This window comes from Pantoea sp. UBA5923 (assembly GCF_002431095.1).
GTDB lineage: Bacteria > Pseudomonadota > Gammaproteobacteria > Enterobacterales > Enterobacteriaceae > Pantoea > Pantoea piersonii.
Genome location: NZ_DJDN01000020.1, coordinates 1 through 57671, shown reverse-complemented (window position 1 = coordinate 57671; position 57671 = coordinate 1). Strand labels below are relative to the sequence as shown.

General features: G+C 52.7%; 47 protein-coding genes, 4 tRNA genes and 3 pseudogenes (1 of these 54 running past the window's edge). 29 read left to right on the top strand and 25 right to left on the bottom strand.

Translation table 11 applies throughout. From position 1 onward, the window contains the following. Positions 1-306, bottom strand: the 5' portion of a protein-coding gene (locus tag B3797_RS04870) for a GNAT family N-acetyltransferase (protein WP_311790548.1). 120 nt of this gene lie to the left of the window's left edge; 306 of the gene's 426 nt are visible here — the first part of the coding sequence; the start codon lies at positions 304-306; its stop codon lies off the left edge, out of view. 95 nt (positions 307-401) lie between these two features. Between B3797_RS04870 and B3797_RS04865 the strand changes: the two genes are divergently transcribed. Then, positions 402-1802 carry a PLP-dependent aminotransferase family protein gene (locus B3797_RS04865; protein ID WP_311790547.1) on the top strand — a complete coding sequence of 467 codons (1401 nt, stop codon included), beginning with the start codon at positions 402-404 and terminating at the stop codon, positions 1800-1802. A gap of 60 nt (positions 1803-1862) precedes the next feature. On the opposite strand, the gene B3797_RS04860 is transcribed toward B3797_RS04865, so the two are convergent. The 3 genes and pseudogenes from B3797_RS04860 to B3797_RS04850 form a co-directional block, all read right to left on the bottom strand. Next, entirely contained in the window at positions 1863-2384 is a 522-nt protein-coding gene (locus tag B3797_RS04860) for a DUF2501 domain-containing protein (RefSeq protein WP_311790546.1), read from the bottom strand. A gap of 652 nt (positions 2385-3036) precedes the next feature. Beyond that, positions 3037-3123, bottom strand: a pseudogene (locus B3797_RS04855) (type VI secretion system tube protein Hcp); the annotation flags it as partial. A gap of 253 nt (positions 3124-3376) precedes the next feature. Beyond that, a complete protein-coding gene (locus B3797_RS04850; RefSeq protein WP_311790545.1) occupies positions 3377-4078 on the bottom strand; it encodes a hypothetical protein in 702 nt (233 codons plus the stop codon). A gap of 649 nt (positions 4079-4727) precedes the next feature. On the opposite strand from B3797_RS04850, the gene B3797_RS04845 reads away from it, so the two are divergent. From B3797_RS04845 to B3797_RS04815, 7 genes and pseudogenes are all read left to right on the top strand, one after another. Then, positions 4728-4812 (top strand) — tRNA-Leu (locus B3797_RS04845). A 193-nt stretch (positions 4813-5005) separates the two neighbouring features. Beyond that, positions 5006-6279, top strand: a pseudogene (locus tag B3797_RS04840) (tyrosine-type recombinase/integrase). 217 nt (positions 6280-6496) lie between these two features. Then, positions 6497-8146, top strand: coding sequence for a DNA phosphorothioation-dependent restriction protein DptF (gene dptF / locus B3797_RS04835; protein ID WP_311790544.1), 1650 nt, complete (start codon positions 6497-6499; stop codon positions 8144-8146). 4 nt (positions 8147-8150) lie between these two features. Next, positions 8151-9476 (top strand): DNA phosphorothioation-dependent restriction protein DptG, encoded by a 1326-nt coding sequence (dptG, locus tag B3797_RS04830; RefSeq protein WP_311790543.1) that lies wholly within the window; start codon positions 8151-8153, stop codon positions 9474-9476. Continuing rightward, a complete protein-coding gene (gene dptH / locus B3797_RS04825; protein ID WP_311790542.1) occupies positions 9457-14538 on the top strand; it encodes a DNA phosphorothioation-dependent restriction protein DptH in 5082 nt (1693 codons plus the stop codon). Before dptG ends, dptH begins: the two co-directional genes overlap by 20 nt. A 20-nt stretch (positions 14539-14558) precedes the next feature. Then, positions 14559-15662 (top strand): hypothetical protein, encoded by a 1104-nt coding sequence (locus tag B3797_RS04820; protein ID WP_311790541.1) that lies wholly within the window; start codon positions 14559-14561, stop codon positions 15660-15662. After that, entirely contained in the window at positions 15655-16611 is a 957-nt protein-coding gene (locus tag B3797_RS04815) for a hypothetical protein (protein ID WP_311790540.1), read from the top strand. Before B3797_RS04820 ends, B3797_RS04815 begins: the two co-directional genes overlap by 8 nt. A 101-nt stretch (positions 16612-16712) precedes the next feature. Here the strand turns inward: B3797_RS04815 and dndE are convergent, their stop codons facing one another. The 5 genes from dndE to B3797_RS04790 all read right to left on the bottom strand — a co-directional run bounded on the left by dndE (position 16713) and on the right by B3797_RS04790 (position 22578). Next, complete coding sequence (dndE, locus tag B3797_RS04810) at positions 16713-17066, bottom strand: DNA sulfur modification protein DndE (RefSeq protein WP_311790539.1); 354 nt, start codon at positions 17064-17066, stop codon at positions 16713-16715. Continuing rightward, the gene (dndD, locus tag B3797_RS04805) at positions 17066-19075 is read right to left on the bottom strand and encodes a DNA sulfur modification protein DndD (protein ID WP_311790593.1); all 2010 of its coding nucleotides are present in this window, start codon (positions 19073-19075) and stop codon (positions 17066-17068) included. The genes dndE and dndD overlap by 1 nt, the downstream gene beginning before the upstream one ends. After that, entirely contained in the window at positions 19065-20699 is a 1635-nt protein-coding gene (gene dndC / locus B3797_RS04800) for a DNA phosphorothioation system sulfurtransferase DndC (protein WP_311790538.1), read from the bottom strand. The genes dndD and dndC overlap by 11 nt, the downstream gene beginning before the upstream one ends. Further along, on the bottom strand, positions 20696-21781 hold the full coding sequence (gene dndB, locus B3797_RS04795; RefSeq protein WP_311790537.1) for a DNA sulfur modification protein DndB: 1086 nt from the start codon (positions 21779-21781) through the stop codon (positions 20696-20698). The genes dndC and dndB overlap by 4 nt, the downstream gene beginning before the upstream one ends. A gap of 584 nt (positions 21782-22365) precedes the next feature. Beyond that, complete coding sequence (locus B3797_RS04790) at positions 22366-22578, bottom strand: hypothetical protein (RefSeq protein WP_311790536.1); 213 nt, start codon at positions 22576-22578, stop codon at positions 22366-22368. Between the two features lie 270 nt (positions 22579-22848). Here B3797_RS04790 and B3797_RS04785 point away from each other — a divergent pair, with 270 nt between their 5' ends. Then, the gene (locus tag B3797_RS04785; RefSeq protein ID WP_311790535.1) at positions 22849-23634 is read left to right on the top strand and encodes a CDP-diacylglycerol diphosphatase; all 786 of its coding nucleotides are present in this window, start codon (positions 22849-22851) and stop codon (positions 23632-23634) included. A 182-nt stretch (positions 23635-23816) separates the two neighbouring features. Beyond that, complete coding sequence (locus B3797_RS04780; RefSeq protein WP_311790534.1) at positions 23817-24314, top strand: RcnB family protein; 498 nt, start codon at positions 23817-23819, stop codon at positions 24312-24314. Positions 24315-24454: 140 nt separating this feature from the next. Here B3797_RS04780 and B3797_RS04775 read toward each other — a convergent pair whose 3' ends face one another. The 4 genes from B3797_RS04775 to B3797_RS04760 form a co-directional block, all read right to left on the bottom strand. After that, a complete protein-coding gene (locus B3797_RS04775; protein WP_311790533.1) occupies positions 24455-25567 on the bottom strand; it encodes an FAD-binding oxidoreductase in 1113 nt (370 codons plus the stop codon). 36 nt (positions 25568-25603) lie between these two features. After that, complete coding sequence (locus B3797_RS04770; protein ID WP_158591253.1) at positions 25604-26365, bottom strand: amino acid ABC transporter ATP-binding protein; 762 nt, start codon at positions 26363-26365, stop codon at positions 25604-25606. Between the two features lie 11 nt (positions 26366-26376). After that, positions 26377-27186 (bottom strand): amino acid ABC transporter permease, encoded by an 810-nt coding sequence (locus tag B3797_RS04765; protein WP_126689067.1) that lies wholly within the window; start codon positions 27184-27186, stop codon positions 26377-26379. A 73-nt stretch (positions 27187-27259) separates the two neighbouring features. Continuing rightward, positions 27260-28072 carry an ABC transporter substrate-binding protein gene (locus tag B3797_RS04760; RefSeq protein ID WP_120455537.1) on the bottom strand — a complete coding sequence of 271 codons (813 nt, stop codon included), beginning with the start codon at positions 28070-28072 and terminating at the stop codon, positions 27260-27262. Between the two features lie 195 nt (positions 28073-28267). Between B3797_RS04760 and B3797_RS04755 the strand changes: the two genes are divergently transcribed. After that, complete coding sequence (locus tag B3797_RS04755; RefSeq protein ID WP_311783174.1) at positions 28268-29338, top strand: LacI family DNA-binding transcriptional regulator; 1071 nt, start codon at positions 28268-28270, stop codon at positions 29336-29338. Here B3797_RS04755 and B3797_RS04750 read toward each other — a convergent pair. Further along, positions 29331-30800 (bottom strand): PLP-dependent aminotransferase family protein, encoded by a 1470-nt coding sequence (locus tag B3797_RS04750; RefSeq protein WP_311790532.1) that lies wholly within the window; start codon positions 30798-30800, stop codon positions 29331-29333. The genes B3797_RS04755 and B3797_RS04750 overlap by 8 nt on opposite strands. Before the next feature lie 84 nt (positions 30801-30884). Here B3797_RS04750 and B3797_RS04745 point away from each other — a divergent pair, with 84 nt between their 5' ends. From B3797_RS04745 to B3797_RS04710, 8 genes are all read left to right on the top strand, one after another. Then, positions 30885-31598 (top strand): GNAT family protein, encoded by a 714-nt coding sequence (locus tag B3797_RS04745; RefSeq protein ID WP_311790531.1) that lies wholly within the window; start codon positions 30885-30887, stop codon positions 31596-31598. Positions 31599-32203: 605 nt separating this feature from the next. Further along, positions 32204-32785: a winged helix-turn-helix domain-containing protein gene (locus tag B3797_RS04740; RefSeq protein ID WP_311790530.1), complete on the top strand. Its 582-nt coding sequence runs from the start codon at positions 32204-32206 to the stop codon at positions 32783-32785. A 539-nt stretch (positions 32786-33324) separates the two neighbouring features. Then, positions 33325-33870 (top strand): type 1 fimbrial major subunit FimA, encoded by a 546-nt coding sequence (fimA, locus tag B3797_RS04735; protein WP_311783170.1) that lies wholly within the window; start codon positions 33325-33327, stop codon positions 33868-33870. Between the two features lie 47 nt (positions 33871-33917). Next, a complete protein-coding gene (locus B3797_RS04730) occupies positions 33918-34502 on the top strand; it encodes a fimbrial protein (protein ID WP_311790529.1) in 585 nt (194 codons plus the stop codon). Positions 34503-34553: 51 nt separating this feature from the next. Next, a complete protein-coding gene (locus tag B3797_RS04725) occupies positions 34554-35234 on the top strand; it encodes a fimbria/pilus periplasmic chaperone (RefSeq protein WP_311790528.1) in 681 nt (226 codons plus the stop codon). A 129-nt stretch (positions 35235-35363) separates the two neighbouring features. Beyond that, positions 35364-37862: an outer membrane usher protein FimD gene (fimD, locus tag B3797_RS04720; RefSeq protein ID WP_311790527.1), complete on the top strand. Its 2499-nt coding sequence runs from the start codon at positions 35364-35366 to the stop codon at positions 37860-37862. A gap of 16 nt (positions 37863-37878) precedes the next feature. Further along, positions 37879-38922, top strand: a complete 1044-nt coding sequence (locus B3797_RS04715) for a fimbrial protein (RefSeq protein WP_311790526.1) — start codon at positions 37879-37881, stop codon at positions 38920-38922. Between the two features lie 17 nt (positions 38923-38939). Beyond that, positions 38940-39464 carry a fimbrial protein gene (locus B3797_RS04710; RefSeq protein ID WP_311790525.1) on the top strand — a complete coding sequence of 175 codons (525 nt, stop codon included), beginning with the start codon at positions 38940-38942 and terminating at the stop codon, positions 39462-39464. 1 nt (position 39465) lies between these two features. On the opposite strand, the gene opgB is transcribed toward B3797_RS04710, so the two are convergent. After that, on the bottom strand, positions 39466-41760 hold the full coding sequence (opgB, locus tag B3797_RS04705) for a phosphatidylglycerol--membrane-oligosaccharide glycerophosphotransferase (RefSeq protein WP_311790524.1): 2295 nt from the start codon (positions 41758-41760) through the stop codon (positions 39466-39468). A 199-nt stretch (positions 41761-41959) separates the two neighbouring features. After that, positions 41960-42349, bottom strand: coding sequence for a tautomerase family protein (locus B3797_RS04700; protein WP_311790523.1), 390 nt, complete (start codon positions 42347-42349; stop codon positions 41960-41962). 120 nt (positions 42350-42469) lie between these two features. Between B3797_RS04700 and B3797_RS04695 the strand changes: the two genes are divergently transcribed. Then, positions 42470-43390, top strand: coding sequence for a LysR family transcriptional regulator (locus B3797_RS04695; RefSeq protein WP_311790522.1), 921 nt, complete (start codon positions 42470-42472; stop codon positions 43388-43390). On the opposite strand, the gene B3797_RS04690 is transcribed toward B3797_RS04695, so the two are convergent. Next, positions 43364-44383, bottom strand: coding sequence for a glycosyltransferase family 32 protein (locus B3797_RS04690; RefSeq protein ID WP_311790521.1), 1020 nt, complete (start codon positions 44381-44383; stop codon positions 43364-43366). The genes B3797_RS04695 and B3797_RS04690 overlap by 27 nt on opposite strands. 427 nt (positions 44384-44810) lie before the next feature. On the opposite strand from B3797_RS04690, the gene B3797_RS04685 reads away from it, so the two are divergent. Beyond that, positions 44811-45764 (top strand): WD40 repeat domain-containing protein, encoded by a 954-nt coding sequence (locus B3797_RS04685; protein WP_311790520.1) that lies wholly within the window; start codon positions 44811-44813, stop codon positions 45762-45764. Here B3797_RS04685 and B3797_RS04680 read toward each other — a convergent pair. Continuing rightward, positions 45757-46311, bottom strand: a complete 555-nt coding sequence (locus tag B3797_RS04680) for a histidine phosphatase family protein (protein ID WP_311783161.1) — start codon at positions 46309-46311, stop codon at positions 45757-45759. The two genes, B3797_RS04685 and B3797_RS04680, sit on opposite strands and share 8 nt — an antisense overlap. A gap of 575 nt (positions 46312-46886) precedes the next feature. Between B3797_RS04680 and B3797_RS04675 the strand changes: the two genes are divergently transcribed. The 4 genes from B3797_RS04675 (at position 46887) to B3797_RS04660 (ending at position 51866) form a co-directional block, all read left to right on the top strand. After that, the gene (locus B3797_RS04675; protein WP_311790519.1) at positions 46887-48275 is read left to right on the top strand and encodes an MFS transporter; all 1389 of its coding nucleotides are present in this window, start codon (positions 46887-46889) and stop codon (positions 48273-48275) included. A 79-nt stretch (positions 48276-48354) separates the two neighbouring features. Then, positions 48355-49389, top strand: a complete 1035-nt coding sequence (locus tag B3797_RS04670) for a LacI family DNA-binding transcriptional regulator (protein WP_311790518.1) — start codon at positions 48355-48357, stop codon at positions 49387-49389. Beyond that, complete coding sequence (locus tag B3797_RS04665; protein ID WP_311790517.1) at positions 49386-50372, top strand: nucleoside hydrolase; 987 nt, start codon at positions 49386-49388, stop codon at positions 50370-50372. The genes B3797_RS04670 and B3797_RS04665 overlap by 4 nt, the downstream gene beginning before the upstream one ends. A gap of 273 nt (positions 50373-50645) precedes the next feature. Then, positions 50646-51866 (top strand): MFS transporter, encoded by a 1221-nt coding sequence (locus B3797_RS04660; RefSeq protein WP_311790516.1) that lies wholly within the window; start codon positions 50646-50648, stop codon positions 51864-51866. On the opposite strand, the gene B3797_RS04655 is transcribed toward B3797_RS04660, so the two are convergent. The 3 genes from B3797_RS04655 to B3797_RS04645 form a co-directional block, all read right to left on the bottom strand. Beyond that, complete coding sequence (locus B3797_RS04655; protein ID WP_311790515.1) at positions 51863-52327, bottom strand: YbaK/EbsC family protein; 465 nt, start codon at positions 52325-52327, stop codon at positions 51863-51865. The two genes, B3797_RS04660 and B3797_RS04655, sit on opposite strands and share 4 nt — an antisense overlap. A gap of 93 nt (positions 52328-52420) precedes the next feature. Continuing rightward, entirely contained in the window at positions 52421-53212 is a 792-nt protein-coding gene (gene fhuF, locus B3797_RS04650; RefSeq protein WP_311790514.1) for a siderophore-iron reductase FhuF, read from the bottom strand. Between the two features lie 183 nt (positions 53213-53395). Next, a complete protein-coding gene (locus tag B3797_RS04645) occupies positions 53396-54490 on the bottom strand; it encodes a diguanylate cyclase (RefSeq protein ID WP_311783154.1) in 1095 nt (364 codons plus the stop codon). A gap of 227 nt (positions 54491-54717) precedes the next feature. On the opposite strand from B3797_RS04645, the gene B3797_RS04640 reads away from it, so the two are divergent. Further along, positions 54718-55002 carry a DUF1435 domain-containing protein gene (locus B3797_RS04640; protein WP_311783153.1) on the top strand — a complete coding sequence of 95 codons (285 nt, stop codon included), beginning with the start codon at positions 54718-54720 and terminating at the stop codon, positions 55000-55002. A 44-nt stretch (positions 55003-55046) separates the two neighbouring features. Here B3797_RS04640 and B3797_RS04635 read toward each other — a convergent pair. From B3797_RS04635 to rsmC, 4 genes are all read right to left on the bottom strand, one after another. Continuing rightward, positions 55047-55133: transfer RNA gene (locus B3797_RS04635), tRNA-Leu, on the bottom strand. Positions 55134-55165: 32 nt separating this feature from the next. Further along, positions 55166-55252: transfer RNA gene (locus B3797_RS04630), tRNA-Leu, on the bottom strand. 32 nt (positions 55253-55284) lie between these two features. Then, a tRNA-Leu gene (locus B3797_RS04625) sits at positions 55285-55371 on the bottom strand. A 130-nt stretch (positions 55372-55501) separates the two neighbouring features. Further along, entirely contained in the window at positions 55502-56533 is a 1032-nt protein-coding gene (gene rsmC / locus B3797_RS04620; RefSeq protein WP_311783152.1) for a 16S rRNA (guanine(1207)-N(2))-methyltransferase RsmC, read from the bottom strand. A gap of 107 nt (positions 56534-56640) precedes the next feature. Here rsmC and B3797_RS04615 point away from each other — a divergent pair, with 107 nt between their 5' ends. From B3797_RS04615 to B3797_RS04605, 3 genes and pseudogenes are all read left to right on the top strand, one after another. After that, the gene (locus tag B3797_RS04615; RefSeq protein WP_311783151.1) at positions 56641-57051 is read left to right on the top strand and encodes a DNA polymerase III subunit psi; all 411 of its coding nucleotides are present in this window, start codon (positions 56641-56643) and stop codon (positions 57049-57051) included. After that, positions 57023-57463: a ribosomal protein S18-alanine N-acetyltransferase gene (rimI, locus tag B3797_RS04610; protein ID WP_311790513.1), complete on the top strand. Its 441-nt coding sequence runs from the start codon at positions 57023-57025 to the stop codon at positions 57461-57463. The genes B3797_RS04615 and rimI overlap by 29 nt, the downstream gene beginning before the upstream one ends. Before the next feature lie 16 nt (positions 57464-57479). After that, positions 57480-57671 (top strand): annotated as a pseudogene (locus tag B3797_RS04605) (pyrimidine 5'-nucleotidase); the annotation flags it as partial.

Below are 57671 nucleotides of genomic sequence, written 5' to 3'. Positions count from 1 at the left end.
GCGCGCCAGCGTCGCCAGCTCGTTCAGCAGGCGTTCGCCCAGTCCCTGACTGCGCAGCGCTTCGGCGGTGACCAGGTCATCCACGTAGCAAAAACGGCCGTGGATAAAGTTCTCCTGCAGGCGGTAGCCCGCCAGCGCCAGCGGCCTGCCTTCGCGGGCCAGGCCCGCCAGACGGTACCCTTGCGCATGCTGGCGCTCTGCCTGCGCAATAAACTGCGCTTCATCTTCAAGCCTGTGGCGCAGTTCGCGCATCAGCGGGAAGCAGCGCAGCAGCTCTTCAGGCGAGGAGTAGTGTTCAATCTTCATCACGTGTTCACGGTTGCCGGGTCGATGAAGTCATCATAGAGTGCTATGTCAGAGTAAAAAGGGTCATAAAACGTGAAAAAAGGTAGGACATAGCGGTGGGATACAGAGAGATTTACGCGCGCTATCGTCAGCAGATCCTGGCTGGCGTGCTGAAGCCAGGCGATCGCGTTCCGGCGATCCGCGTGCTTGCCAGCGAGCTGCGCGTCGCCCGCAAAACGGTCGAGGCCGCTTATGAGATCCTGACTGGCGAAGGCTACTTCGTTAGCCAGGGCGCGAAGGGCACACGCGTTAATCCTGCGCTTACGCCTGCTGCGAGCGTTAAGCAAGAGCCATTATGGCAGCCTGAGGAGAGCGATCTGCCGCAGCGCATCGCCCAGCGGGAGAGCAAAGGGGAGATGCGGCTCGGCATTCCGTCGCTGGACGCCTTCCCGCTGAAGAAGTGGCTGCTGATCGCCGGTAAAGCGGCGCGCAGCCTGCGCCCGGACGAGATGCTGATCCCGCCGGTGATGGGCTATCTGCCGCTGCGCGAGGCCATTGCCAGCTATCTCAACATTTCACGCGGGCTCGACTGCCAGCCGGAGCAGATCTTTATCACCAGCGGCTACCGCGCCAACCTGCGGCTGATTCTGGCGGTGCTGGCGCAGGCGGGCGACAAGGTGCTGTTTGAAGATCCCGGCTACTTCTTCGGGCAGAAGCTGCTGAAGCGGATCGCGCCGAACCTGCACTACGTGCCGGTCGATCGCGAAGGGATCAACGTCGATCATCTGCTGCGCTATCACGCCGACGCGCGCTTTGCGGTGGTGACGCCGACCCATCAGAGCCCGCTGGCGGTCACGCTGTCGCTGCCACGCAAGCATCAGCTGCTGGCGTGGGCGCAGGAGAACGAGAGCTGGATTATCGAGGATGACTATGACGGGGAGTTTCACTACACGCGCAAGGTGATCCCGGCGTTAAAAAGCCTCGATGCGCATGACCGGGTGATCTACACCGGCACCTTCAGTAAAACCATTATGCCCGCGATGCGCATCGGCTATCTGGTGATGCCGCAGGCGACGCTAGCGCGCTTTCGCGAGCTGGGCGAGATTCTGGAGAACGGGCTGCCGCTGCTGCCGCAGAAAATCCTCGCGCAGTTTCTCAGCGAAGGGCACTTTTACCGTCATATTAAAAAGATGCGCATTCTCTACCAGCAGCGGCGACGCATGATGCTCGACGCATTGCAGGCCTGCTTTCCAGATCTGTTTGAGTATGAGCTGACCGACGGCGGCATGCATATCGTCGCCTTTCTGCGGCGCGGCACCCAGGATACGGCGCTGGCGGAGGTGTGGCAGCAACATCAGCTGCGCGTGCTGCCGCTCTCCGGCTGGTATATGCAGACGCAGAAACGCTACGGGCTGGTGATTGGCTACACCAATATTCAGTCGTATGAGCAGGCGATGGGGCTGCTGCACAGGGTGGAAGAGGAGACGAGGGCGCTTTGGGCGCGACCTGGGGCTTAGAAGGCCGTTGAGGCGGTGAAGAGAGGCGCGAGGGACAGCTCGCGCCAGTACAGCGGCGGATTACATGCCGATGTATTTTTTGCCCTGCTTCAGTACGACGTCACAGGCTTTGGTTTTCAGCTTCTCGCCCATTGGCGAGTTGCTCAGGCTTTGCAGGTTAAGCTGCTGGCCGTTGCCGGTATTGAGCAGGCCGGCGATGCCCTGCTGGTAGTCGGTGTTTTGCGTCTGCGCCGTCTGACTGCTCAGACCGAGCTTGTCCAGCACCTGCTCTTTCACCGACTTCACGTTGTTATCCACGACGTTGTGCTGCACGCAGTACTGCATTACGCCTGCGGCGTTAGTCATGCTGTTGGAGCTGACCGCTTTGTCGCCGCCGTTCAGCAGGCCCGTCAGCGAGCCGAGCGACAGTCCGCCGTTCTGAGCGGTGCTGTTGGTCGCGCTGCTGTTGCTGTTGTTCTGCTGGCTCAGCTGCGACGCCGCGCTGCTCAGCTGATCCTGCCAGCTTGCCGCCGATGCGCTGCCTGCCAGCAGCAGCGCGCTGAACCCCATCCCCAAAATAGTGCGTTGTGTGGCTTTATTCATCTCAACCTCATTTATGTTCGACCTGCGCGCGATGCGTTGCTGCGCCAGTTTTGCTAAGAGGAATCTGAGGTGGGAAAGTTCCGGGGAGGGGAAGAGAGTCGGGTGGAATAGGAGGATTCTGTAGGGGGAAGGCTGAGCGTACAGGTGAGACGGATTAAGGCGTCTCTAGCCCTGGATGCATGGTTGTAAGCGATAGAGGCGGAAGTGTTATTTAGCCCCGAGGATGATAATTGTTTACCGCAGAGCCCTTGGGTGGGTGCTATCACAGGGGCTTTTCAGGCGTGAATGGAGTGTTTTAAAATCTGTAAGGCGAAGCCAGGACCATCGCTTTCCATGGTTTGCGATAAATAATAATGGGCAAAACGCTCTCATCTGTTAATGATAAACAAGCTGGATTAGTCACATAATCTCATTTAAAAAATCATTTATCGTATTTATCAGCTCTCCCAGTGAATTTAGGTAATACAATAAGAACTATTATTATTGACCCAACTGTTAAGACTAACCAGTAATCCGGGGTGAATTCGAGGTAAAAGAAACCGAAAGCGACGAGGCAGGCCAGAATAATGCCTTCGTTGAAGATAAGTGACAAGAAAGTCTTAAACATAATATTGTTCTTCATAGTGCTATGAAATTTATTAAAGCAGTGAGGCTAAGCGGTAGCCATATTGTTCCATGAGTCACGGTAAATGATATTTCCTTCGGTATATTTCCAGGTGATCGACTCGTAGCGCAATTCTTTTGAAATTCTACTTATCATTCTTTTATAAAACAGTCTGAAGCCACAGGTGAATGAATGCCTCACTTTCCTGGTGGCCACAGGAAGTAAGCTAAAAAGACCATGGCAATCCAAAAAAGCAACGTCAGAAAAATCATATAGTCAGGAAAGAAGCGGGCCGCAATGAAAAAGAATGTGATTGTTGTGATGTTAGGAAACCATGTCCAGAACGTAAGCTGCGCTTCAAATTTTAGCATCCGTTTTAAAAATTTAATCACGATAGCCTCACTAGCTTATAGATAATATCTGCAACTTCATCATCGGCTAACCATCTATTTTGCAAGGCTCCGGCTCTTAAAAAGTTATCCTCAATCAGGAAATACATCATTTCTAATTCAACGATATAGAGAGCCTGATAATAATCTGGATGTATTGCTTTTAAGTGATTTGCACTGTCCGCTGCTTGCTGAACGATGCCGTAAACGCCTAAAATAGATGCAGCTGCCCCAATAGTGGTTCCAGTTAAGCGGCTGAATGGAAGACTGGCATTTAATGACATAGATACAGCCATTGCTACGCCGAGTGCGAAGGTCCTGCTGGTTAGTGTACTCTTTGCGATGTGAATATTTAACTGCATCAGCATACGCTTGATATTTTGCAATTGCCGAATATCTCTGTCTTTAAATATAACTTCAAAATATACCTCAAGCATTTCCGTAAAAATGGCTTTGTTCTTAAGGAGGTGATAGATACCTGCAATAAATCGTTGGTCTTCGGATTTTTGTTCTGTGCATTTCTCGTAAAATTCAGTCGTGAAGCAAGAACCATAGTTTATGAGTCGCGTTTTTCCCGCGTCGATTTTCTCAACCTGATCTCTTACAGCATCGCGTACACCAGCAACAGCCCGGTCTAATGCGTTAGCCGCCAGGATGTTGTTATCCTGTAGTTGCTTGATTATTCCTTCACTATGGTACATTACTTGTTCTCTTAAATAATGTGCATTTGCTTCAGGTGAACACGAGATTGATTTACTGTCTGGCATTAAGGTTACGCAAAATTTATTTTGGTTAAATATAATTGAAAAAATAAAAGTATTGTGAAAAAAGAAGCTTTGTGAAGTTTTGGTTGTTATTTGATTGCGTGGCCTTTTTTTGCAGTCCGGTATTGTTTTGGTGGTAAATATAAAAGCTACAAGTAATGATTTTAAGCAAAAGCTTGGGAGCGGTTATCTTATTTCATTAGGATCATCGGCATAAAAGGCTTGAACGGACCTCTAGCCGATTATGACAACTCTGTTCAAGGATTATAAGAAGAAAGAAGGTTTTCCGTGAAACGTTAAGCAACCAATGTAAAAATTTGGTCTATGTCATCAACCTTATGTCTGAACATGAGATAACCATTGATTATCTCTTTGACCTGGCTTGTAATTCCGCATTTTGCTTTTTAGAGAAGGCTCTAAGAGCAACAATTCTAAACGCTCCTTGACCAGAAGAGGCCGTAATCATTTGAGCATCGCTCTGGCAAATGGTGCTTTTTTCAGCGCTTAGTGTGAGGGGAGGGTGATTCCTGTTGCGCCTCTGTCCTGTGCCGGTATAATCATCGACGTTTTCCGCATACCCTTCCGTGCCGGAGTGGCGAAATCGGTAGACGCAGTTGATTCAAAATCAACCGTAGAAATACGTGCCGGTTCGAGTCCGGCCTTCGGCACCATCGGAAAAGAAAAAGTCGCTTAATAGCGGCTTTTTTTGTGCCCGGAACCCGCGGTACACAAGGCTTTCCACGATTTTACTTTCAACAAAAGTCGCTTTGAGTCAACCCACATCAAGTCACTTTTGAGTATAGAACCGAGTATATATGCTGGTTCGATAATGGTTGTATATTCACAGCGGCACTTGGAAGGAGAGTGGTTAAGGCGTTGACGGATATTAAAGGTCAGTTCTACGAACCGTAGAAAAAGGGGGACACCCTTGCCTATGGAAATGACATGTTATGCTTATCCATCCTAACGGCTCAAATTATTGGCGGTTTCGCTTTGGCTTTGGTGGCAAGCAGCACCTGATGGCGTTTGGTGTTTATCCTGAAACATCCCTCTCTGATGCTCGTCAGAAAAGGGAAGAGGCCAGAAGGCCTGTTAATGCTGGAATCGATCCTCGCGAACTCAAACGTGCTGTGAAAGAAGACCAGGCGAAAGAGACGGTTACCTTTGAATCGGTCGCTAGAGATTGGCACGCAGCTAATAAGAAATGGTCAGAGGATCACAGCCGACGCATACTGAAGAGTCTGGAAGATAATTTGTTCCCAGCAATTGGCAAGTGTAGCATTGAAGAGCTGAAGACTCCTCACGACCTGCTTGTATCAATTAAAGTTGTAGAGGTAACTGGCCGCTTTGAAGTCGCTTCTCGCCTTCAGCAGCAAACCATTGCAATCATGCGCTATGCTGTGCAAAGTAGCTTGATTGATTACAACCCAGCCTGGGAAATGGCTGGCGCTGTTGCGTCCAGTAATCGTGTCCATCGCCCTGCCCTTGGGCTGAAACGCCTACCTGAACTCCTCCACCGAATTGATGGTTATACGGGACGGCCTTTTACCCGCCTGGCTGTTGAGCTCACCTTACTGATCTTCATTCGTTTCAGTGAATTGTGCTTTGCGCGTTGGTCCGAAATTGATTTTGAAACAGCAATGTGGACGATACCAGCTGAACGAGAAGCTATCGAAGGAGTAAAGCATTCGCAGCGTGGCTCGAAAATGTGTACACCACATTTGGTGCCCTTATCTCGGTAGGCATTGGCAATCTTTAAACAAGTTCACAATCTTAGTGGCGAGCGCGACTTTGTTTTCGTTGGCGATCATAACCCTTGTAAACTGATGATTGAAAACACGGCGAACAAGGCGCTGCGTGTTATGGGTTATGACACAAAGGTCGATATTTGTGGGCATGGCTTCAGGGCGATGGCGTGTAGCTCGTTGATTGAATGAGGGGTATGGTCTAGGGATGCGGTAGAGCGTCAAATGAGCCATATGGAGCGTAACTCTGTGCATGCTGCTTACATTCATAAGGCAGAGCATTTGGATGAACGCAAACTGATGCTGAAGTGGTGGGCTGATTTTCAGGATGCGAATCGGGAGAGTGGGATTACGCCGTTTGACTATGCAAAAATCAATCGGGGTAATATTTAGTATATGTGTTTAATTAATATACAACTAATCAAGCGGTTTCCAAAGTGAGGCTGGTTGATGGATGGACTTAACCTGCCATCTCTGGATGTGTTTCGTGGACGGATAGGAAAATACACAATGTTGAAATTGCTTGTAATGAGTGTGTCAAAGAGCCTATAGATATCAGTGGGTAGCTTTTATAGAATAGGTGTATTCCTACTTTAGAGAACATGAAGTTATGAGCGCAATCACATTACGTAAAGCGTTGGGTGTACTTGCGAAGTCATCTTCGTTTTCCGTCACCACCGTGACACACCGCCAGAAGAATGAGTTCGACCAGTTGAAGGAGCAACTCTTTGTTAAGCAAGAGATTGAAACTGAACTACAACGTTATTTAGATATTGCTAAGCTTGGGGAAATCATTTTTTTGTGCGGTAGTAGCGGGGATGGGAAGTCCGAAATTTTAACCCGTTGCCAATCAGATCCGCGTTATGAGCGTCGATTTAGTTTCCATCTGGATGCCACACATAGCTTTGCTCCACGGCAATCAGCCATTGATGCGTTGAATAATTTATTTGCTAACCATCATCATAAATCATCTCCACTGGTCATCGGCATCAACACCGGAATGCTCGCCAATTTTGCCAGAGAAGGCGCTGAATGCCATCAGGTGATCCGATCGGCGATTGACTCATTTTTATCGGCGCAGAAAGATACAAGCCGTCCTTACCGTAATGAAAATTGTTCTTTTTTTGATTTTGAACATTACCCTAAATTCCAGTTTAACGAAAATAAAAACTATTCATCATTTATTAAAGCCTTATTAGATAACTTAACTCGTGATGATGATAATAATTTATTTCAGTTTATCTTTCGGCGCGATGAGTCAGTTAACCCAGATCTAAAAGAGGTCGCAAACTTTAAATTACTTTGCATACCTGGCGTGCAGAATGTATTAATTACACAACTTTTTAAAGCGCGATTAATTAAGGATCAGTTCGTAACTACCAGAACACTGCTGGATTTTTTACATCACTTGCTGACGGGACCTGGCTACTTATTCGATAACCTCTTCACCGGTGCAGAAAATGACCTGATTAAAAAAGTTTCCGATTTTGATCCTGCCAGATTGCATACCTATGAACTCGATCAGTTCATTTTACGCTATGAGCTTGGACTGGTTGACGCCGATCTTGACAATTTCTTAACCGCGCTTGAGCCGTTGCACATAAAATTTGATCGCCAGTGCGTTAAGCCAGGCGATGCAACTTCATTGATCCGGCTTTTTTGGCTACTACAACACGAATCATTGGGAAATGATTATCACCAGAAATTTTCCTCGTTCTTTAACGAATCGGTGTTTGAACGTTACTCAGAAATCTGGCACTTGCATAGAAATTACACAGCAGATCCGGAGCAAAAAAGATCACTGAATCGCTTCTATGCTTTCGAACTTATCGCAGGTATCCAGCGCTATGCGAACCGCAAAGCGCCTGAATTAACTATGCAAAAAGAAGAGTTCTTTTTGGGTGAGTTTGGTGGGGTCAAAATAACTGCGCCGGTAGAGATGAAGCCTAATTGGGATGCCATCCGCAATAAACATACGGCCCATCCAACCGGCTTCGATGTCTATTTAAAAGTGGGGGAAAATCCACTGCCGCATATCCATATCGGGCTTAATTTGTTCGAATTATTGGACAAGTTGAATAATGGCTATCGTCCGAATAAATACGATAAAAATGCCATCGTGTTACTGGATGAAATTGTTGAGTTGATTGCAGATCAGGCTAAATTCAGCAGCGAAATCAAATTTTATGATGGTGGACAACGGGTTTATCGTGCAAAGGCGGATGACGATATGATCACTATTAGCGGTATGGAGGGTTAGCAGAATGTACCCTATCGCAACCGAGTTAAAAGTGGGTAATAATCAACTGGATAGCTACTTGCCGGTACGCAATAAAAACAATGATGTTAACTGGCAATTTGTTACCGGCTTAGTCCTTAGCTATGCCCTGAAACGCAAAATTGAAGCCTACGATTCTGACCAATTCCGTGAAGATTGTAAGACACATATGCAGGAGCTGCTTGATGAGCCTGCATTCTGGTCGGTGCTAGAACGGATGTATTTTTCCAGTCAGGATATTTTCCGTGTATCCCCACTTTTTTTACTGTTTCACGCCCAGTTTAATGGTGAAAAAATAAGTACGGGATCAACGGCAGATAAACGTCTTGGTACGCTTTTTGCCAATTTGATGGGCGATTTTAGCCTTCGTTACCCCATACAGGACAGACTGAACTTTATTGAGCAGCAAATGCTGGATAAGCTCAATGAAAAAATAAAATTGCTGGGGAAAGGACCTTTTGCCGAAGAGCAACCCTATCTTCCGTATATGGTCACGTGTTTTCAGTCCGATCTGGCGTTTTTGGCGGAGCACCCACAATACCTTTTACAAGAATTGACCAACACCCTACGTTTGTACGCCTTTAGCTGGTGCGCTCAACTGGCGCTCAATCTGGACAACTGGCAGGACGGCGAACCACAAAGCAAATCGCTATTTTTTATTCTTGATAGCGAAAAAGCCAGCTCTGAACGGGAAAAGGTGAAACGTTATGGCTATAGGTTATTCTCCAGCCAGAGAGAAAAACTGTTCCCGATACTTTCCGCGTTGGAGGTATTGCAGGTAAAAGGGGCGAAAAAGCGCCCTCTCTGGCAGGTATATCAGGATTGTTTGAGTTATTCAGGCACCCCAAATCAAGTGTTAGATGAGCTTAATGATTACATACAAAAATTTATTAGTAAGGAAGAACGAGATCTCCCAGCTCGTGAACGCGCTACAAATTTGGAAAGTGCTTTCAAACAGCTATTATCCGTTGCCGTAGAGCAATTCCAGGATAAAAAAACTAACCGCGCGGATATAAATAAGAACTACATTAAGGAGCTGGAAAACCAGATTTGCACTGACTTCATTCAGGTGCGTGGTCGAGCAGGGAAAGTGCTGGTGCTTAATCAGGATCGTCTGCTGTTACTGACCAATCTCACCGTAGGCAAAAATGACAAACTTCGCCTGCATGAATTGCTTCGCGGTTTTGAACAGCGCGGTTTTTATCTGGACAACCAGTCGGCGCAAACGCTAGTGGCGTTTTATGAGCGCATGGGAAATGTAGAGCGAATGAGTGACAGTGGAGACGCCGTGTATGTCCGTAAAACAGTATGAAACCTATCTGGCGGAAACCTTTATTGAATGGGTAGGTGGCATCATTCAGCCCGGCGAGCGCTACCAGTTCAAATCTCCCGATCCCGATAATGCTCTAAAACTCTGGGAAGCATTCGTCTCTCTGGCGGACGGCAATCAGTTGGAAATTGCGCCAGGGCAATATATTGATTGCCTCCCCTGCAATGGTGTTCAGCTTATTCCTGTACTGCACGGAGCCGAGGCTCCAGCATTTACAGAAAACTACATTTCTCATTTGCGCGATGAGGTTGCAGGGCGTAGCGGTGTTTTTGCCCAAACAGCGCTGTTGATTATTCACAACAGTATGCTCGATACCCTGATTAACAGCACGAAAGACGTGGCGGCACCGGATGCTATCTGGTACCCCCAAACTTTCAGTCATCAACTGGAAAAGCTCATTACCACTGGTAGTAACCGTTCGGAATTGTCCCGCTGTTTGCTGGAGGATCAACTGTCGACGGTACTGGATGAAGGCGCGACCGTATTTGGTTTCTCTTCGCTGTATCGCTTGCTGGATGATGGCAATCTGGATTTCTCCGAGCTCCATCTGTTTAAAGATGATGAACTACTGAACTATAGCCAGAAGCAGCTACGCACCCGGCTGAATGAAAACCGGAAATTATATCGCCAGATAGAAGATAGTGTTGAACGCTACAGTGGACAGCTCGAAAATGTGTTACCTGAGTTTAGTACAAAATTTATTCAGGAGCATTTTTACGATAAAGATGACTGGCGTGAGCTCGATTTCTCCGACTACAGGAAAGAGAAAGAGCAGAACAGCGAACAAAAACTGGTACTGGAGAATGTTTCCGTCGAAAACGGCGAGATTTGGCTACGGGCAAAAAGTGCCAGTAAGGCAGGAAAACGCGATATCAGCCTACTGGTGCAGGTGCAGCCAGGGCAATCAAAGGCTGAGTTGGAGTTCAGCTTTCAGGGCAACGATCTTCAGGATAATCAGATAAAGATTGCCCATAATCGCCAGTTAAAGAACATGCCTTTCTGGCGCACCAGCCGGGCGGGCGGCAAGACTTCCCGCATTATGGCGTCGGTTCCTTTTGACGGGCATCCCTGCTTCTTTAGTCTCGAACTGACCAACCGCAATAATTCAGCCGAAGAGTATAAATTTCGCCTGTTGTTAGTTGAGCAGGGACAATTCTGGCTAAACGATATTCAGCACTGCTACCGCATTGAGCCAGGTAAAGACCAAATAACCCTGCAACTGGAAGATAACACGCTGCGTATTGCCGAGTCTGGCAGCCTGACCTGTACGTTGGATGACGAGAGCGAAGACATCGACTGCCAGCATTATGCTCATGTGAATTTTGAGACGCTGGCAAATCAAAGTGACCTGGTTCAGTTTGTGCTCGTTTCCGGTGATTCCCGTCTGTCGTTTAACATCGAGGGGCCGGGAGCAGAAGAAGGGCTAACGCTGCCGCTGCTTTTTGACCAAAGTCGTTTCAATAAGTTGTTTAAAGAAGAGGGCAATGCAACCTGGAACCGACTAAAAGGGCGCATCATACTCGATAATACTGAACACAAGGTCGTCGGTGTACGCCAGCAGTTGTTGATACTGGAAGCCTCATTAATTGAGCAACGTCTGCTGGGTACGGGAAATGACGATAGCGAGTTTGCGCTGGATGAACTTCTTGCCAGCTACCCCGATCTCCATAACGCCTATGAGCAGTTATTTGCCTACTATCATCGTCGTAACACCCTGCCGAGTCTGGTGTCTTGGTCAGCGGAATATCGCACACTGGTCAGCTACATTGTTACTACGTTTGAACAGTCACTCCAGCAAATCGGCCTGAGCAGAGCGCTGACAGCGCAGGAGAAGCGTCTTCTGCATCTGGGGATCTGCCGCAATGATAACCATGAGCGTCTCTCACCACTGCACCCATTAGTGCTGGCCTACCATCTACAACTGGCAGAAACTATCGTTGCGGAGTCGGAACAGCACGATTCGGCTTCATTTGCCACACTGCCGCCGATCACTCTTGATCGCTTGATGGTTTCCGGCTTAATACCGTTTGTTTACCACAGTGAGCATGAATACGCGCAACTACAGCCGGTGGAGGAGAACCGCTTCTGGATTGATGTGGTTCCTCAGCGACAGGTTAGTCATGACTACATTAAACGTCTGGTAAAAGACAAACTCAATGAGTTTACAGACGCCTACGCTCGATTGTTCCAGAGCGCTGGAAACAATGCGTTGATTATCAATGCCATTAATCAGGGTAATGCTAAAGAGCTGTTTTTGGGATTAGTGGAATATTTTAAGCAGGAAAAAGAGCACGCTATTTCGGTGCATGTGAACTGCTACGATGAACGTTTGCTACCTAATATGTTCGATCACTTTGCCGAAAGTGGTAGCTATGAGCAGCTCAAAAACGATCTCGATCTGAACAGCGGCGTATGGCGGGCGGAAGCCGATATGCTGATTGACCTGCTGCGTAGCCGGTTAACGTTCAGCAAGTTTGTCCTGCCGTCAGAAAGCGACAAGCTGGCCTATGCACATCTGGCATTTTTCACCAATACAGCACCTGTGGATTGCCGCCAGATCCGCATTGAAGATGCGTCCAGCGGGGTATTGTGTCATGGGTTGATCGCTGGGGAAGGTGCCGAAACGCAGGGGGATGCTTACTTTACCGCGTTTGGACTGCGTGATGTGGATACTGAGTCCTACTGCGCCCTGCGTCTTGCCCGACTAATCGGCTGCCTGTGGCAACCCGCACGTCAAAGCAACAGCCAGTATCATGGACAAGGGATCGGCTTGGCCGTGAGCGGCAATTTTAAACAGCTACTCAATTACTCATACAATAGCGCGCTCTGGACCACCATCATTGATCCTAAAGTCACCCTCGACTTTTTCACCAGTCAGAAAGATGTGGTGCTTATCCACTATTCTGACCAGTACACCAGTTGCGCAGGCTACGATGCCGTCACCGTCACGAAGCAGGTTGATTTGTTCCTACGGTTACTCCAGACCGGAAGCCAGTCAGGGCAACCAGCTGTTGATAGTCAGCATCTGCTGGCTGAATTTAATGCCTTTAACGGTGAATGGCTGCTGAAAATGCTGCGTTCCAGTGAAAGAGAGCGTAAAGAGAAGCACGGCATTATAGGTGCGTACAAATTTGTGCAATCTATGTTGCACCAGTCCGATATTTGCTGGATTCCGTTATCGGTGGCCGAAATGATTCGCGTGTCCGGCAATGTCGGACTGAAAATGAAAGAGAGCGATTTATCGAGAAATTTACAGGGTTATCGTAAAGGTGCGATCTCTGATGATGTGCTCTTTGTGGGATTCAAAGAAGACCGCCTCTATTTGTTGCCTCTGGAAGTTAAAACCGGGGCGCGACCGGACTACAGCTATGCAGGCCAACAGGCTCGTGAGCTGAAACGTTATTTACAGCAGGATATTCTGGAACCACAAACGCTGGCATCACAGCTGTACCGGGCGCTCTTTATTCGTCAGGTGTTGATGCAAGTGGAGAAACTGCGTCTGTATGGTGTGCTGGACAGCAACAAACTGGCTCCCTTGCTGGATAGACGCGAATGGTGGTTAACGGGTGACTATGAGTTAGGTGAGTTGGCCGACTATGCGGACGGCTTCGTCGTGGCGCATGTGGACAGTGCAGCCTGCTTCGATCTCTCTTATAAAGAGACAGCGGAGAATATCTTACAGATTGAAATCCCTTATTCACTGCTGCCTTCGCTGATTGCTGCGCAGGGGGGGGAACCACCGCTGGCGGAACGTTACCGGGTGCCGGAAAAATACCGGCTTAAGCCAGAGTGTGATGCCAGTTCGTCACAACCCGAAGTCGTGCTAAAAGTCACAACGCCGACTACTGCACAGCCCATTTCGGAACCCGAGTCATTACAGCCTGCTGTACCGATGGCGACTACTGATATTAGCGATACTCCATTACAGATCCTGTTTGGTCATGATGCTGTGCGTCAGAGCCCGTTACATTGGGAGCCAACCAACACCGCCAAGTTCATGAATACCAATACCGGCATTATTGGAACGATGGGTACCGGTAAAACCCAGTTTACTAAATCGCTGGTCACACAGTTGATGCGTAATCAGTCCTGTAACGTTGATGGTAAACCTATTGGTTTGCTGATCTTCGACTACAAATCAGACTATGTGGATGAGGCTTTTCTTGATGCTACGGGGGCCAAAAAGTACAAATTATTTAAACTGCCTTACAACCCCTTATCTCTGTTTGGTGACACGCCAATGCTACCAATTCATACCGCTGGTGGGCTATCGGAAACGATGGCAAAAGCCTATGGATTGGGCCATAAGCAGCAGCTCAAACTAGAAAATCTGATCTTAGAATGCTACGAAGCTGCGGGGATTTTACCGGAAGACTCAACAACATGGTCAAGACCCGCGCCAACTATTGAAGATGTATGGCAGCGCTTCCTTGATCAGGAAAAAGTTGATGAAGATTCGCTTTACGCAGCGCTTTCTAAACTGGCGCGTTACAAGATATTCGAAACGATCCCGGAGAAGATGACCAGTCTGTACGAATTGATTGACGGTGTCACGGTGATTGAACTGGCTGGCTACCCACCAGAAGTGCAAAACCTGGTAGTCGCGCTCACGCTGGATCTGTTTTACGCGCAGATGCAAAAGCGCGGTAAACCAGTGGTGCGAGGAGATTATCGTCAGCTCACCAAAATGATTCTGGTGGACGAAGCCGATAACTTTATGCGTCAGGATTTTTCCAGCCTGCGTAAGATCCTTAAAGAAGGTCGTGAGTATGGCGTTGGTGCGATCCTATCAACGCAGGAGATAACCCACTTCAAAACTGGGGAAAATAATTATGCTTCTTATATTCTGACGTGGGTTATCCACCGAGTCTCGGAGATTAAGAATGCGGATATCAAGGCGGTGTTTAATGTTGATGATAAAGGTGAGCAGGAGTCTTTGATGGGACAGATTCGGCAGCTTGAGAAGCATTTTAGCCTGTATGTTGATGGGGATAAGCAGGTTAAGAAGATGCGTGATAAAGCTTTTTGGGAGTTAGTTTTTTAATTTTTTGACGAGGTAATATAATGTCAGGGCAAAATATAGATTTCATTGATCTGGAAAAGATTAAGTTAGATGATAAGAATCCTAGACTTCCATCATCTTTTAGGAAGAAAAAAATAGGGAAATCTGACATCGTTAATTGGATGCTGAATGACGCATCTATTATCGAATTAATGCTTGCTATAGGGCAGGCAGGATTTTTCATTGGCGAATCCTTATTGGTTATTCCTGATGGGCATGAGTCGGATAAGTTTATTGTTGTTGAGGGTAACAGGCGCTTAACTTCAGTGATGCTACTCAATGAGCCTAGCTTGGCTACATCCCAAAAAATAAAAATAGAAAAAGTTTTAAATGAGACAACAGAGAGGCCAAAAAAGCTACCTTGCATTATATTTAAATCCAGAGAAGAAATAAATAAATATCTGGGCTATCGTCATATCACCGGTGTCAAATCATGGGGGATCTTACCAAAAGCAAGATATCTCAATGAATTATCAAAAGAGTTAAATGAAACGGATTTTACAGCTAAATGCCGGAAGTTGGCAAAAACAATAGGGAGCCGTAGTGATTATGTTCGTAGTTTACTAACGGCCTATGATCTTTATCTTAAAATTGAAGACCAGGCTTTTTTTAAGATAAAGGCATTGGATGAAACGACCTTACATTTTAATTACCTCGCTGATTCGTTAAGTAGAGAAAATGTAAGAAATTACATTAATGTTGATATGAAATCAAATGAACCAACATCTCATGTGAATATAGATAAATTAGAACTGCTAACCAAGTGGTTTTTTGAAAAGAATGAAAATGGGCGTAGTCGGGTCTTAGGTGACAGTAAACATTTGGGAATGCTTGATAAAGTTTTGGGAGATAAAGAAGCTGAAGAATACTTTCGAACCGGGGAAGGAAGTATTGTCGAAGCATATAATCTAGTTTCTGTTACTGCTGATTCGTTTAACCAAGAAATAGATATGTCTTTGGCTGGTTTAAAAAGAGCAAATAATATTATTCATAATGTAGAACAACATCATGACTCGGTTAAAACTAAGCTAAAAGAGATATTCACATTAGCAAAAAATATGAAATTGATTATTGAGTCCATGGCTGAAGAGAAATGGGATGATTGAGTTCAAGTTATTAGACAAGACACCAAATGAAACTCTATGTAATTCACATTACTATTGTGATTATTTAGAACTTTTGGCCTTGGTTGATTGTGATGATGGTCTTAGTGTCAGTGATATTTATGACCGTTTTCTTGAGGATAATAAGATAACGGACATTGGCACGGAAAATGGCAGTATTGTGAATGAAGAGTGGATGGGAAGAATATCTGGATGGTTCGATGAGATCAATTGTAGAGTATCTCATTACGGAGATAGCTACCCTTTCATCTATGATGGAATTAGAGTAAGGAAAAATAATAATTTAAATAGAAAACATCACTTATATATATTGCTATTGTTATGTTCGTTACTTAAATATATTGGCGGATATCACTCACTAACAACTTTATTTGAACAAATATCATATGTTTCTTTGAAGAAATATCTTCCTAAAATTGCAGAGGTTCATGTTTTTGGTGTGTCCTCAGAAAAGAATGCACGATATTCGGGGAGTATTGATCAGAAATATAGTCTTCTCGCACAAGATTTAGGATTAACCAGATCAACTAGACCTAATGTGTTCAGAGAGGGAGATAATGGTGATGGTGGGGTTGATATCGTTGCTTGGGTTCCATTTAGAGATGATCCAAATTTAGATAGAAAACAGATCTTTCTTGGGCAAAGTGCATCGGGGAAAAACTGGGCAAATAAACAGGCAAGTGTTGATAGGGTAAAAAACTATATTATGGACCTCCCTTCTAACGCACAAAACATTTTGTTTATTCCGTATGATTTTAGAGATTCTAACCGTTATTTTTGCCAAAATGACGAAATTACAGCATCTCTTATATTTGATAGGCATAGAATAATTAAGCTTATAAATATAGATGATATTAATATTGATTCCTGGAAGGATACAATACAAAGAATAATGGATTATGTATTATCATTTGAAGAGGATATAATATAAGAATAATACGATGGATATCTTTTAACTCATCATATAGAAGTGTTTTTAGATGCTAACTTAATGCCTAAGTCAAGGTCTCGACATTAAGTTAGTCTAATACTTTATAAGTTCAAAGTGAAATCTTTTAAATTTTTATAGTTCCTCAACGCAGCAATTCCATCCTCAACATGTGCAGCCCATGCCTTAATAAGATCTTTTTGTGCCATGTGTGGATAAAGCATTTTTAATACTAATTCCGTAGCTTGCAGCGTTTCCCCCAGCCACGTAAATTTATCCAGCATCATCGCACCATCCAATTTTTTATTATCATTATCCGGCGAATAGCGAAACTTACTCTCCACCGAGCGGAAAAATGCCAGTCGAGCAGCGACATTGGGCGTAATCCCAGTATATCCTTTAAGCTTTTTAAGCTGGTCTTCAGTCTGACGATTAAGCATCATTCGATTTGGGAGCATCAGATCGCCTCCTTGGTTAATTCCCAGAAATAGCCAGGCTTAAGCGCAGATGATTTGGTATGTGCATTAAACACAATCTCATAAGCATGAGAAATATCATCACGTAGTCGATCAACAAAATAACGCTCGTCCACTTCCGTATCGGTGGATAACAACACAACCTGATGGCTCGCCTCTGGGAAATAATGATTAATCAACTTATCCCGATGTTGAGAATCCAGACGTCCTAACGGCGTATCAATAATCACCGGGAAATCACGCCCAGAGGTTTTTGCCAGCGCCTCAAGAATAGCGATCGCATAAATCTGCTTTTCACCCGCAGAAAGCAGCTTGCGATTAATTACCGAACCCTTTTCATCCACCAGTTCAACATCAAATGTCTGTGGATTTATGTGCGCATTAAGCTGTAAATCCTCTTTACGAGCCAGCTTATGGTAGGCGGTTTCAAAGTTGGCCGATAACTTTCTCACTCGCGCCTGCGTTAACACATCGCTGTAGTAATCGAGCAGGTTAATGGTCTCCTGTGCATTTTTAAATGCGCTGCTCAAACCATGTTGGCTACGGGTGATGTCATGTGCTTTCTGTACTTGACGAACACAGTCCAGTTGCTGCTGTTTCGTCCGTTTAGCCTCTTCCAGCAGTGAGCGGTATTTTTGACGCTGTTTTTCACGTTTATAATCGAGATCGCGTAATGCTGCAAAGAGATCCATTAACTGCTCGTCTTCCGGGGCGCGAGCAATATTAGCAGCGGCTTGCTCAAGTTGTTGTTCAATATCCGCTAATTGATGGCGGTAAATATCAAAACGCTGCCATGCTTTTTTACTGTCCTGCTCAATGGACTGCTGGAGCATACCGGCTTCACGTTCAGAAATATCAAACAGCAAATCACCTTTTGGTTTGGTTGCCATATATGCGTCCAAATTATTGGTAATCGCTTCGGTAGCAATGGCTCTGGTGCTACTCTCACTGCTGGAACGGAACGCGATATCATTTTTGAGTTGAGTTAAAAATTGATTTAACTCCGTCTCAAAGCTTTTCGCCTGCTTGATCTGCGCTTCATTGGCAATTTTTTCGAGCAACCGTGACAACGTATCAGGCGCTAACGCATAGGGCAACGATCCATCACATTCCTGTCGTAAGGCTTTTTCCAGACGCTCTTTTTCTTTTAACAGTGTTTCAACTTTTAGTTTTTCCTGTGCTTTAGTCTGGGCAAATGCGCCGCCCTGCGCATTTAATAAGCCCTCATGGCGAATAATGTCCTGGGATAAAAATTCAATCCGTGAATTGACGAAATCGGCCTCTTCCAGCAATTTCTCTGCCTGACCGGCAAGCGTTTTAATCTTTGTCTCAAGCGCTTCGACCTGCTGTTGCTGGGAGCCACCTAACTGTACGGTTTGCTGGCGTTTGACAAAAATCATCAGGTCATTTTGCAGTCTGGCGATCAGATCCAGCCCCAACAAACGACGCACCGCTGTACGCAGAATATTACCGGATTCATCTTCTGCCAACTCTGCAATCTTCTCTCCATCAAAAAAGAAAAGGTCGGCAACACCATGAGGGATTAACTCATTCAAAAAACCCTGGCACTGGTCATAACTGAGTTCACTACGTGGTTGTCCATCCTGCTGCAAAGAGAGACGGTCTTTCTTTCCTTTCTTCCAGCTACGCGTGACGGTGAATTCAGTTTCATGGCCGTTTTGGTTGTAGGTAAACGTCAGTTCTACCGCGGCCTCTTCAGGGCGCTCCGTGGTATACGTCCCGTTGTGCACTAGTGCACCAAGTTGTTCAACATACTCCTGCTGTTGCATCGCTGGGCCAAACGCTAAACGCCCATACAGTGCCAGCCGAATCGCCGACAAAATAGATGTTTTCCCTGCGCCATTTAAACCACCAAATAGCACAATCGGACGAGGATGTACTTCATGAGGGCGCTTTCTGGGAGCCAGATCGATGGTGTGTGTGCCACAAAATACGCGAAAGTTATGTAATACCAGTTGCTTAATAAGCACGTTCATTTTCCTCATCGATAAGCGCAGACGATTCGCCTGCATCGATAATTCTGCGCTGTAAAGTCTGAAGTTCAGCTTCTAGCTTTTCAACTTCGTCCTGATGAATATCCCGATCGTTGCGTTTTTGCAGCATTGATTGTTGCTGCTGAATTTCTTCCAGGCTGCCCCAGTCCTGCTTCAAGATTGTGCCGAGCTTGTCAAAAATTCCCTGACGACGACTTAACCCTTCCATGGAAGTTTCCAGCTCGATCAATTTCATCACCATTTCAGGTACTACATCGAACCCTTGCGTTATCTGGACCAGCAAATCAGCATCGCTTGCATCAAAGCGAGATTGATCGTCAACAACCCAGTTCAGATCCTGCTGATATACCTCGCGGTAAATACCCGGTAATGTGTCGTACCAGTCTGGCTCGTTAGGATCTTTCAACCACTCCTGGCGGATAGCGTGCAGCTCCGGCTGAGTAATTAACGTAATCGTGTGGCCTTGGGCGTTTAAATCGCGCTCAATTTCCAGTAAGTCTTTTAACCACTGCTGGCGGTATTTGAGCCAGTAAGGGCCAGGAACATGCTTACGTTCTGCACTGCGATCTTCGCCGTCTTTAGCGTACTGATAACTCACCTTACCGGTGCGGCGTTTATAGTTGCGATAGGTGTCTTTATTCACCGGGTCGGTGGTAAACGCCAGCAGATCACGATATTTTAGTAATGGCGCCATCCATTCTTCGCCGTTTTTGATCAGGCTTTCCATCGCTTTATCCTTGGTGACTACGGTACAGGTCCAGCAGCCAAAGCGAGAATTACCACAAGAGGGGGTACTTTCGTCGATCACCAGGGGACACTCACCCTGTGCGGAAGAGTCCATATACAGCGTCCACAGAGGGCGGTTATTTCCCCCCCACGGGCTTTCCCACTCGTTTATATCTTCGGGAGCGTATCGGAATGCACCGCGCAACAATTTCCAGACATCTTCCACATCCCAGGTATCAATAGGGGTATAGATAAACGCATTTGCCAGCGTAGTGTGCCGGGCCAGGCGTGAGCCATCAATTTTGTGCTTTGCGATTACCTGAGCACGGGAAGCACTCTCGCTGCTACGTGAGCCGAGGACTACAATCACCTCATCAAACTGGCTGACTTTATCTTTAATAAAGTCACTGACCGGGTTGATCTTCATACGCTCGGTACACCAGCGAAAACTGCGTGTCGGAGCCGGGTAACCTTTACCTAGCAAATTTACCCAGAAGGTTTCATTGGTTTTGGGCGTTACTGCATGTTGAGTGATTGGCAGACCATTACGCTTTGCCCCCGCCTCAATTTGCAACATAGTTTTCTTAATCAAATCCACAACTACCGGTGTTTCCACCAGCGTATCGGATGACACCAAGAAAACATCTTTACTGCGCATTTCTGGAGGCAGACCCAGTAAGGCCAGATACACCAGTGTAATAACTGCTGAAGAGTCTTTGCCTCCACTGTAGCCGATTACCCACGGGCGCTTATCCGCACAATAAATTCTTTGAACTTCGGCGACATATTCCGACAGAGGACGTCCAGCAAACTGTTCTTGATTAATAAAATCTTCGTATTCGGCCAGATCGAAGGCCTGAACTAATTTACTCATGAGACAACCATTTGAGCTTCAAGCTCCTGTTCTTCAGGAGTGAGGGGAAGAGATAATGCGATTTTTAACGCGTTGCAGGTTAACTGAATTGCCGTACTGGTTTTACTCAGCTTACCGTGCTGCATCGCTCGTTTAATCAAATCTGGATTATTTCTACGCCAGTTGAATGTTTTGAGGGAAACAATTTTCTCCGGCCATTCTTTGGGATAATTCATAAGTAACGCATACCCCAACTGTCCGAGGGCCTGCAAACCAATGCCGTGGGCATGGATATAGTCCTGCCTTAGCTGAACAGGTGACACTTCTTTTCTGGCGGCTAACTGCCAGTCTGGCATGACGTTAAAAACCGCCTGCCAGTAGCTAGTGGCGATTTGAGTACATTCTTCAAAATTATCTTCTTTTGGCTCTTTGCCCAGCAGTGCACGAGTTGCCTGCTTGATGCTACTTAAAGTAAACAATTTATTGGAGCGTTGGCTGATACCTGATTTTTCCAGCTCAGTCATTCCGATGAACGGTTCAACGGACATCGCTAGGTAACGTGCCAGGCTGGAACTGGCATCACGGTGATCGTATAATGATGACAATGAAGGACTAGGGCGTATTGCATATTTGTTCAGATCGGCAAACATTTGCTGGCTGCGTTTTAATCCCTCATCAACAAAAAACAGCACTGGAATGTTATCCTGCCCAAGTTCTGGACGAGCATCCAAAGCGTCTTCAATTGCCTTACGACGATGCTGGCCATCGTTGATCAAAATCTGTGCGTCCATCGGAACGGAGAGCGTTCCCAAGTTATTAGACCCCGGGAATTCATCAAACTGAACGTCAACAGCGATGGAAGCTGTTAATGCGGAAAAAACATAATCTTTAGGGTTTTCAAGCAAATAACGTACCATTTCTGGAATGCGGGATTTGTTCAGGGTGCGCTGTGCACGTAACTCTGGAGGAACGTCATTTTCATCAAAACTGAATATTTTGGGGATGATTCGCATTGGACAGGTAGCGATATAAAAAGGTCGTCCCGCCTGAATGCCACGTATAGCCGGGAACGAGTAGCAGTAGTCCGCATCAATACTAGCCATAGTGTAATCCGTTTAAAATCGAGCTAATGGGTTACGTGATATTTTACGTAATACCTGTGCGGATTTACAGCCTTTTGACGTGAAAATTTGCGTACTGTAGCTCAATTTATTGTTGTAACTGGAAAATTTCCTTTAGGTTCAGCTCCTATGAAGTGGTCTTCACTCTTTTAAGTGCAATAATTCATCAATGTAACAAAAATCGAATTAAATCATCCTTAAATAGCTAACGTTTATTTGATTTATTTTATTTAAATTCAAGGATTTAACTTGAGTGAGCTGTTAGTAAAATCAAACATAAAGCAGGCTTAATCGGATAAGATACCTTTGTTAAAGTTAGAGGGGCTGGCAAATTATATGTGGTGTAAGACTTTTACAAATCTTATTTCCGCACACCCTTTGCCAGTTTCCCGGCGCATTTAATTAGTGCAAAGGCAGCCCCCGGCATCCCTTCTAAAAAACACGTCACGCTCTTTGCACCAATGCAGGATCTGCCGCAGCGCGCCATCAGCGAAACCAACATCAGCCTTACAAAAAAAGCGAGCACCGACCACACCTCGTCCAGCTGGCGTTACAGCGCAAATTTCCTACATGCGACGAGGGAAATGTGTTGGCTGAATCTCTGTCCAGTCGGGACGTTCACCCGACATTATTGCTCGCTGCTGAGAAGGGGAGACCGACTGGAAAATATCCGGCATGGTGCGTCCTGCTTTTTCCGGCGCTCTGCTCGTCCCGCTGTTATCGTAGCTACAGGCCGATAAGCCGCAGGTAATCAGCGCCGATACGAGAAGTTTTTTCATAAATCCTTTTCTCCCGAATAAGTGAAACAGGGAACAGCCGGGCAGAGCGCTCGTCATTGCTGCTCCGTTCTGTGCTTCGTCCTGAATATGTCAGCTGTATGGCGTTATGCGCAGTACGCGCTTGAGGTAACGAGAAAGAATGACTCAAGCCGCTATGCCTGAGTTAAAATCCATTGAAAGATAACACTATGCTGTCAGACAGCATAATCAGGCTGCCCGTCTTACCTTGTATGAGCCTGACTGCGTTAATGGCAACTACTGGCTGACTTTATGCGATTAAGGATCTATCGAGGGTTATTACTCTCTGCCATTGCGCTCCTGCTAACCGGATGCGCGCGCTCTGACGCGCTGTGGATGGTCACGCAGGATCTCTGCATGACCAACTACCACTACCGGCACGATCCCGCGCCATGTCAGCAAATCTATCAGCCGCAGAGTAATGAGCAGGGCTTCAGCATCCTGCAAAATCCCCGCTACAAATACCATTTTATCCTGGTGCCAAACCTGGCGATGTCCGGTATCGAGAGCATCTCGCTATCGCGCGCGGGCCGCACCGACTACTTTGGCTATGCCTGGCTGATGCGTTATCGCTTAATGTCGGCCTATGGCGCAGATGTTCCCGACGATATGCTGGGTCTGGCGATTAATTCCGCCTGGGGACGCAGCCAGAACCAGCTGCATATTCATCTGACCTGTCTGCGGGAAGATGTGCGTCGTCAGCTTCAGGCTGAGCGACCCTTCATAGATGAGCAGTGGCGTCCTTTGCCTGACCGGCTGCTGAACCATACTTATTATGCCCGCCGCGTGATGCAGCCGACGGCGATGGGCATCTATCCTATCGCCTCGGTGGCGCGCCACTTTCAGCTGTCGCCGCCGCAGCTGGCGGAGTATGGCGTGGCGTTGATACCCACGACCTTCTCGGGAGAAAAAGGATTTATCCTGCTGACCACGCGGCGCGGCTGGGATAGGGGTAACCGCGCCTCGGTGGAATCTTTATTAGATAAACGCTGCGATATTCTTACTGCTTCTCCGCCTGTCCGTTTAGCCGAAAAGTAAGGTAATTGGGCACTCTTTGTCCGCTCGGTCAGGCCTGCAGAACCGTGCCTGGATTTGATGCTTTTATCCTTACAGGAAACTGTTATTTGAACCTTTCCTGTTCTGCTACGGAACTGAGAGGCTGTACAGATTGTCTTTATCCTGGTCTACTGTTAACAAAATCAATCAACGTGGAAAACACTATGCGCAGGACTCAGAACGCACTCTTTTTAGCGGGTTTACTGTTTGGCTCGCTGAGCCTTGTTCCCGCCGCACAGGCGGAAGGCGACGCCACCGATACCGTTCCGCCACCGCCGCAGGTGCAGCAGCAGGCACCTGCCGATGCGCAGCCGCAAGGCGATAGCACCGACCAGCCGCCGCTGGGACCAAACGCGGAAGAGCCGGAAGCGGGCAGCACCCCCTCGCCAGCGCCAGACGCTAACGCCGGCACTTCGCAGCCGCAGTCAAAATACGATCTCGACCGCGTCATCATCGACTACAAAGAGTACAAGGTCGGCGACAGCGTGCCGCAGCAGTATCTGGATAAAACCTACACCATCGTTGAGTGGCAGAAGCGTAACCTGCCTGCGCCGGAAACCGGCAGCCACTGGACCTATATCGGCGGCAACTATCTGCTGATCACCAATGACGTCGGCAAAATCCTCAAGGCAGAAACAGGCGATATCTACTATCGCGGCTAAGTGCGAGCGCGGCTAAGAAGGCAGCGCTAACCGTACGGACAGGCACCCCATCCCTGAGGTGCGCCTGTCGCCGGGCCAGCGCGCCCACGTGCCATATCCGGGCACCAGCAATTGACAGCCGGTCAGCGTGACCGGCTTTTTTATGCGAAACGGGCAGGCCGGAAGCTCTCCAGCATCGGCTGCTTCTCGCCCGTCAGGATCTCCTCCGCCAGCAGCTCGCCCGCAATCAGCGCCAAAGTCGCGCCAGAATGGGTAAAGGCGACAAAGCAGCCCGGCACGCTCTCCAGCTCGCCCAGCACCGGTTCGCCGTCGCCGGGAATCGGTTTTAACCCCAGCTTCCAGCTCGCGGCGCGCAGCGGCTCGCCTTTCATTAACTTGCTCGCCTCGGCGGCGAGCTGCGCCACCACGCGCTCATCAATGGTGTAGCTGCCGTCAGCCTGTTGCTGAATATCCTCTTCGTACCAGTCGTGATCCAGCGCGAAGGTCTTGCCCGGATTGGGGCGTACCGCCGCGCGTGGCGTATTCAGCACCGCCTTCATCCCGTGTGCGCTGGGTGCCGTGATCACCAGCATGGAAACGGGCGAACCGTTGGGGATAGTGACGCCGAGCGGCGCGACCACATCCGGCGTGGCGGGGCCGCAGGCGACCAGCACCGCGTCGGCGTCCAGGATATCCCCGCTCGCCAGCCTGATGCCGCTGGCGCGCTGCCCGTCGCGCACGACTTCACATTTCCCGGCGTGCTCGACGATCTCGCCGCCCAGCGCACGCAGCTGATGCGCCAGATGCGCCACCAGGTGCGGCAGGCTGACCCAGCCTTCGCCAGGGTTGAAGATCGCCTCCTGCGCCAGCGCCTCGTCCTCTACCTGCGCATCCGCCTGCGCCAGGCTGTCGCGCGTGACCAGCCGTGAGTCGTAGCCGTGTGCCTTCTCATAGGCATGGCGCGCGCGTGTGCCGCTCAGGTCGTCCGCCGCCCAGTACAGGCCGCCGTCGAAACGCAGCCAGTCGCGCGAGGGATCGTCGGCGAACAGCGTGCGGTAGCGATCGATGCCCGCCATGCGCAGCGCGTGATAGGGCGTGGAGCGTTCGCCCGCTGAGTTCAGCCACGAGAGCGAACGGCCAGAGGCGCCGGAGCAGAGTTCTGCCTCAGTCACCAGCGTGACCGCCGCGCCGCGTTTTGCCAGCTGCAGCGCGCTGGAGACGCCAAGCGCGCCACCGCCCAGTACCACTACGCGAGGGAGTTGTTCAAAAGCCATGATTCGGTTCCTTGTTCATTACGAAAGAGAGAAGGCTTACAGCACTTCCGACAGAAAACGTTGCAGGCGCGGCGACTGGGGCGCGTCGAACAGTGCGGCGGGCGGGCCCGCTTCAACAATCTCCCCTTCGTCCATAAACACCACCTGATCGGCGACCTTGCGGGCGAAGCCCATCTCATGGGTGACCACCACCATGGTCATGCCGCGCCGACAGAGATCGGCCATCAGCGTCAGCACCCCTTTCACCAGTTCGGGATCGAGCGCCGAGGTCGCCTCGTCAAACAGCATCACCTCGGGGTCCATCGCCAGCGCGCGGGCAATCGCCACGCGCTGCTGCTGGCCGCCGGAGAGATCGCGCGGGCGGTGATCGGCGCGCTGGCCTAAGCCCACCTCCTCAAGCCGCTGGCGTGCAATCGCCATCGCCTGCGCCTTCGGCAGGCCTTTTACCTTCCAGGGGGCCAGCGCCACGTTCTCCAGCGCGCTGTGGTCGGGAAACAGGTTGAAGTGCTGGAACACCATACCGATACGCAGCCGCAGCGCGTCGGGCTTGTCTTTCAGCACCGAGCGTCCCGCCAGCAGCACGTCACCCGATTTAGGTTCATGCAAGCGGTTGATGCCGCGCAGCAGGGTCGATTTGCCGGAGCCGGAAGGCCCGATAATGCAGGTGGTGGTGCCAGGCGCGATGCGCAGCGACACGCGACGCAGTACCTCGATCGGGCCGTAGGCCAGCGAGAGATCGCGCAGCTCCAGGCTCGATCCTTTCCAGCTCGCCGCAGCGGGCGGCTCACTCAGTTTCATTGCAACGCTCATTATTGCCCCCGATTGCTGGTTAAGGATGGTGTGGTCAGCGCGCCCTCGGGGCGCTTTAGCACTTCTTCGACCTCTTTCAGGCCGCTCTGCGGCGCGGTGAGGCGACGACGACCGGTGCGGTAGCGCACGTCGATATAGTTCACCGCATGGGTCAGCGGTACGGTAATCACCAGGTAGAAAAGCCCTGCCAGCATCAGCGGCGACAGGTTGCCGGTAAGCACCGCCGCGTCCTGTCCGACGCGGAACAGCTCGCGCTGGCCGGTCATCAGGCCGAGCAGGTAGACCAGCGACGAGTCTTTAATAATGGCGATAAACTGGTTCACGATAGCGGGCAGCACGCGGCGGATGCCCTGCGGGATCACTACCTGGCGCATCGCGCGGCCGTAGCTCATGCCCAGCGCGCGGCACGCCTCCATCTGCCCGCGCTCTACGCTCTGAATACCGGCGCGGAAAATCTCGCCCATATAGGCGCTGGCGATCAGGCTGAGGGCGAAAATGCCGAGCGGGTAGGGCGTCGGCCCGAAAAGTTGATAGCTGAAGCGCGCCAGACCCTGCCCAATCAGCAGAATGGTCAGAATCGACGGCAGGCCGCGAAACAGGTCGGTATAAAGACGCGCGGGCAGCCGCAGCCAGCGCGACGGCGAAATGCCCATCAGCGCCAGCAGCAGGCCGAACAGCGTGCCGAGCAGCGTGGCGGCAACTGAGATGATCAGGGTATTGACCAGTCCGGTCGCCAGCAGCTGCGGCAGCACTTCCTTCATTGAGTCGAGATCGAAGAAGGTGCGGGAAAGCATTGTCAGAAGATCCATCGCCGTACTCCATCAGTACGCGTGACGGACGATGCCGTCACTGGTGAAAAGCCGAACGCTCAGCGCTCACGCATTACTGGCCGCCGGGCAGATACTGCTCAGGCATCGGCGAGCCGGGAAACCACTTCTGATAAAGCTGTTTCCAGGTGCCGTCCTGCATGGCGGCTTTGATCGCCTTGTCGAGCGCGGCCTTAAACGCCGGTTTATTTTTGGCGATGGCGACGCCCGCTGGCGCATCGAACGACGGAATATCGGCGGCGGAGATCAGCTTGAAGCGTTCGGCGTAGCTTTTGGCGGCTTCATAGTCGAGAAATACCGCGTCCAGCGTGCCGTTGTTCAGCGCGGAGACCGCAGCGTTATTATCAGGAAAGCGCACCACGTCGCTCTGGGTGAAGTGCTGGACGGCGTAGTTCTCCTGCAGCGTGCCCTGAACCACCCCGAGCCGATGCTTCGCCAGCGTCTCAACGTTTTTCACGCCGCTGTCGCTGCGCGTCAGCACCGTGAGGTAGCCCGCCAGATAGCCGGTAGAGAAGTCCACCGTCTTCTCGCGCGCCGGGGTGATGCCGATAGCGGCGACCGCGGCGTCAAACTGACCGTTGGCGACGGCGGGCAGGATGGCGGAAAAATCCTGTCCGACGAAATCCACCTGATCGATGCCCATGCGGTGCGCCACATTTTTAAAGAACTCCACGTCGAAGCCGGTGAACTGGCCGCTGGCGTCGGTAAAGGTATAGGGTTTAGAGTCGCCTACGCTGGCGATGCGCAGGTGGCCCGGCTCCAGCAGCCCGTAAGGGTTATCGCTGCTGGCCGCCAGCGTGCTGAACGAGAGTGAACAGAGTGCGATTGCGGCGCCGCACAGGGCGCTCAGGTGAATTGGCGATTTCATAGCTCATCCGTTTTTGCAGGTTAAACATCAGAGACAGTCGAGCCGGTAGTAATAGAGTTATGAGACCGGTCTCAACGCAGGTTACGACAAGAGCACAGTTGTTGTGAGACCGGTCTCAAGGCGTTACAATGAGTTTAAGCACAGCCTTTTTTCGACGTCAATCTTCCTGTCATCAACCTGTGATTCGAATTAATTATGACCATTCAAAAAATGCGATCCAAAGCGCCTACCGTTGCCGACGTCGCCCGGGCGGCCAGCGTTTCAAAAGCGCAGGCGGCCAGGGCGCTCGGCGGCTACGGCGCCGTCAGTGAAGAGGTACAGACGCGAGTCAACCGCGCGGCGGCATCGCTGGGCTACCGGCCTAACGAGGTGGCGCGCACCATGAACACCGGGCGATCTAACACCATCGGCGTGATTGTCGGCGATATCGAGAACCCACATTTTGGTCTGGCGCTGCGCGGCATGGCCGACGTGGCGCGCCAGGCGGGCTTTCATCTGCTGCTGGGCAACAGCGATGAGAAAGGGCAGGCCGAGCAGGATGCGGTGCGGGTAATGCTGGAGAAGCGGGTCGACGGCATTATCGTCGCTCCCAGCCACTCGTCGCGGGAGAAAAACGGCCATCTGTTACAGGTTCTGGAAGAGGGACGTGCGCTCAGGCTGTTCGATCGCGCGGTAATCGATCTCGATGTCGAGGCGATCTGCTGCGATTTCACCGCCGTGGCGCGTGAGGCGACGCAGCAACTGCTGGAGGCGGGACACGAGCGCATCGCCTATATCACCAGCATGGAGCTGGAGGGGGAGTACCGCGAGGCGGCGGACTTTGGTCTGACGCCGGTGGCGCAGCGCGTAGGCGGCATGATGGCGGCTTTTGCCGCCGCCGGTCGTCGCTATGACACCTCGTTAATCCAGGCGAATGCCGGTAGCGACGCGCAGATCGCGCGCATCGTCGAGACGCTGTGGCAGCGCAGCGCGCCGCCGACCGCGCTGATCGCTTCCGACAGCCTGGTCGCCATGTCGCTGCTGCGCGCCGTGGCGCAGCGCGGGCTGCGTATCCCGCAGGATCTCTCGTTCATCATGTACGATAACTTTCCCTGGAGCGAAATCGTCGCGCCGCCGCTGACGGTGGTGGCGCAGCCGGTCTATGAGATGGGCCGCGAAGCGGCGCGACGCCTGATTGCCGACATTCGCGGCGAGCCGGTCGGCCCGCTGCCCGCCTTCAGCGCCGAGCTTATTCCGCGGCACTCTGTCGCCGCGCCCGCTAAGTAGCGGACGGCGCGGCGTCCAGCAGCCGACGGATTTGTCGCGCGCCCGCCTTTAGCTGCGCGGTGCCGGTGTTGCCGTAGCCCAGCACCAGCCCGCGCGGCGGCGCATCGCCAGAGCAGTAGCCGGAGAGCGCGCCAGGGGCGTAACCGGCCTGCCACAGCCGCGCCGCCAGCGCAACGTCGTCGATCTCGTCAGCCAGCCGCAGCACCAGATGCAGGCCGCATTCGCCGCCCAGCAGGCTGGCGCTTTCGCCCAGCGTCTCGCGCAGTGCCTGCCGCAGCGTCTGCTGTCGCTGACGGTAAAGACGGCGCATCTTGCTCAGGTGGCGCGTAAAGTCGCCGCTGGCGATAAAAGCAGCCAGCGCCTGCTGCTCAAGGCGATTGCCGCCGCGCAGTAGCTCATGCAGCGCCGGACGCAGCGTGGTTGCCAGCGCGGCAGGCAGCACCATAAATCCCAGGCGCAGCGCGGGAAACAGCGTTTTGCTGAATGAACCGATATAGATAACCGGCGCGGCGGGCGTCATGCCCTGCATTGCGCCGATCGGTTCGCCAACGTAGCGAAAATCGCCGTCGTAATCATCCTCAATAATCCACGCCTGATGCGCCTGCGCCTGTGCAAGCAGCGCCAGCCTGCGCGCCGCGCTCATCACCGCGCCGGTTGGGTACTGATGGGTTGGCGAACAGTAGATCAGACGCGGCGGAACGCTCTGCCACAGCCGGACGTCGGGCGCTAATCCCTGCTCATCCACCGCAACCGGCTGCACGCGCAGGCTACCGGCCAGCATGGCCGCTTTCGCGCCGCGATAGCCGGGTTCTTCTACCCAGCCGGTATCGCCGGGATTGCTGAGCAGCGTGACGCAGAGCGACAGCGCCTGCTGCGCGCCCTCGGTGATAACGATCTGCTGCGGCTGGCAGCGCACGCCGCGCGTCAGGCTGAGATGCTGCGCCAGCGCAACGCGCAGCGCCATTTCGCCCAGCGGATCGCCATAGCCCAGCAGGCGCTGCGGCGTGTCGCTCAGCACTCTGTTAAGCGCGCGACGCCAGGCGGCGAAAGGGAAGTGCGTCAGCGCCGGCACGCCGGGACGCAGCGGCATCTCTTCGCTGCTGTAGCGGTGGCCGGAACGCAGCAGCGCCACCCGGTCTGCCACCGGCGCTTCGCTGCCGACGGTGAGAGCAGGCGAGGCGGGCAGCGCAATCGGGCTGACGCGGCTGCCCTGACGATCGCTAATCAGATACCCTTCCGCCTGCAGCTGCATCCAGGCATTGATAACCGTGTTACGCGAAATCCGCAGATCCTGCGCCAGCTGGCGCGTCGCGGGCAGGCGCGTGCCCGCCGGAAGCTGGCCCGTCAGGATCGCGCGCTTCACGCGCAGAAAGAGCTGCTGCTGAAGGGTTTCGCCGTCGCGCAAGGCGAGCGGGGCGGAGAGCAACTGGCCGGTCGGGAAGGGGCGAGCATCAGGCATCATGGATCCATCATTCTCTTTGGCGGTGGCGCTTTTTAGCCTACCAGAAAAGCGGCAATCTCAGGATGACCACAACAAGGAGATGCTATGTCACACACCATCAATGAATATGGCCAGCCGGTGGGCCAGCCAATGCCGGGCTGGCAGCCGCGCCCGCTTCCGCAGCGCGAGACGCTGGAGGGGCGCTACTGTCGACTGGAGCCGCTAAGCCTGGCGCAGCACAGCGACGATCTGTTTGCCGCCTGGGCGCTGGCGCAGGATGGCCGCGACTGGACCTATCTGTTCGCCGGGCCTTTTAACGATCGGGCTGAATGGCTCAGCTATATGCAGCAGATGGAGGACAGCCGCGATCCGCTGCACTTCGCCGTGGTTGACCGCGAAAGTGGGCGCGCAGTGGGCACGCTGGCGCTGATGCGCATCGCGCCAGAGCATGGCGTGATCGAAGTCGGGCACGTCGCCTTTTCGCCGCTGCTGAAACAGACGCGGCAGGCGACCGAAGCCCACTATCTGCTGATGCGCTACGCCTTCGAGCAGCTCGGCTATCGCCGCTATGAGTGGAAATGCGACAGCCTGAACGCGCCTTCGCGCCGCGCCGCCGCAAGGCTGGGCTTTCAGTATGAGGGCGAGTTCCGCCAGGCGATTGTGTATCGCGGCCGCACGCGCGACACCAGCTGGTTCTCGATTATCGACGGCGAGTGGCCGCAGGTGAAAGGTGGCTTTGAGCGCTGGCTGGCCGAGGAGAACTTTGATGCCGGACAGAAGCAGCGGGAGCGGCTGGAGACGCTGCGCCAGAACCTTTAGGTTTTGGCTGTTGCCTGTATAAAATGGCTAGATGCTGACGTTTCATTTTGCTGATGCGTCAGCATTAATAGCAGATTTTTTCTGCGTGAAGCCTGGCGTTATGTAATTTATATTCTCATTTGAGAATGGACTTTGATTTTTTGATCAGAATATTTTGATTGTGTAAAAAAGAGAGGTCGCATTCTCGCTGCCGGTAATATTCTCATTTGGGAATGGAGAAGCATATATTAAGGCTGCTAAAGGCTGATGCCTGAAATGACCTTTTGCTAACGCATTGAATGTTATTATTAAATTTACAGCATTATCTTTTTTGTAAGGTTTATGTAATAGAAAGGGTAATAAAATAGCTCTTCAAATCAGGAAAATGAGAGTATATAGTGCCTGAGTGGTTAGCACAGGGAATCACTTAAAGATTATCGTCAGGTGAGGGGTGAATTAATGGAATGCGTTATAAGAATGATTCATTTCAGGCATTATATTTCTATTCAAACAGTAAGGGATGAATAGAATAAATTTCAATGTTAACCCGCCTCAGTGCGTAAAGCCTGTTTTATAAGGGGTTAACGTAACGTTTCTCGTTAAATTGACTACTTAGACAGCACCTTATGGAAAACTATTACCTTATTGATGGTCGCCTCTGTTTTTATCCTGTAACGAACGTCCTTAGACCGCTCGATGACAGTATAGCTGAGGTTGTTTTAAGTAAACCCGCTTCGCGTTGCTTTTTATTACTGATTGAGCGTCAGGGCGAGGTAGTAAGTCATGATGATTTTATTAATGAGGTGTGGGGTAAGAAGGGCATTATCGTCACTAAAAATACCTACTACCAGAGCATATCCATTTTAAGGAAAAGATTAAAAGCGCTCGGTTTTGATGATGATGTTATTGTCACCTTGCCACGCAAAGGGCTTATGCTGTCAGAAGAGGTAGCGATTATTAAGCAAAGCGACCTCAATCCTGAGTCTGTTGAGGCAGAGGCTGAAGCAAAGGAAGCCAGCGCGCCCGATAGCGACGCAATGACCAGCAGCAGTTTACCTGACGACAATCAACAGATACTCTCCGATGCCAGCGAAGCCGAAAAGAATAACAGTAAGCCCTGGATCTCAACCGTTAAAGCCAGATATGGCGGCGTGATAATAGCAGTCATCGTTTGTATACTGGTCGTGGCGGCTTATCTGGCTTTGTGAAGGGTTGTGTTCTTTCATATAAATAGCCTCATCTACTTCTTCTTTTAACTGCATGCCTCCGGGCATGTTTCCTGGCGCGTACCTTATCTTCTCCTCCGCAGCAAATTCCCCTCTCTTAACGCAAAGCGTTACAATACCTCTGGTAATAAAAAAGACCTTTAAGCTTCAGGCTTATCTGAAGCTGGTAATGATGTTTTATTATTATCAAAATAACCAGATGGTATTTTTTATTCGCCGATTTTATTTAACTCCCGTTCCGGTTTTATAATCCATGCTGTATTTCTGTTAAGAATGCCTGTGTTTATTTACCTCTTTAATTAAGAAGGCTTTTTTTCTGCCTGCGAGGAGTAAATAAATTCGTTTTCGTTTTGTGAATTTATCGCTTAAATGTTTTATTTTCACTTTTTTTGTATCTCTTCATGACTAAATATAGCCCCCGTTGAAGAGAACGCGTCTTAACAGACGTAATACACTCTGGTTCTGTTCTCTATCAGCCCTATAGAAACTCTTTGTGTAATTAAAATCTGGAGAAAAGAAAAATGGGTAAAACGAAAGTTGCTCTGCTGGCGGCTTCTCTGTTACTGGCGAACGTCGGCGCTCAGGCAGCATCAAGCGTGACTGCTTCAGGCGGCACCATTCACTTTACGGGTAGCCTGGTAAATGCCGCTTGCGCGGTTGCCACTGAATCTGCAGATCAAACTGTAGCTCTGGGTGAATACCGTACCGGCGCTTTCTCTGCGGTTGGCGATAAAACGGCGCTGATTCCTTTTGAAATCGTGCTGAATGAATGTGACACCACTGTCTCTACTGCCGCTACCGTTACCTTCACCGGTCAGACCGATGGGGAAAATAACAAACTCTTTGCGGTTAACTCCTCTTCTAACCAGACAACGGCAACTGGCGTAGGCATTCAGATCCTGGATACCGCTGATAAAGAAGTAACGCCGGGTACCGCAACGTCTTCCTTCACGCTGGCTGACGGCACCAACACGATGCACTACACCGCACGCTATGTTTCAACCAGCGCCACACCAACAGCCGGTGTTGCTAACGCCGACGTCACCTTTGTCGTTAACTACTCATAATTTGACGTTAACGTGAAGTGATTTGAACTAAAGAAGGAGACTAAAAAATGCTTAATCGGACTATCTCTTTATTCATTTTTTCTGGTCTCCTTCTTTATTGCTCGTTGTGTTCCGCTGATATTGGCATCTATAACAAGGGCAAGGTGAAATTGCGCGGCAATATCATCGAGGGCGCATGCGTTGTGACAGTCAATAACCGGGCTTCAGATGATATTATCGTTGATATGGGGAGTTACAGAAGCGATCAGTTAAAAGAGGTTGGCTTCTATCCTGACAAAGAGTACGTCACGTTCCGGATCTACGTAGGGCAGTGCAATATTGACTCAAAAAGAAATATTGAAATCGTTTTTAACGGAGAAACAGCATCTGAAGACAGCACGCTATTCAGGGTTTATACCGACAAAACGCCTTCGGCCCTGAAAGAAGAACGGGGCAATAAAGAAGTTGGCCTGGGGCTGGCTCTGTTCGACCAGGAATATAATGCGCTTGTTCCTAATAGCGTACTCAGCAGTTCTAAGTTTCGCGGAAGAGACGGGTTAATGACTTTTCTGGCAAAATATAAAGTAATAAAAAATGAAGTGCGTCCCGGAGAGCTTTTCTCCGAAGTGAATTTCAAGGTTTTTTATCCCTGATAACGCAGAGATTTTAAAATGACACTATTCAGTTCTCCTCTGAGAAGAGGAATGGCTTCGCTTTTTGTTTTTTTAACGCTTGTATTTGCTAACAGCTATTCAGCTGTAGCGGGTGGCGTGCTGCTTGGCGCGACACGGGTAATTTATTCTCAGGGCGATAAGCAGGCGTCTCTTGCCGTTAAAAATACGGATGAAAAACTTCGCTACCTTATTCAGACATGGGTCGAAGACAAAGGCGGAAAAAAATCATCCGACTTCATTGTTACGCCGCCTTTGTTCGTCAGTAATGCCAAAAGCGAAAATACACTCAGAATCGTCTACGTTGGCGGTGCGCTGCCTGCTGACAGAGAGTCCGTTTACTACCTTAATTCAAAAGCGATACCTGAGTTTGATAAAGACAAGCTTGAAAATAAAAACGTGCTCAAAATGGCGGTGCTGTCGCGTATTAAGATCTTCGTCAGGCCGAAAGAGCTTGCTTTAATGTCAGAGAGCGCCCCCGAAGCGCTGAAGTTCCATTTTGACGGCAGCAAGCTGACCATTGATAACCCAACGCCTTACTACGTTTCGCTTGTTGAGTTTTATGTGGGTGGCAAACAACAGGCAAATACCCTGGTTGCCCCTAAAGGTAAAACAGTTGTTGATATCGGAAAATCAATAAAAAGAGATATCACCTATAAAGCTGTGAACGATTACGGTGCAATAACGAAAAAATATAATGGTGTGCTTTTCTGATACAGGCTTTGCTCGCCATTATTCCAGTGAATACGGATTATTAAAATGAGAAAAGTGAACCGAAAGCTACTCTTTTGGAGCGCATCATTCATGACGATTTTTTCCGGTTCGTCAGGCGTTCAGGCAGGGATGTATTTTGATCCAGCATTCTTATCGGAAAATGGGAGTACCGTCGCCGATCTTTCACGCTTTACCAGCGGCAAGCAGGCACCAGGAAAATACAGGGTCGATATCTATGTAAACGATCAGTTTATTACCGCCTCTGATATTGAGTTTCGTGACGCCGACAAGGATGTGGTTGCGAAAAGCGATGACAATACCGGGCTATACCCCTGCCTGAACGCTAAGTGGCTGCGGCGGTTTGGCGTAGATTTCAAGCAGTTTCCCCAGCTGAAAAGTCAGGATGGCGATCGGTGCCTTGTCCTGAAAAAAGTGATTACTGAGGCAACGGTAAACTTTGATTTCGATAAGCTGAAGCTCAAAATTACCATTCCCCAGGCGATGCTCAGTAACTCCGCCAAAGGTTATATTCCGCCGGAGGAGTGGGACGAAGGCGTGCCGGCCTCCTTACTCAGCTATACCCTGACGGGGGATCGCTCCAGCAATAGCGAGAGCATCTACCTTGGACTGAATGGCGGCGTGAACTGGGGGCCATGGCGATTAAGGCATAACGGAAGCTATACCCATTCCGAGAGCGACAGCTATACGCGAAACAGATGGAACAGCATCAGCACCTATGCTGAAAGAGCCATTATTCCGCTGAAATCACAGCTGGTGCTGGGGGATACCTCGACAGACGGCAAACTATTCGACAGCCTCTCTTTCCGCGGTCTCCGGCTTTACTCTTCAGACAGTATGTATCCCAATAGTCAGCAAGGATACGCGCCGACGGTAAGAGGGATTGCGCAAAGCAAGGCCAAAGTGGTGATCAGGCAAAATGGCTACGTTATCTATACCACCTACGTGCAGCCTGGCCCCTTTGTTATTAATGATATTTCGCCTGCGTCATCCAGCGGTGACCTGGTGGTGTCGGTTGAGGAAACCAGCGGAAAAACGCAGACCTTTACCGTTGCCTACTCAACCGTACCGTTCCTGCAGCGCGAGGGACGCGTGGTTTATAACATGAACGTGGGCGAGTATCGCAGCGGCTCATCCAACCGCAAGAAACCGATATTCGCTGAAAGCGCCGCCATGTACGGCATCACGAAAAGCAGCACGCTCTATGGCGGGATGCAGTTTGCGGAACGTTATAGATCAATCGTTGGCGGTATTGCGCAGAATATCGGGCATGTCGGCGCGGTTTCTTTAGACGTGACTCAGGCCTGGAGCAAGCTCGCAGATGATAAAGATTACTCAGGGCAGTCCCTGCGCTTTTTATACGCAAAATCTCTGAACGAATGGGGGACGACCTTCCAGCTGCTGGGATACCGTTACTCAACCAAAAACTTCTATACGCTGGAAGACACCACCTATAAGAACAGCTCAGGCTACGAGTACGACTACTATACGGATGAGAACGGCAACAAGAAGAGGGTGTTAGTCAACTACTACAACACCCGTAACGCCAAAAAAGGGAAGTTTCAGGCCAACATAAATCAGCAGCTTGGCGGTTATGGTTCCGTCTACCTGAGCGCAACGCAGCAGAATTACTGGAATACCGACGAAACTGACTCAACCTGGCAGGCCGGTTTTAGTTCTAACTGGAATGCTCTGAGCTATAGCCTCTCCTGGTCATACAGTAAAAGCCGCGGCACCTCAGAATCGGATCAGGCTATCGCGCTGAGTTTGTCTTTGCCGCTGGAGCTGTTAACCAATAATAATAATTACCGGCAGAAGCTGAAAAATATCCACGCCACCTCAACGTTTAGTAATAACTCAGACGGCAAAACCTCGATTCAGACAGGCGTGAGCGGCACTGCGCTCAGCGACGGTCGTCTGCAATACAGCGTTAATCAGGGTTACAGCAACAAAAGTTACTATACCGGCAGCGCCAACCTTAACTATACGAGTGAATATGGCGACGCTGGCCTGGGTTACTCTTATAACCGCAGTTATAAAATGCTCGACTATCGCTTAACCGGTGGCTTCGTTGCGCATCACGACGGCATAACGCTAAGTCAGCCGCTGGGCGATACCAACGTATTAATTAAAGCGCCGGGCGCGCAAAGCGTTAAGGTGCAAAATACCACCGGCATTAAAACCGACCTGCGCGGTTATGCGGTAGTGCCTTATTCCACCAGCTACCGAAATAACCGTATCGCGCTGGATACCCGAACCCTGGACGATCATACGGATCTGGACGACAGCGTGGTCAACGTAGTGCCGACCAAGGGCGCGCTGGCGCTGGCAAGCTTTAATGCCAGAGTCGGCTACCGGGCCATCTTCAACTTAGTGACGAAAGATAAAAAGAGCGTTCCTTTTGCCTCTACGGCGCTGGAGAAAGAGAGCAGCGCAACCGGCATTGTTGATGACAACAGCCATGTCTACCTGACCGGTATTGGTGAGAAAGGCACCATCGTGGTGAGCTGGGGTCCAGGCGAGCAGGATAAATGCACCGCCAGCTACACCTTTACCAATGCCCAGTTAAAACAGCCGGTTGTTCAAACCGACGCCGTTTGTCTCCAGTAGACAGGAAGAGTATTTAATGAATAAAAAATATTTTCTCGCACTGCTTATTGTGCTGCTGAATATATGTATCGTTAGCAGAGGTTACGCCGTGAATGAAGGGGCTTGCCAGTTCTCGTCAGGTAATAAGACGAAAGAGCTGGATATCCCCAGCGATATTATCAGCGATGCCACTGTAGGAACGGTGGTAACCAGCACCAGCAAGGATTACGTGGGTGTTAATGCCGTATGCCCTAATACAAGCTGGTACCTGGGGGCAGGAGATGACACTACATATCGTAGCTATCGCACTTCGCTTACCGCGGTTTCAACGGAAGACAGCTATCAGTTTCTTAAGGTGAATGATTACCTTGCTATCGCTGTCTCTATCGTTGATGACTACGCAAAACGTTTTTACCCACCCGCCGAGTATGTGCATATGGGCTGGCACGGTAACGTTAATCAATCTAAAGAATTCCCTGTGCGTGACAGCAACCTGATATATAAGTTTAAGGTGCTGAAAGCCTTTACCGGAACCCTGACGATACCTTATACCGAAATATTTAACGTGTATGTCGGCGCGGATATAGGACAATATAATCCGCCAGTGATGAAAAGCGTGGTATACAAAATCGTTATTAACGGCGCGACGATATCGGTGCCGCAGACCTGTACCGTTAATGCCGGAACCACCATCGATTTTGACTTTTCAGATATTAACGCCTCTTCCTTTAGCCGGGCGGGCGCAGGGGTTAAACCCAGCGATGTCTCAACGCTGTCTAAGTCATTTAATATTGCATGCACAGATGGCGAGGCGAACGCTACGTTAAAAATAACGCTGCAAACCTCTACCGTCTCAGGCAATACCATTGTTTCTTCCAATCCGGATCTCGGTTTTATTATTACCGATGACCAGGACAATATTATTGTCCCGAATGATACCACCAGCGCCATTACCACGTCCCTGGACAGTACGTCTCAGGCTACCGTGACGATCAAGGCCTATCCGGTCAGCGTAACGGGCAATAAACCTGAAGAGGGCACCTTCTCTGCGACAGCCTATTTACTTGTTGAGTTTGCCTAGAATCGGAGAGAGAAAATATGAAAACACCTTTTTGTTTCAGAGGAACGGCGTGGACTCTCGCGCTTGCCCTCTTTAGCCCCTCTCTGCTGGCTACCAACGCAGGTTCGGTTGAGATCACCCTACACGGCAATATCGTCGCCTCCTCCTGTACTGTAAGCGAAGGGGACGATAACCAGACTATCGTGCTGGGTGACTGGGCAGTAAAAAACTTCACTGACAGCGGAGTACGTTCGCAACCGGTCTACTTTGGCATTGCGCTGACCGATTGCTCTGCGTCTACCGCAGAGCTGACCTTTAGCGGTTCGCAGGACAGCAGTTCGGCAGAATTACTGGCGTTAGACAGCGACAGCACAGCGGAAAATATCGCGATCGAGATCCTTGATGCGGATAAAAACCGCGTGCCGCTTAACCAGTCGGTCTCAACGACCATCGATAGCGACGGCACTGCCGCCTATACCTTTTACGCCAACTATATCTCTACCGGCACCGTCAGCGCAGGAACGGCGAATGGAACCTTAACCTTCACCATCAACTATTCCTGACTTAAATCTGCGGCTGCACGATTTTAATCTCGACCATCCCGATACCCAGCCGACGCGGGTCCTGGCCGGTAATATTGCCCAGATTGCTCTGCTGCGGCTGCGGCGGCGCAATCGTCAAGGTATGCGCCCCCGTCGGGTTGCTAAAGTGCAGGGTGGTGGTGGAGAGTTCCTCGCCCAGCGTTAGCTGCTGCTGCTGATCGCCGACGCGTACCGGAATCGGCTGGTGCGCGTTAGGCCCGAAGGCGCGCGCGGTGATCACCAGGTCGAAGCGCGCGGGCAGCGGATCGACATATTCAATGTTAACCTCCGGCGCCAGGTTGGCGTTAGACCAGCGGCCCCAGTTCTCCCAGCGCGAGATGCCGCTAAAGCGCTTCACGCTGGCTGGCGCGCCCGGTACAGCGAAGAGAAAGCGGTCAGCATCGTAGCGAATATCGTTATCCTCAACGCGGAGCAGCGCTTCATTACGCTGATAGTTCGCCGCGCTCAGCGTCTCCTCAGGGAATTTCGCCTGGCCTTTCCACTGCGCTTTGTCGATACGCGTCACGCTCGGCTGGCCGCCGAGCCGCCCCATCGCCACGCAGAAATCGGTGGAGAGCGCCAGCTCAGGCTTCCACAGCCGCGCCATACGGAAACAGCGATCGACCCAGACAAACTTTTCGCTGGCGGTAAAGTCCGCCAGCTGGTAGCGCAGCGGCGCGGAATATTCTCCTTCCGGCAGCGGCTCGACGTGGCCGCTGGCGACGCGGAACAGGATCGGCAGTTTGAACGTTGCGCCGGAGAAGCTAAAGCTGTTTTTCGTCTGGTCGATGACGAAGCGGTCGAGCTTTTTCGGGAAATTCCACAGCTGAATAATATCCGCCTTCCAGCGGCTGATATAACTCTGGAAATCGGTAAAGCGGCCGGTCAGCGTCGCGCCCGCCAGGCTGCTGCGGCCAAGACCAATCGCCTTATCGCCGCCGAGAATGTCCAGCACCGTCGCGCCGTTATCCAGCGTGCTGCGCGGCCGGTCGATCACCTCCGCCTGCGGCCGATCGCCGCGGATCACCATAAAAAGATCGCGGCGCGGCTGCTTGATCAAATAGGGGTGAGCGGTGTTATTCATCGCCAGATGATCCGAGGTCACGACGATAACGGTGTTTTTAAAGTATGGAGAGGCCTTGATGCGCGCAATCAGCCGCGCCACATGCTCCTGCGAGCAGGCCACCGCGCTGAAAGACTGGTTGGGCTTGCCTGCGTAGCTGTAGCTTTTGCGCTGGCAGCTCCGTGAAATAAAGCCGTCGGGATGGTGGGTGTCCACGGTCAGGGCGAACAGGGCGAAGCGTTTCTGCTGGCGCGACAGCGCCTCATATTGCTCATACACTTCATCCATTACCGTATCGTCGTAGTAGCCCCAGTTGTTGCGGTAGGCGGGATCGGCAACGCGATCTTTCAGCTCTTGCGATCCGTACATATGAGCGGGATCGAAGCCGTGTGATTTCAGAAAGAGATCTTTACCGGCAAAGCGCAGATCCGCGCCCTGAATAAACCAGTTTTCATAGCCGGAATTTTTCAGAATATCGCCGAGGCAGATGTTCTGCGGATAGAAGCTGGAAAGCGCGGCGGAGGCGTTGCCGTCGAAAGGCGCGAACAGCGGAATGCCGCACTGCGAGGCCACCATACCGGCAATGGTGTAATCGGTGCCGGGCAGCTGTACGGTCTCGCTGAAATCCAGGCTCTGCGCTTTTTCCCGTCCCAGCTCTGGCGTCAGATCGGGAAATGCCTGGTTGTCGAAGTAGGTGCGCTCCAGGCTTTCGCCGTAGATATAGACCAGGTTGAGATGAGGGTTGTTGATGACCTTCTGCGGCACTTTATAGTAGTCGTCGAAGTCGGAGTCAGCGGGGCGGGTGTGCGAGGCGACCAGGCTGGCGACCTGGCGAAACGCGGGCGTAGTCTGCACCGATCCGGCGGCGCAGGCGACCGCCAGCAGGCTCCAGCCGAGATGGTGCGGCCGCTCATGGCGGCGCAGCAGCCAGGTCAGCAGGCAGATCAGCAAAAAGAGCAGCAGCAGCAGCGCAAGAGCAGGCACCACATATTTGCTGACGCCCGCGCCGGTCAGACTGTTGGTCAGCGTATAAAGCACCGCATCATTAATGCCGTCCCCGGTGAAGTAGTTGCTGGCGAAAAGAGTGGCGTTGAGCAGTACAAACAGTACCAGCAGAAGCAGCACAAAGGAGAACCAGAGTTTATTTCGTCCGGCTTTCCAGGAGTAAACGGCAATGGCAGCCAGGAACAGCGCCACTGAGACACATTCGGACAACGTCAAATCCTCTTTTAAAGTGAATTAGCGCTTCCTGCGCAGACCGCGATGAGCACGAATAGATTTTCGTCAATCTATAATGGCTGTCATAGCGCTGCAACATATGCCGCCCGAATTGTGCAGTGGGTAATCTTTCAAGGACAAAAAAGGACGACAGCCGCCTGGCTGCCGTCGATAGCGGGGGGAAAACTGCGTGGAATCAAAGCCGACCGGTAAGGTATTGCGCTTCGCCGTCAGCGAAGCTCCAGTCGCCTTTGTCGTTAGTGATAAAGCTGATCATCAGATCGTTGCCCTGCACGCCGCTGCTTTCGTGCAGCTCGCGCGCCAGCTCCGCCATAAAGTGCTGCTTTTGCTCGGCGCTGCGCGGGCTGGTATAGACGCGCACCATCACCAGATTGTCGCTACGCTGGAAGCCGAGGCCGGTATCCTGAAAAACCATCTGATAACCTTTGTTTTCGTGAACAATCTGATAGCGGTCGCGCTCCGGCACCTTAAAGGCGGTCAGCACCGCGCGATGCGCCGCGTCCAGCAGCGTGCGCAGTTCTGACTCTGAACGACCTTGTATCACATCGAATTGCAGTAATGGCATCGCTATTTCTCCTGTTGAACGCGTAATTTTTGTATGCTCTGGTGACTATCCTGGCGTTTCTGCGGGCAAAGAAAAAGCGCGCTCGCTGAACTGATTATTCAATATTGTGAACAATCCAACATGAAAGAGATGAAAACGGACGCGCTCTGGATGCATCTGCACTGGCTGCTGGTCCTGGCGGAGCAGGGCAGCTTTACCCGCGCGGCGGAGCGGCTTGACGTCAGCAAAGCGGCGATGAGCCAGAAGATCAAAGAGCTGGAGCAGGCGGCGGGGACGGCGCTGGTGCAGCGTACTACGCGCAGCGTTCGGCTGACGGCGGCAGGGGAAAAGCTGGTGGAAGAGCTGCGAGACCCTTTTGCGCGTATCGAGCAGAGCTTTTTCGGCGTGCGCGACGCCGCCGGGCCGGTGCGCGGTCTGGTCAGGGTTACCGCGCCGGTGGCCTTTGCCCGCCAGCAGCTGGTGCCGATCGTCGGGGATTTTCTGCGCGCTTACCCGCAGATTCGACTACAGCTCGACGTGACGGACCGCATCGTCTCGCTCAGCAGTGAAGGGTTCGACCTGGCGATTCGCCACAGCAGCGCGCTGCCAGAAACCCACGTCGCGCTGCCGCTGTGCGACACGCGCACCCTGCTGGTGGCCTCGCCGGACTACCTTGCGGCACATGGCGCGCCGCAGACTCCGCATCAGCTGGCGCAGCACAACTGCTTATACTACCCGCGCGGCGTAGAAACCCCGCGCTGGACCTTCGCCGACGCGGAGCAGGAAGAAAGGGTGCAGGTGCGGGTGCAGGGCAGCTTCGCCACCAACAACAGCGAGTCGATACGCGATGCGGCGCTTCAGGGGCTGGGCATCGCCATGCTGCCAGACTTCAGCGCCAGCGAGGCGCTCGCCACCGGCGCGCTAAAGCAGGTGCTGCCGCACTGGCGAGCCGTTGAGGCGTTTGCGGAGAAGCTGTGGATCGTCAGGCCTTACGCCGCGCAGGTGCCGCGCGCGGTAACGACCTTTACGCACTGGCTACGCGCGCGCTTTGTCGGTGCCTGAAGGCAACGCCAGCGTCGGGCGCGCGGGTGTCAGCATCATCTCGCCCAGCAGGCTGGCGCGGTTATAGAGGCCAAGACGCAGGTTAAAATCGAGATGCAGCCGTTCGTCACCGCTCAGCCTGATTACCGGCGGCGGCGTTTGCGGCCGCTGATGGAACAGCACCGAACAGGCGAACGCATCGCTGTTGCCGGCGTGTAGCCGCTGATAAAACCAGGCGTTGGCCTCCGCTTTGCGTAAATGGAGATTCACGCGGCGATACTCTTTAACCGCCACCTGCTGCGCCAGCGATAACAGCGCCTGCGCTGGGTGATGGATTTTCTGCACGATAAGCGGATAGTCGTCGCGCTTTTTCAGCTCGTTAATATAGTTCTGCGCGCCAAGGTTTTTAATCGGCGCCAGCTGCTTCAGCCATTCGCGAATAAAGGCGTTGCCAGGCGCGGCGGCGATAAACCAGCTTTCGATAACCGGCGACAGAAAATTAAGCGTGCAGCTTTCGCGATAATAGCCAATAACGTCCATCGGCTTATCCTGCTGCGTCTGATGTACCCAGTCGAGCTTCTCAAATAACAGCGTGCCGCAGTCGATACCGATGCCGCCGAAGCGGTGGATCAGCTCCAGCCGGATAATTTCGCTTTTATGCCTCGGCGTCAGGTCGGCAGAAATAAATTCCATATCCGGCAGCCACTGCGCCAGCGTGCTCTGCGTGACCAGATGCAGCGTATGGTCGGGATTATCCTGACGCAGCTGATTGATATTCAGGCGCAGAGAGAGCGGCAGCTGATCGTCATGCCAGTACATCCAGATGGTTTTCGGGATCTCCGCAGGGGCCTTCTCCGCCGACAGGATCACCAGGTTCTCCTCCTGGCTGGCGTCATATTCCGGCGCGGTAAGGGCGCTGTGCTTTTTCTTCTGCCACAGCATTTGACTGCTGAAAGAGACGCGTTTCCAGTTGCGCCAGAGCGTATGTGCAGGATGTCGACGGTGTTGATTCATGATGCACCTGTTATTGTGATGACTGCCGCGGATATTTCCCTGGTGAGGCGCAGCGCAGAACGCGCATCTGTTTCCTCACGGTTGTGTATAAAATCTCTTCACCGATTTAATAAAGCATTATTTATATGCGCGCTACGTCTTTTGCTGAATTTCAGATAAACCGGAAAGCGGAGGAGGTATTTGTCGCTTAGCGCTTTCCCGTTTGCCTTATATTTAAATAACCCGCTTATTCTTAATTTTCACCGGGCGGCTAAAGAAATTCCTGGTTTTTACCTGTGCGCTTCAGCAGCAGAAGGCGCTGGCCGGTTATTTCAGCGCGCGTTGGGCTTATACGGGTTGGTTAATCATGCTGATGTTTTTATACGGTCATGATGGCATAACAGCGGTTGTCTACGCTTAAGGAAGGCTTACTGAGAAAGGAGTAGCTATGTCTGAACCAACCCGTGGGCTGCTGGCGGTGGACAAGCAGGGCAACCGCGTGCTGTTTCTTAACCCTGAGACCTTCGCCGTCGAGCGCGAACTCAACGCTTTCCCGCCGCGTCCGCATGAGCTGCTGATGCTGACGGCCTGGCAAAAAGCCTATGTGCCCATCTACGGCGACGGCATCCACGGCGATAATCCGCATCCGGGCCATAAAGTGGCGGTGATCGATCTGGCGAAGCGCGAAATTAGCGGCTTTATCGATCTGTCGCCGCTGCGCGCGCCGCACAGCGGTCAGCTGGGGCGCGACGGTAAGGTTTACCTCTGCTGCGAAAACAGCGCGGCGGTGGCGGTGATCGATCCAGAAACCGATCGGGTTGAGAAAACCATTCCTCTGCCTTCGCATAACGCTCATCGCCTGACGCTTTCGCCCAGCGGGCGCAAGCTGTTTACCGAAAATGAGGAAGACGCCAGCATTACCGTGGTGGATCTGTGCGAAACGGAAGGGCGGGTTATTGATACTATTCTGCTGCCTGGCCCCATTGCCGGGATCGCGGCGTCGCCGAAGCATCCCTATCTGGTGGCCAGCGCGGCGGATGCGACTTATCTCTACGTTATCGATCGCCAGAGCCATCGCGTGCGCCAGCGTCTGGCGCTGCCGGGACATAAAAAACCCTGTCAGGTGGTGCGGTTCAGCGCGGACGGCGAGCGGCTGGTGGCGATAGGCGATGAGGAGCCGGTGATTACCCTGTTCGACGATCTGCTCAATCCATTAGGCGATATCACGGTAGGGAATAAACCGATGGACGGCTGCTTTAGCCCCGATAATCAGCAGCTGCTGATTGCTAACGAAGGCGACGGCACGCTGAGCGTGATCGATCTGGCAACGGCCCGCGTCATCGCCACGCCGCGCGTCGGCACCGGCTGCGAGGTGCTGAGCTTTTTCGATCTGGTCAGATAAAAGGGCGATGGTAGATCGCTGAACTCCAGTGGCGGCTGCTGGCATGCTTTTCCGCCTGCCAGCCGCGCTTACGCAGCTCCCGCGCAATCATTTTATTCATCAGGCCGTGGCCGAGCAGTAGCACCGTACCCTGTTCCGAAAGCGCAATCAGCCTGTCGGCGGCGCGGGCGGCGCGCTGGCGCGCCAGAAGCAGCGACTCACTTTCGCCTGCGTAGCCGCACAGCCACAGCATACGCAGCAGCGTCAGCCAGAGCAGCGTGGGTAGTTCAAGGCGCTGCGCGGCAATCAGCGGAACGGAGACTTCACTGAACAGCGCATCAACATGAAGCGGTTGCAGGCCCAGACGCGCCAGCGAAGATCGCGCGCGCGGCAGCGGGCTGCAAACAATCACCGATGCCTGACGCGCAATCGCAAGGCTGCGGTCGGGCGGCATATCGCACACCAGCGCCATATCATACGCTTCGCACCAGTCCGCCAGGCCCTGGGCGCTGAGTCGGCCGCCTGCGCGATGGTCCGGTTTACCGTGTCGCATCAAGATAATGGTCATAAGCCTCCTGCTTCGCTCTCTCTTAAGACTAATGCAAAGCGGCGCAATGTTAAAATTTGCGCTGACCTGAAGAAATAAATGGCGCTGTCATCCTCCGGTCATCATTTCGGGCGATAACTCTGTCCGCTGCGTGCTGAGAGGTTGCTAACAGGTATTATTAAGAGAAAGTGTTACTTGTTTAGCGACAAGGTTTACTTTCCAGAAGTGATTTTATTATTAAAATATTGAATTAAATAAGTAATTTGGCTTTATTCTCTTGCGGTGTACTATGATTCCCGACTGATATGACTAAATTTACTTGATTTATCTACGCGCGTAGATAAACTGGCGCCCAGTGATTGCTCGCGGCGGACGATGCGAGAACGGCCCACAAGGTTTAGTCCTTTGCCTGCTTAACGCGACCGGTGATTAACATCGGCAGAGCATGGCAAAGATAGAGATCCTGACACCAGGGAATCCTTTACTGACCGCGACAAGGGTTAGCCAACCAGTACATCGCCACCGGGGGATATCTGATTGCAATCAGGGGTCGTCCCACGGAAGGGCGTTCACAATCGCTGAAACAGGGAAATGGTATGACGGTACAACACTCCGTTGAGCGTGATTCAACACGCTCGCACTCCGCCGCCGACGAGCGGCTGACCACCTCTTCCGGGCGCAAAGATTTCTGGCGCGCCACCTTATCCTGCTGGCTGGGTACGGCAATGGAGTATGCGGATTTCGCGCTCTACGGCCTGGCGGCGGGCATTATCTTTGGTGACGTCTTTTTCCCGCAGGCGACCCCGGCAATGGCGCTGCTCTCCAGCTTCGCTACCTGGTCGGTCGGTTTTATCGCTCGCCCCATCGGCGCGGTGCTGTTCGGCTGGATCGGCGACCGGAAAGGGCGAAAGACGGTGATGGTTATCACCATTATTCTGATGGGCGCCTCTACTACCTTAATCGGCTTAATCCCCAGCTACGCATCTGTCGGCTTATGGGCGCCTGCCTGTCTGGTGCTGCTGCGTTTTACCCAGGGGCTGGGCGCAGGCGCGGAGCTTTCCGGCGGAACGGTAATGCTTGGCGAATATGCGCCGGTCGAGCGGCGCGGCCTGGTCTCGTCGGTTATCGCCTTAGGCTCCAACAGCGGCACCTTGCTCGCCGCGCTGGTGTGGCTGGCGGTGGTGCAGATGGATCAGGAGAGCCTGCTGGCCTGGGGATGGCGCATACCGTTTCTCAGCAGCGTGCTGATTGCGCTGGCGGCGCTGTGGATCCGTCGCCATTTGCGCGAAACGCCGGTTTTTGAACGCAGAAAGCAGGAGCTGGAAGCGGAACGCGCCACCATGCGCGCCGGGCAGCCTGCTGCGGATACGCGCGGATTCTGGACGCGCACCCGCGCCTTCTGGACGCTGGTGGGCCTGCGTATCGGCGAGAACGGCCCCTCCTATCTGGCGCAGGGATTTATGGTTGGCTATGTGGCGAAAGTGCTGATGGTCGATAAGTCGGTGCCGACGACGGCGGTCTTTATCGCCTCGGTGCTGGGATTCGCGGTGATCCCGCTGGCGGGCTGGCTGTCGGATCGCTTTGGCCGACGCATCACCTACCGCGGATTTTGCCTGCTGCTGATGTTTTATGCCTGGCCTGCGTTTTACCTGCTCGACAGCCGCGAGCCTGCGATTGTGATTCCGGTAATTGTCGTGGGCATGGCGCTGGCGTCGCTGGGCATCTACGGCGTGCAGGCCGCGTGGGGCGTTGAGCTGTTCGGCGTCAGACATCGCTACACTAAAATGGCGGTAGCAAAAGAGCTGGGCTCGATTCTGTCGGGCGGCACCGCGCCGCTGCTGGCGGCGGCAATGCTCTCCTGGAGCGGCCACTGGTGGCCGATCGCGGTCTACTTCTCTGCGATGGCGGCCATTGGGTTCTTTACCACCTTTGTTGCGCCGGATACGCGAGGGCGCGACCTTAATTTGCCGGAAGACGCCATCTAGTGCGGCGTCATCTCTGGCGCACTAACGAGCAGGCCGTGATGATTCACGGCCTTTCGTGTTTACATCGGGAGCGAAAAGCTTGAAACAGCCGTCAGGCAAAGTTACGCGCAGCGACGTCGCAAAACTGGCTGGCACATCGGTTGCGGTGGTCAGCTACGTCATTAATAACGGCCCGCGTCCGGTGGCGGAAAGCACGCGCCAGCGCGTTCTCGACGCCATCCGTCTGACCGGCTATCGCCCCAACGGCGTGGCGCGCGCGCTGGCGTCGGGCAGCACCAAAACCTATGGGCTGATCGTGCCCAATATCGGCAATACCTTCGTCGCCTCTATGGCGCACGTGCTGCTGCAGGCCTCGCTGGATCATGGCCACGTAATGCTGCTTGGCGACGCGGGCGACGACCGCCAGCGCGAGCTGGAGCTAATCCACAGCCTGCTGAACCGCCAGGTTGACGGTTTGTTTTACAACAGCGTCGATCGCCATCCCTATATCGACGTGATTAAGGCCAGCGGCACGCCATTTGTGATGCTGGATCGCGTCGAGCCGCAGCCCGGCATCAGTATGCTGCGCGTCGACGAGCGACAGGCGGCGTTTCAGGTGACCTCACACTTGCTCAGCCACGGCTATCAGCAGGTCGGCATGATCAGCGGGCCGCTGGAGATGCTTAACGCGCAGGATCGGATTCAGGGCTGGCGCGAGGCGATGGCGGCGCACGCAGTGCCGGTCGATGAATCGCTGATCTTCCCCGTCAGCTATACGCGACAGGGCGGCTACGAGGCGGCGCAGCGGATGCTGGCCGGTTCAGGCGCGCCGCGCGCGCTGTTCGCCAGTAACGAAGGCCAGGCGATCGGCGCGATTCGCGCTTTCTCCGAGCGCAATATTCGCGTGCCGCAGGATGTGGCGCTGGTCTGTTTTAACGGCACCGATCAGTCAGCCTTCCATGTTCCGACCTTAACCACAGTGCGCCAGCCGCTGCGTGATATGGCGCGCTGCGCCATCGCCATGCTGCAAAACTGGAACGGCGAAGCGCAGCTTCAGGAATTTCCGCACTACCTTGAAATCGGCGAATCCTGCGGCTGTATGCCGCATAAAGAAAACAACGCGACGACAATATGAAAAGAGTAATTATTGACTGCGATCCGGGCAACGGCATCGCTGGTGCCAATACCGATGATGGCCTGGCGATTGCGCTGGCGCTCGCTTCGCCGGCGCTGTGTGTAGAGCTGATCACCACCGTGGCAGGCAACACGCCGAGCGATATCGGCGCGCAGGTGGCGAAAGATCTGCTGGTGCGCCTTGGCTCGGCCATTCCGGTGGTGCAGGGCGCGACGCAGGCGCTGGCAGAGGATCATGCACCCTGGCGAGCGGCGCTCGATAACCGTGTACAGCAGCTCGATATGGTAAAGCTCTGGCAGGGCGTGCGCACGCCTGCGCCGGTGACGGTGGACGGCGACGATGCGGCTGAGGCTATCGGCAGGCTGATTTGCGACAATCCCGGCGAAATCACCCTGGTGGCGATCGGCCCGCTGACCAACGTGGCGCTCGCGATGCAGCGCTATCCGGCAATGGCGGAAGCGGTGGCGGAAATCGTGATTATGGGCGGGGTGTTCGCGCTGGATGACTACATCAAGGACACCAATTTCGGTCTCGATCCTGAGGCGGCGCATCAGGTGCTGCACAGCGGCGCGGCGATTACGCTGGCGCCGATGGACGTCACCACCCAGACGCTGCTGACGCATCAGGATCTGGCGCGCCTCACCGTCAGCGATCATCCCCTTTCTCACTTTGTGCGTGATACGCTGCGTCCGTGGATTGATTACTCCGTCCGCACCCGCAATCTGCCGGGCAGCTGGATCCACGACGCGCTAGCGGTCGCCTGGCTGCTGAATCAGCGCGTGGCGAACGGCACCGACTATCGGGTGGACATTGAGCTTCGTCCCGGCGCAACGCGCGGCAAAAGCTGGCGCTACCGCACGCCGCTGCGCGTTGACGTTGGCATCCCCGCTGACAGCGGCGCGCTGGTGCATGTGCTGCATCACGTCGATAACAACCTGCTGCTCACGATTATTGAACAGGCCCTCACGCAGCTCAGCCGCTAATCCACATTAAAACACCCCTGCCCACGCGGGCAGGGATGCTGCTTTGCCCTCTTTTCGAGCGGGCCATTACCACGTTTTTTAATCACGTCCCGTCGTCCGATATGAAACCTGCCGACACCCTTAGTTACATCCTGACGTCAGGGATAACAGCTTTTGAACGCGCTAGCGTTTAGCAAGGTGGTATAAACAAAATGTTAACAATGTCGTAACCGTTTCGGCGGCTGCGCCCCTTTTTTTCGGACGGTTGTCCGATTGGCACTGAAGGATACGTTTATGTTTAACTGGACCCCGACCCAGCGGAATGTGGCGTTTGCCAGCTTCGCCAGCTGGACGCTGGACGCGTTTGACTTCTTTATACTGGTGTTTGTTTTAAGCGACCTCGCGCAATACTTTCATACCTCCGTCTCTGACGTTTCGATCGCCATTATGCTGACGCTGGCGGTGCGCCCGATTGGCGCGCTGCTGTTTGGCCGCCTGGCGGAAAAATTTGGCCGTCGGCCGATACTGATGCTCAATATCGTGATGTTTTCACTGTTTGAGGTGCTCTCCGCCTGGTCGCCGAGCTTTAGCGCCTTTCTCGCGTTTCGCGTCATTTACGGCGTGGCGATGGGCGGCATCTGGGGCGTTGCCTCGTCGCTGGCGATGGAAACCATTCCCGACCGCTCGCGCGGGCTGATGTCCGGTATCTTTCAGGCGGGCTATCCGTGTGGCTATCTGCTGGCGTCTGTGGTCTTTGGGCTGTTCTTCGAAATGGTGGGCTGGCGCGGCATGTTCCTGATCGGCGCGCTACCGATTTTGCTGCTGCCGTTTATTTACTTCAAGGTGCCGGAGTCGCCGGTCTGGCTGGCGGCGCGCGAGCGCAAGGAGAGCAGCGCGCTGCTGCCGATTATTCGCCAGCACTGGAAAATGTGCATCTATATGGTGCTGCTGATGGCCTGCTTTAACTTCTTCAGCCATGGCACCCAAGATCTATATCCTACCTTCCTGAAGGTGCAGCACCAGTTTGATGCGCACACCGTCAGCATTATCGCCATTAGCTACAATATTGCGGCGATGCTGGGCGGCGTCTTCTTCGGTTCGCTGTCGGAGCGCATCGGCCGTAAAAAAGCGATTATTCTGGCGTCGCTGCTGGCGCTGCCGGTATTGCCGCTCTGGGCTTTCTCCAGCGGTTCCTGGGCGATTGGTCTGGGGGCGTTTCTGATGCAGTTTATGGTGCAGGGCGCGTGGGGCGTGGTGCCGACCTATCTAACCGAGCTGGTGCCCGCGAACGCGCGCGCGGTGCTGCCGGGGTTTGTTTATCAGCTGGGTAATCTTATCGCCTCGGTCAACGCCACGCTGCAGTCGCGTATCGCCGAGGCGCATAACGGCAACTACGGCCTGGGGATGGCCATTGTTGCAGGTACGGTGGCGGTGCTTATCTCGCTGTTTGTCGCCTTCGGCCGCGAAACACGCGGCATTGAAATCTCAGGCGCGGTGTCGAAGCCGCCCCATTAAACCGCTTCGCACACGTCTACCCACTGCGCATGGGTCAGTTCGGCCATGCGCTGTGGCGTAATACGTACGGCGCTATGGATGGCGCCCGCTGCGGGCAACACTTCCTCGAAGTGGCGCAGCGACTCATCGCAGTAAACCTTCAGCGGATTCTCCAGCCCGAACGGGCAGACGCCGCCAACCGGATGTCCGGTCCAGTTCACGACCTCATCGACGCTCAGCATGCGCGCCTTCGCGCCCAGCGCCGCTTTCAGCTTACGGTTATCGAGCCGCGCATCGCCGCGCGTGACGATCAGCACCACTTCATCTTTGACTTTCAGCGACAGGGTTTTCGCGATCTGACCCGGCGTAACGCCGTGAACGCGTGCGGCCATCTCAACGGTGGCAGTGCTTTGCGCCATCTCGATAATCTCAATCTCAGGTGCGTGTTCGGCGAAAAACTGCCGTACCGACTCCAGGCTCATCTTTTTCTCCATGCAGGTCGAAGGCGTAAAAACTGCCACAAGGCGGAAAAAGTGTAAACGAGAGAAAGAGAGAAATTGCGTCGGGATGCGTATTTATACGCTGAGCGTGCAGTTGCCGCAGCGTTCGGCGTCTGGAATGCGGTAGCGCTGACAGCAGCTGCGTCTCACCATCTCGCCGCCGCGCGGCAGCATGGTGCGGTAGAGCGGATTATCGCTGCCGTCCTGCAGGCGGCTGGTGAAAAAAAGCGTCTGCTCAAGCTGCAAAACGGTCGCCTCATCCAGCAGCGTTTTCAGTTCGCCAAGGAACCAGTAGAAGGAGAAGCCCATATTGTTCCAGATCAGCCGGGCATTAATGCCGCCGTGTTGGGCGATAGCGTTGACCACCGGGATGAGATGCTGCTGGATCAGACGATCGATACGCTGAGGCGCATTAAGATAGCGCGCCTCTTCATCTTCGTGCGTTGCGATCCAGAAGGCGCAGGGGTGACCATTCTCGTGGAACTGGACGTGAATATGCTGTGGCGAGCAGTCAAGGGCGCGCGATTCCGCCAGCAGCGACAGCATCAGCGGCGGCAACAGCAGGCCGAAATACCACTGCGCCCAGAGCGACTGAACCGGCTTCGCCTCCTGAACGGCATCGGGATGCTCACGATAGAGGTAATCGCTGTAGCGCTGTGCCAGCGCGGGGAAATGGTCAGGACGCGCCCAGTCTGCCAGCGTCAGAGCGTCAGAGGGGGCGGCTTCATCAAGGTGAATACTGTCCAGCATGTAGCTGTGCTGCTCACGCATCAAATCGCGCAGGGCGCGCGCCAGCGTGCGATCGCGCTGCATAAAGATTGGCTGAGCGTACTGAAAGCGTTGAGAGTGCTGCCTGATGATCGCCATGCTGAGTAACGCGTCCTGGAAGCAGAGAAGAAAGAATGATAATCGTTCTTAGTCCTATTCACAAGATGGCTGTTTTGAATACGCATCAAGGAAAAGCAGGGCGGGGGAAAGGTAGCGTTAATCAGGAGGATAAGCGGCGAGGCTCAGCAACTACCGCGCTTCGCCGCTACGATTGAGGGAATGTTAAAGCGCTTCGCCGCTGACGGTCAGCGTTTTGGGCAACTCCTCCCAGGCGAGAATCGTATTGCGGCCCTGATTTTTAGCGACGTAAAGCGCGCGGTCGGCATTCGCGACCGCCTGGTCAAATTCATCATCAAATATCGGCGCGATACCGGCGCTGACGGTGACATGCGTAGAGACCTTTTCGTTGAAGCGGTGGGGGATCTCCAGATCCAGCACGTACTGCCGGATACGCTCCGCCAGCTTCATAGCGATAGACGCGTTAACGTTGGTCATCAACACCAGAAACTCTTCACCGCCGTAACGCACTACCACATCGCGCGAGCGGACGGCGTCGCGGATCGCCACCGATACGCGCGCCAGCGCCTGATCGCCCATGGCGTGGCCGTAATTGTCGTTGTACGCCTTGAAGTGGTCGATATCCAGCAGCAGGACAAAGTGGCTGCCCGCGTGGTTTTCCAGAATATTGTCCAGCCGGTTTTTCAGGCCGCGCCGGTTGTAGAGGCCGGTGAGCGGGTCCAGCATGCTGAGATCGCTGAAGGTCTCTTTCTCTTCGTAAAGCTGGCGCATCAGGCGGCGGGTAAAATGGTCGACGCGACGGCGCATCAGATGTTGCAGGGAAAAGCCGATCAGCGGCAGGGAGATCGTCAGCAGCAGCATCGCCAGATGTTCGCCATTATCCAGCATCAGCACCGTGATGACCGGCGGAGAGATATGCAGACAAAATGCTGGCAGGTAATCGCTCAGGGCGATAGCGCTGATAAAAAAAACGCTGAGCAGGCTGATAATCAGGAAATCGCCGTCAAAAAAGAATACCTGATGGTATTTCAGGTAAATATGCCAGGCCCAAAGCGCGCCAAGCAGCAAAGCAACAGGATTTAATAAAGGCAATTTTAGTTTTGGCCTGATTAAACAGGCAATTAACGTCGATGCGCTAAAAAGAGCGACAGTAATAACCGGAGCAGGCCATTCCCCTGTCGGGCTGCCAGTAAAAGGGATCAGGCAAAAAAGCGATACGGCGACATTTAAAAACAGGAAAAGCATCAGCGACAGCCGATATTTACTGTGTTTCAACTCATCGTAAGATTGTAATTTCATTATTAATACTCGAAACGGCCCTGAAATATCAAAGCGCATTCCGGCGAGAATAAATTCTTTTGCCGGAAAATGAGCAAATTTGCTGTGTTATGAAAAGTGTTATCGGCCGCAATCTAGCATTTTCCAACTGGTCTGTCATCTTCGGACAGAGGGCGAAAAAAACAGGCTGCAAGATAAGAATTATTATCTTATGATAATGGTAATTATTATCATCTGAGGTCAGCGCGATGTTAATGGCAGTGTTCGCCGCCTGCGGCTTGTGGGGAGTTAGCTGGATGATGGGGAAGAGACTCGACAGCGCCTGGGGCGTGCTGTTGCCCTGCGCGGCCATGCCGTGTTTTGCTTTATGGGAGCCGAGCTTTAGCCAGTGGCGCATTGTGATGATCGTGGCGCTGCTGCTGACGATCGCTATGCTGTTTCACAGTCGGCTGCGTCACTATCTGCTGTTGCCTTCGTGCCTGGCGTTAGCGGGTGGACTCGCGGCTGTCGCAGTGAATTTTCATGGGCTTTGAAAAAGAGAGGCAAAACAGGGAGGTGAAGCAGGGGAGGACAACTCTGGTGCGAAGAGAGGGACTTGAACCCTCACGTCCGTTAAGACACTAACACCTGAAGCTAGCGCGTCTACCAATTCCGCCACCTTCGCATTTGAGTCATCTTGTTTTCATATCGCCGCATTGGTGCGAAGAGAGGGACTTGAACCCTCACGTCCGTTAAGACACTAACACCTGAAGCTAGCGCGTCTACCAATTCCGCCACCTTCGCGCAGTGCGATGCGAGATGAAAATCGTGGTTGTTGGTGCGAAGAGAGGGACTTGAACCCTCACGTCCGTTAAGACACTAACACCTGAAGCTAGCGCGTCTACCAATTCCGCCACCTTCGCGTACCAGCAATACATGACAGTATTGCAACCACGGAGGCGCATTCTAGAGATTTTACACCCGGCGTCAACAGATATTTCGCGACGGTGAATCGACTGCTGTAAAAAGCAACGTTTTCACCGTCGCCGCGCTTTAGCGCGCTCGGGCGCCGCGGCCGTAAACGGCGCGGTAAACCTTGAAACGACCGTTTTGCGCCAGCACTTCATGGCTGCCGAAGGTCTCATCCAGCACCTGCGGGTAGGGCAGGAAGGCGTTAGCGACGATACGCAGTTCGCCGCCGGTGTTGAGGTGCTTCACCGCGCCGCGGATCAGGGTCTGCGCCGCATCCAGGCTGGTCTCGCGCCCTTCATGGAACGGCGGGTTAGAGAGGATCAGATCGAAGCGGCCGGTCACGTCGGAGAAGACGTTGCTGGGGAAAACCTCGCCCTCGAAGCCGTTGATCGCCAGCGTTGCCTTGCTTGATTCAATCGCTGCGGCGTGTACGTCGCACAGGGTCAGGCGCACCTTCGGCGAATGGTTCGCCAGCACCGCCGAGAGCACACCCGCGCCGCAGCCGATGTCCAGCACCTTGCCTTTGGTGTGCGGCTTCAGGGTAGTGAGCAGCAGCGCGCTGCCGATATCGAGGTCGTCGCGGCTAAAGACGCCGGGCAGCGTGCAGATGGTCAGCGGATCGAGATCGTAGCTGTCGCGGAAGCTCTCGGCGTCGAACGTCGGCTGGCTTTCCAGGCGACCGTGATAGAATCCGCAGCGGCGCGCGCTGTCGATTTTTTCCAGCGTCGCCCACTCCTCAACCATGCCTTCGGCGCTGCGTACGCCGCTGCGGTTTTCGCCCACGACGAAAATGTCGCAGCCCAGCGGCAGCAGCGATAACAGGTTCATCAGCTGGAACAGCGCTTCCGGCTTGTTTTTCGGCCAGTAGTAGACCAGCGTATCGCAGCCTTCAACGTCTTCCTGCGTTGCCACCAGACCGTAACGCGCCCGCTCGCCCAGCAGGCGACTCAGGTTTTGCCAGTGATGATACTGCTGGGTATGCACGCGCGACGAGGCGGTTTCCAGCTGAGCGGGCAGGTCATCCTGCATATCGCCAGCGAACAAAACATGGCGGGCGGTAAATTCATCACTGTGGCGCAGTACAACTTCGCTGGCCGGGGTAAAAGCAGACATGAAAGGCTCCTGTTAGATCAGAGCGGCGATTATAGTGGTTTGTTGGCGCATGTTCGATGGGTTTGCTAGCATAGCGTCGCATTCCGGCAGCACATCAAGGGTAAAACATGACGTCCAGGCGCGACTGGCTGTTACAGCAAATGGGAATTACGCAGTATCAACTGCGACGCCCGCGCGTGCTTCAGGGCGAAATCGCGGTACGGCTGACGCCTGGCACCAGGCTGATTATCGTCGCCGACGTCGTACCCAGCCTGCACGAGCCGCTGGTGCGCGACGTTTTGCACGCGCTCGGCATGCAGCCGGCCCAGGTGATGACGCTGACGCCCGATCAGCTGCAGATGCTGCCCGAATCGCTCGACTGCGCGGGCTGGCTGATCGGCATCGACGGGCCGCATCCCTTTAGCGGCGTCGCGCTCCGCTCAGCTTCTTTAAATGAACTCTCCAGCAGCGGCGCGGCGAAACGCGCGCTCTGGCAACAGATGTGTAACCATGACAGCGATCTCTTTCCTCACCCCTGAGGACAACGCCCAGGCTTTTGCTATTGAGTGCCGCAGCCACGCTTTTCCGTGGCGCGAACAGACTTTCGCCAGCAATCAGGGCGAGCGTTTTCTTAACTATCGCCTCGATGTTGATGGCGTTATGGCTGCCTTCGCCATCACTCAGGTGGTGCTGGATGAGGCGTCGCTGTTCAATATCGCCGTCGATCCCGTTTTCCAGCGCCGCGGCTACGGTCGCCAGCTGCTGCAGCATCTTATCGCCGAGCTGGAGAAGCGCGAGGTGATGACGCTGTGGCTGGAAGTACGCGCCTCTAACCATCCTGCTATCGCCCTGTACGAGCAGCTCGACTTCCATCAGGTGAGCCGCCGCCCCAACTACTATCCCACCGCCAGCGGACGTGAAGACGCCATTATTATGGCGCTGACGCTGTAGGCTTTAAGGAGCTGTAATGTTAAAAGACTGGGATTGCATCCTATTCGATGCAGATGACACCCTTTTCCATTTTGACGCCTTCGCCGGTTTGCAGCGTCTCTTTGCCGGTTACGACGTTCAGTTTACCGATCAGGATTACGCCGACTACCAGGCGATTAACAAGCCGCTGTGGGTCGATTACCAGAACGGCGCGATCTCCGCGCTGCAG

What these genes read in the sequence shown, in the direction of transcription:
- rimI (WP_311790513.1), top strand. Translation starts at nt 57,023, where the DNA reads ATGACAGCGATCTCTTTCCTCACCCCTGAGGACAACGCCCAGGCTTTT.
- B3797_RS04700 (WP_311790523.1), bottom strand. Translation starts at nt 42,349, where the DNA reads ATGCCATTACTGCAATTCGATGTGATACAAGGTCGTTCAGAGTCAGAA.
- dndC (WP_311790538.1), bottom strand. Translation starts at nt 20,699, where the DNA reads ATGAGTAAATTAGTTCAGGCCTTCGATCTGGCCGAATACGAAGATTTT.
- B3797_RS04850 (WP_311790545.1), bottom strand. Translation starts at nt 4,078, where the DNA reads ATGTACCATAGTGAAGGAATAATCAAGCAACTACAGGATAACAACATC.
- dptF (WP_311790544.1), top strand. Translation starts at nt 6,497, where the DNA reads ATGAGCGCAATCACATTACGTAAAGCGTTGGGTGTACTTGCGAAGTCA.
- fimA (WP_311783170.1), top strand. Translation starts at nt 33,325, where the DNA reads ATGGGTAAAACGAAAGTTGCTCTGCTGGCGGCTTCTCTGTTACTGGCG.
- dptG (WP_311790543.1), top strand. Translation starts at nt 8,151, where the DNA reads ATGTACCCTATCGCAACCGAGTTAAAAGTGGGTAATAATCAACTGGAT.
- B3797_RS04775 (WP_311790533.1), bottom strand. Translation starts at nt 25,567, where the DNA reads ATGGCTTTTGAACAACTCCCTCGCGTAGTGGTACTGGGCGGTGGCGCG.
- B3797_RS04785 (WP_311790535.1), top strand. Translation starts at nt 22,849, where the DNA reads ATGCGATTAAGGATCTATCGAGGGTTATTACTCTCTGCCATTGCGCTC.
- B3797_RS04780 (WP_311790534.1), top strand. Translation starts at nt 23,817, where the DNA reads ATGCGCAGGACTCAGAACGCACTCTTTTTAGCGGGTTTACTGTTTGGC.
- B3797_RS04715 (WP_311790526.1), top strand. Translation starts at nt 37,879, where the DNA reads ATGAATAAAAAATATTTTCTCGCACTGCTTATTGTGCTGCTGAATATA.
- B3797_RS04820 (WP_311790541.1), top strand. Translation starts at nt 14,559, where the DNA reads ATGTCAGGGCAAAATATAGATTTCATTGATCTGGAAAAGATTAAGTTA.
- B3797_RS04655 (WP_311790515.1), bottom strand. Translation starts at nt 52,327, where the DNA reads ATGAGCCTGGAGTCGGTACGGCAGTTTTTCGCCGAACACGCACCTGAG.
- B3797_RS04695 (WP_311790522.1), top strand. Translation starts at nt 42,470, where the DNA reads ATGAAAGAGATGAAAACGGACGCGCTCTGGATGCATCTGCACTGGCTG.
- B3797_RS04680 (WP_311783161.1), bottom strand. Translation starts at nt 46,311, where the DNA reads ATGACCATTATCTTGATGCGACACGGTAAACCGGACCATCGCGCAGGC.
- B3797_RS04675 (WP_311790519.1), top strand. Translation starts at nt 46,887, where the DNA reads ATGACGGTACAACACTCCGTTGAGCGTGATTCAACACGCTCGCACTCC.
- dndE (WP_311790539.1), bottom strand. Translation starts at nt 17,066, where the DNA reads ATGCTCCCAAATCGAATGATGCTTAATCGTCAGACTGAAGACCAGCTT.
- B3797_RS04645 (WP_311783154.1), bottom strand. Translation starts at nt 54,490, where the DNA reads ATGAAATTACAATCTTACGATGAGTTGAAACACAGTAAATATCGGCTG.
- B3797_RS04745 (WP_311790531.1), top strand. Translation starts at nt 30,885, where the DNA reads ATGTCACACACCATCAATGAATATGGCCAGCCGGTGGGCCAGCCAATG.
- dptH (WP_311790542.1), top strand. Translation starts at nt 9,457, where the DNA reads ATGTCCGTAAAACAGTATGAAACCTATCTGGCGGAAACCTTTATTGAA.
- B3797_RS04860 (WP_311790546.1), bottom strand. Translation starts at nt 2,384, where the DNA reads ATGAATAAAGCCACACAACGCACTATTTTGGGGATGGGGTTCAGCGCG.
- B3797_RS04755 (WP_311783174.1), top strand. Translation starts at nt 28,268, where the DNA reads ATGACCATTCAAAAAATGCGATCCAAAGCGCCTACCGTTGCCGACGTC.
- B3797_RS04770 (WP_158591253.1), bottom strand. Translation starts at nt 26,365, where the DNA reads ATGAAACTGAGTGAGCCGCCCGCTGCGGCGAGCTGGAAAGGATCGAGC.
- B3797_RS04790 (WP_311790536.1), bottom strand. Translation starts at nt 22,578, where the DNA reads ATGAAAAAACTTCTCGTATCGGCGCTGATTACCTGCGGCTTATCGGCC.
- B3797_RS04710 (WP_311790525.1), top strand. Translation starts at nt 38,940, where the DNA reads ATGAAAACACCTTTTTGTTTCAGAGGAACGGCGTGGACTCTCGCGCTT.
- B3797_RS04685 (WP_311790520.1), top strand. Translation starts at nt 44,811, where the DNA reads ATGTCTGAACCAACCCGTGGGCTGCTGGCGGTGGACAAGCAGGGCAAC.
- B3797_RS04740 (WP_311790530.1), top strand. Translation starts at nt 32,204, where the DNA reads ATGGAAAACTATTACCTTATTGATGGTCGCCTCTGTTTTTATCCTGTA.
- B3797_RS04615 (WP_311783151.1), top strand. Translation starts at nt 56,641, where the DNA reads ATGACGTCCAGGCGCGACTGGCTGTTACAGCAAATGGGAATTACGCAG.
- B3797_RS04725 (WP_311790528.1), top strand. Translation starts at nt 34,554, where the DNA reads ATGGCTTCGCTTTTTGTTTTTTTAACGCTTGTATTTGCTAACAGCTAT.
- dndB (WP_311790537.1), bottom strand. Translation starts at nt 21,781, where the DNA reads ATGGCTAGTATTGATGCGGACTACTGCTACTCGTTCCCGGCTATACGT.
- fimD (WP_311790527.1), top strand. Translation starts at nt 35,364, where the DNA reads ATGTATTTTGATCCAGCATTCTTATCGGAAAATGGGAGTACCGTCGCC.
- B3797_RS04660 (WP_311790516.1), top strand. Translation starts at nt 50,646, where the DNA reads ATGTTTAACTGGACCCCGACCCAGCGGAATGTGGCGTTTGCCAGCTTC.
- B3797_RS04760 (WP_120455537.1), bottom strand. Translation starts at nt 28,072, where the DNA reads ATGAAATCGCCAATTCACCTGAGCGCCCTGTGCGGCGCCGCAATCGCA.
- fhuF (WP_311790514.1), bottom strand. Translation starts at nt 53,212, where the DNA reads ATGGCGATCATCAGGCAGCACTCTCAACGCTTTCAGTACGCTCAGCCA.
- B3797_RS04750 (WP_311790532.1), bottom strand. Translation starts at nt 30,800, where the DNA reads ATGATGCCTGATGCTCGCCCCTTCCCGACCGGCCAGTTGCTCTCCGCC.
- rsmC (WP_311783152.1), bottom strand. Translation starts at nt 56,533, where the DNA reads ATGTCTGCTTTTACCCCGGCCAGCGAAGTTGTACTGCGCCACAGTGAT.
- B3797_RS04815 (WP_311790540.1), top strand. Translation starts at nt 15,655, where the DNA reads ATGATTGAGTTCAAGTTATTAGACAAGACACCAAATGAAACTCTATGT.
- B3797_RS04765 (WP_126689067.1), bottom strand. Translation starts at nt 27,186, where the DNA reads ATGGATCTTCTGACAATGCTTTCCCGCACCTTCTTCGATCTCGACTCA.
- B3797_RS04665 (WP_311790517.1), top strand. Translation starts at nt 49,386, where the DNA reads ATGAAAAGAGTAATTATTGACTGCGATCCGGGCAACGGCATCGCTGGT.
- B3797_RS04730 (WP_311790529.1), top strand. Translation starts at nt 33,918, where the DNA reads ATGCTTAATCGGACTATCTCTTTATTCATTTTTTCTGGTCTCCTTCTT.
- B3797_RS04690 (WP_311790521.1), bottom strand. Translation starts at nt 44,383, where the DNA reads ATGAATCAACACCGTCGACATCCTGCACATACGCTCTGGCGCAACTGG.
- B3797_RS04640 (WP_311783153.1), top strand. Translation starts at nt 54,718, where the DNA reads ATGTTAATGGCAGTGTTCGCCGCCTGCGGCTTGTGGGGAGTTAGCTGG.